The following is a 57,671-nucleotide window of genomic DNA, read 5'->3' as shown; positions in this document are numbered from 1 at the left end:
TTCGTCGCCGCGGCCGTTCAGGAAGTCGGACGCGATGCGGCGGGCGACGCCCGCGAGGAAATCGGCCAGCTGCACCCGTGCGTCGGAGCGGGAGTCGACGAGCGTCAGGTCTGCCAGCCGTGGTGACAGGCTCTTCAGCTGTGAGATGCGGTCGTCGGTGAGTGAGCGGTACTGGTCGTGGACGATCGACACCTGGCCGGGCCACAGCTCGACGGCCCTGAGAATGGCCGGGTACAAGGGATCCGAGACGCCACGGCTGGCCAGGAAGAGTGCCTTGTCGACCAGGTGCACATGGGCGTGGCCGAAAACGGGGCTCGTCGGGCCGAGGAACCATTCGAGTACCGCGCGGTTCTTGGAGCGCAGCAGGTGGTTCGCCTTGTACTCCACCGCGGGCGAGCGGATCCAGTCGCGGATCTCCTGCACGCACTCGGCCGCCGCCGCGACGGACAACCCGACGCCGGCGTGCGCGAAGACGTCGGTGACGCCGCCGACGAGCTTGGTGCCCTCGGAACCCGACTCGTCGCACGCGATCTCGACCATCAGCTCATCCTGAACACGGGGCCGCGCGGGTGGAAGGGCAGCTTCGCGCCCACGGGGATCAGAAATGCGTGCTCCCGGCGCACGCGCAGGACGTCGCACCAGCCGTCGGTGATCACCAGGATCGGGCCGGTGGCGGGGAAGTCGGCCGCGCGTTCGATCAGATCAACGCCCGGCTGGAGCACCGTGCCGCCGCGGCCGCGCACGCGGCCGCGTGACGCGATCTCCTCAACGGGCAGGTAGCCGGCGTCGTAGGCGACGGCGTCGCAGAACACCACGCGTGCCGCTGGGACGTCGCGGGCCGCGGCGTACGACGCGATCGCGCCGAGTGCCTTGCCCAGCAGCTTGGTGTCCATGGAGCCCGAGGTGTCCAGCACGACGCCGAACGTGCTGCGCGCGACCGCTTCCTCTGGACGGACCCAGCCCGGCCGTGGAATGTCCGGAGTGGACGCCTGGCGGCGGGACGCGCGGGCGTAGGAGCGGCGCTTCTCCAGCAACGGCACGAACTCCTCGAACCAGCGCGCCAGCTGGGCGTCCCACGACAGCGGTGGCTGCTCCAGTGCGCGGATCTCCTGGACCAGGCCGGCCGGCAGCAGGCCGCGGTGCTCGGGCGAGTGGTACGACAGTCCGGTCAGCAGCGCGCGGCGGTAGAAGTCGTCCAGGTCCGCGAAGTCGGCCGGGCCGCGCAGCGGTGCGCCGAGCAGGTCGCCTTCCTTGCCGCGCAACGTCATCAGCTTCCGGTAGCGGCGCAGGTCGGTTGTAATCCGGTCGTATGCGGACTCCACCGACAGGCCGCGCAGCTCCTGGTCGTAGAGGACGCCGGACGGCATCTCGCCGACGCCCATCTCCACCAGCCAGCCGTTGACGACGAAGTCCGCCGCGACGTTCCACAGGTGGTGGTCGCGGCCGCCGACGCGGTCGCAGTGGCGGAGTGCGGCGTGCAGCATCTCGTGCGCCAGCACGAACCTCCACTCCGCGGCCGAGAGTGACGCGAGCGGGTTGATGTAGATCTCCGCGCTGGCTGTGCTGACCGCCGCTATCGAGATGTCCCAGCCGCGCGCGAGTTCCGCGTCCGCGACGACCTTCATGGACGACGCCAGCGCGCCGAGCAGCGGGTAGGACGAGACGAACCAGCTCAGCGCCAGGTCCCACTTGTCCCGCACCGGCCGTGCGTCGGACATCGAGGAACGCGCACCGCCCGCCACGTCCACCGCGGCGACGGCGGCGTTGGACAGCCCGGCCGCGAACAGGTCGGTCCAGTTCGGCGGGACGGGACCGTACCTCCGCGGCGGCTCGGTGATCAGGCACGAGCCCGGCTGCCACGACGCCGGCCGTCCGGGCATCTTCAGCGCGTCCTGGAACTCGATCACCTCGGTGCACTCCGGTGTGCCGAAACCCAGGTGCAGGAAGCAGTGTGAGAGCACCCAGCGCCACTCGGCCTCGTCGGCGACCCGCTTGGGGTGGGCGTCCAGCGACCCGTTCGTCGTGATCGACGCCCAGGGGTGCTCAGACCTCCGGGACACATGAGTACGACCGGACATCGGGGCGAACAGCGGGTGCTGTTGCACCGCGAGAGCGGCCTTGGTGAAGGCTTCCTCGGCGGGATCGACCCGCTTGCGGCTCATGCGCGTGCGGCGACGAGGCGGGGCAGGTCGCGGGTGACCTCGACCAGGAACCACGCCGGCAGCACCGGGCGGCCGTCGTCGTCCGCGGCGATCACCATCTGCGCGATCTCCAGCGACAGCTCGGCCAGCTCCAGCAGCAGCGCCTTGCCCCGGTGCGCGAGCTGCTTGCCCGCGCCGGACGCGTACGCCTTGTCGTGCGGCAGTTCCTTGACCAGTCGCGCGCGGAACGCCTCGGCCAGGAAGTACAGCAGGTCCCGGTCGTCGGGGGCGTGCGGCCAGCGGGCGTCGCCGCGCAGCACGGCCTCCAGCCCGTACTGGTGCCGGACGGTCTTCACGTAGGCCTTGAACATCGACGCGTGGCCGGAGGTGAGCGTGCCGAACGCGAGCACACCCAGCATCTCCTCGCTGATGTCGTCGCCGAACGAGTGCAGCGTGTCGGACAGCATGTGCCAGCCGCGTGGCGTGGAGAACGGTTCCTCTACCTTCGGCGCTGGGCTCCACAGATGGTCGGGGCGCTGGGTGACGTAGTCGGTGACCCACGGGTGGATGCCCGCTTCGCCCGCCCACGCGAGCCAGTCCTTCGCCGACGCGTTGAGGTGCACGTGGACGAGCCGGTTCACCAGCGCGGACGCCATCGGGCGCGCCAGCGCGTTGTCGACGCTCCGGTTGCCCGCGCCGATGACGACGGAACCCTCCGGCAGCTCGTAAGCACCGATGCGGCGGTCGAGGATCAGCGAGTAGAACGCCTTCTGCACCTCGGGCGCGGACGCGTTGAGCTCGTCGAGGAACAGGCAGTACGGCTCGTCGCGTGCGATCGACTCCGGGGGAGCGAACCGCGACCGGCCGTCGACCAGCTCGGGCACGCCGATCAGGTCCTCTGGTGCCAGCTGGGTGCCGAGCAGCGTCACGCACTCCAGCCCGAGCGACTCGGCGAACGTGCGCACCAGCGACGACTTCCCGATGCCGGGCGCACCCCAGAGGAACACGGGCCGGACGACGGCGACGTGCAGGAGCACCTCGGGAAGCTGAGCGGGCGTGACCGCTACTGCTGATCTCATCGCAGGTGAGAATGCCTCACCGGGCGAGACGGGGCCTCCGAATTAACGCGCCGATCCCGAACGCCAGCGGTGCCAGGTACAGCAGGATCGGCGGAACGTTGTTGGTGGCGGCCAGCAATCCGAGCACCAGCACGCCGAAACCGATGCCGAGCCAACCGGTCCAACTCGGCAGCGTCACGCCGTCCAGCACCGTCACGCCGTAGCAGAGCAACGCGAGCCCCGCGGTGACGGCGGCCGCGGCCAGCAGGCCGCCGGTCCAGGCGTTGATCGGCTCGTACCACTCGGGCACCGGGCCACCCGCGCGCACCGCTTCGGCCACCCGCACGGTGACCGTCAGCCGGAACGCGAGGTTCGCCATCCACAGCGCGGTCGCCAGGGTCATCAGCGCCAGCCCGGCGTTCGACCACGTCGTGCGCTCGAGCACCCCGTTCAACGCGCCGAAACCGGCCAGCGTGAGCGCGGCGCCGACCGCGAACAGCCAGCTCGACAGCTGCCAGGCGCCGACGTGCTGCCCGATGATCGCGACGGCATCGACGCCGCGCGCCCGCCACACCGGGAGCAGGGACGGGAGTGACGCGGCGGCCACCACGGCCACGCCGCCGAGTGTCAGGAGAGCACCGATGAGGCGTCGCATGGTGCTAGGATTCGCTTCAATCATTTAATAGTCAAGTGAGTTGGATATTAACTTGGTGGAGGACTCCGGGCAGGCGCTCACGCACGAGCTGATGGACCTGAGCGCCGCCGTCGACCTGATCGCCCAGGCCGCCGCGGTCAGGCTCGGTGTGCACCAGACCGACCTGATCTGCCTGCACCTGCTCGTCCGGCACGGCCCGCTGAGCGCGGGGGAGGTCGCGGCGACGCTGGGGGTCACCGCCGCGGCCATCAGCCCGATGGCGGGCCGGCTGGAGGCGGGCGGATTCGCCTATCGGGAAATGGATCCGAACGACCGGCGCCGGGTGCTGCTGCACGCCTCACCGGCCGGAGCCCAGCAGGCCTACGAGCTCTTCGCGGGGCTCTACGCCGATGTCGGCGAGGCGTTCTCCCGGTACTCCGACCGGGATGTCGCCATGCTGATCGAGCTGCTCCGCACCTACCGGCAGCTCGTCACCGAACACACCGTCGCAATGCGACGTGAGTGATTGACAGACCCCGGTCCCAGGTGCTGTGATCCATCGCACAGATAGGAAACTTTCTTTACCGAATAGTCGGCCGCCGCCGCATTGCTCGTCCTCTGACTGATTGATGTGGGAGGCACCCTGTGGCCAGATTCCTACTCGCCGCGGTTCCTGCGGCCGCACTAGTCCTCACCGTTCCCGCCGCGGCCGTCGCCGCGCCGACCGAGTACCAGGCTGAAACCGGCACCGTCATCACCCAGGGCGTCGTCGAGTCCAACCACGCGGGCTTCACCGGTAGCGGTTTCGTCAACTACAACAACGCGGTCGGCAGCGCGGTGGAGTTCACCGTCACCTCGCCGTCGTCCGGCAATGCCACGCTCACCTTCCGGTACGCCAACGGCACCACGGCGAACCGGCCGATGGACGTGCTGGTCGGCAGCTCGCTGGCGGCGGACGAGCTGTCGTTCCCCGGCACCGGCGCGTGGACGACCTGGCAGACGCGCACCGTCACCGTCCCGGTGACCGCGGGCACCAACAAGATCAAGGCGATCGCGACGACCGCCAACGGCGGTCCGAACCTCGACCGCCTCGACGTCGAACCGCCGTCCGGGCCGCCGGACACCGAAGCGCCGTCGCAGCCGCAGAACCTGCGTTCGACCGGCAAGACCTCGAACTCCGTGACCCTGGAGTGGGACGCGTCGACCGACAACGTCGGCGTCAGCGGGTACGTGCTCTCCGGCGGGCAGACCGCCACCGGCACGACCGCGACCGTCGGCGGCCTGCAGCCGAACACGGCCTACACGTTCACCGTCCAGGCGCGTGACGCGGCGGGCAACCTGTCGCCCGCGTCCGCACCGGTCAGCGTGACGACGTCGCCGCCGTCCAGCGGTGGCCGCCCGGCCGACGTCAACGGCCAGCTGCACGTGTGCGGCGTGAAGTTGTGCAACCAGTACAACAAGCCCATCCAGCTGCGCGGCATGAGCACGCACGGCATCCAGTGGTACAGCCAGTGCATCAAGACCGCCTCGCTGGACGCGCTGGTGAGCGACTGGGGCGGCGACGTCCTGCGCGTCGCGATGTACATCCAGGAAGGCGGGTACGAGACCAACCCGCGCAAGTTCACCGACATGATGCACGGCTACATCGAGGAAGCCACCAAGCGCGGCATCTACGTCCTCGTCGACTGGCACCAGCTCACGCCGGGCGACCCGAACGCCAACCTGGCGCGCGCCAAGACGTTCTTCACCGAGATCGCCCAGCGGCACAAGGACAAGACGAACATCATCTACGACATCGCCAACGAGCCGAACAACGTCTCGTGGGCGAAGGTCAAGTCCTACGCCGAGCAGATGATCCCGGTGATCCGGGCGCAGGACGCGGACAGCCTGATCGTCTCCGGCACGCACGGCTGGTCGACGTTCGGCATCTCCGACGGCCAGGACGTGACCTCGGTGCTCAACAACAAGGTCAACGCGACGAACTTCATGTACTCGTTCCACTTCTACGCGAACTCGCACAAGCAGGAGTACATCAACGCGCTGTCGCGGGTGGCGGACGAGGTTCCCGTGTTCGTGACGGAGTTCGGCACGCAGACCGCGTCCGGTGACGGCGGCAACGACTTCGCCACGTCGCAGAAGTACATCGACCTGATGGCCCAGAAGAAGATCTCCTGGACCAACTGGAACTTCTCCGACGACAACCGGTCCGGTGCCGTGTTCAAGGGCGGCACGTGCGCGGGCAACTCGTTCACCGGCACGGGCGTGCTGAAGCCCGCCGGCGTCTGGGTGCGCGACCGCATGCGCACCCCGGACGACTTCCCGACGAGCTGACGGTCGGGGTCGTGAGTGTTTGGCGGACTGTGCGCCTCCAAGCACTCACGACCACCCGTTTGCGCCTGTACCGCGTGGAGCCTTGCCTCTGACTCCTCGGGGCTTGAGTTTTCGCGGTGTGGGATGGGGAGGGGCTCGCTGATCACCTCACGGTCGCCACATCGACAATGCCTTGTCAAGGCGGAAAAGCTGCCTTGACAAGGCATTGTCGATGTGGCAAGGCTGCGCCTGATCAGCGAGACCCTCCCCACCCCCTGCCCTCCGGGAAAGTTTGTCCTGATCATTTGGCTGCCGGTTTGTGCTCGGGGGCCGCGCCCGTTGGGCAGTGCGGGGGTCGCTGGTGCGGCGGGCGCTCTTTTCTTTTGGTATGCGCCGGTTTCGTCGGGCTCTCTTGGTACCTGCGGGTCGGGTGTGGCCCACCTTCGTTGCTGCCGGTTTCGTGGCGGGTTGCTTGGTGTGCTGGGGGACGCCCGCGCGAGCCTGGGACGCGGCCGCGAGCGGCGGCCCGCAGGGCCAGGGGTGTGTCGCATCGGGCGAAAGGCGGGCCCAGCGGCAGGCGGGTCGAGCTGGCGGGCCCGGTGGCAGGTGGGTCGGCGCATCTACGGAAGGCGAGTCCGACGGCAGGCGGGCAGGTGCGACTGCGGAAGGCGAGCCCGTCGGCAGGTGGTCGGTGCATCTACGGGAAGGCGGGCCCGACGGCAGGCGGGTCGGTGTGATCAGGCAAGGAGTGTGCGCTTCGGCAGTCAGCGGGGTGGTGGGCACCGCGCGATTGGGCCTTGACTTGGGGTGCGGCGTGGTACCCCTATCGGGCCGGCAGGTGCTCTTCCTGCCGGCGGAGCCGGCCCCACCACGCCGCGAGGGGCCCCAAGTCAAGGCCCAATCGCTGCGCCGAAGGCGCGACGCAACCACCGACACCGAAACACCGAAACACCGTAAGCATCAGACCCCAGCCCACACGAAACCGGCAGCCAGGCAAAGAACCCGGCCCCGACGAGAACCGGCAGCCAAGCAGAGAGCCCAACTCCGCCGAGAACTGGGCAGCCGAGCAAAAGGACCGGCCCGACGGCACCGGCAGTCAAGCCCAGCCCCAATGGGCAGCAGGGCAGCAGCCCGCCCCCGACGAGAACCTGCCGAGCGGTGACGGCGCAGGCCTCGGTCAGCCGGACGGCCAGGTGTGGACGGGCTCGTTGTTGTGCATGAGCTCGACGTAGGTGCGGAGCATGGTGCGCAGCGCGTCGGCCCGGTCGAGGTGGGTGTGGTCGTACAGGCGGTGGAACTCGCGGGCCTGCCACGTCGCGCCGTTCACGCCCGCCAGGCACCGCTGCTCGATGACGCCGAGCAGCCGGTCGCGTTCCGCCGAGTCGACGCCCCAGCGGATCAGGCCCTCGTGGGCGAGGGGGAGCAGGCGGCGCAGCACCAGCTCGACCACCGGCACCGTGCCGACGCCCGGCCAGTACATCTGGGCCTCCATGCCGTTGCGCGCGGCCGCGTAGAAGTTCTCCTCGGCGGCCTGGAACGACATCTGCGACCACAGTGGACGCTCGTCCTCGGCGAGCGCGCGCACGAGTCCGAAGTAGAGCGCCCCGTTCGCGAGCGTATCGACGATCGTGGGCCCGGCGGGCAGCGTCCGGTTCTCGACCCGCAGGTGCGGCTTGTCGCGCACCACGTCGTACACCGGCCGGTTCCACCGGTAGATCGTGCCGTTGTGCAGCCGCAGCTCGGACAGGCCGGGCGTGTCACCGCGGTCGAGCACCTCCAGCGGGTCCTCGTCGTCGCAGATCGGCAGCAGCGCGGGGAAGTAGCGGACGTTCTCCTCGAACAGGTCGAAGATCGAGTTGATCCACTTCTCGCCGAACCAGACGCGCGGTCGCACGCCCTGCGCCTTCAGCTCGTCGCCCCGCGTGTCCGTGGCCTGCTGGAACAACGCGATCCGCGTCTCGCGCCACAGCTCCTTGCCGAGGAAGAACGGCGAGTTCGCGCCGATCGCCACCTGCACGCCCGCGATGGCCTGCGCCGCGTTCCAGTATGCGGGGAACTGCTCCGGGCTGACCTGGAGGTGCAGCTGCGTCGACGTGCACGCGGCCTCCGGCACGATCGAGTTGGCCGTGAGGTGCAGCCGCTCGACGCCGTCGATCGCGATCTGCAGGTCCTCGCCGCGCGCCGCCAGCACCTGCTCGTTGAGCAGCGCGTACCGCGGGTTGTGCGACAGCAGCTCCGGGTTGACGTCCCGCGCGCGCAGCGTGGGCAGGATGCCCGTGATGACCATGTGCGCGCCGATCTCGCGCGCCTTGCTCTCGGCGTCGTTCAGACTGCGCCGGACGGTCTCCTCGAACGCCGTGATCCCGCCGCCCGCGAGCCTGCGCGGCGCGACGTTGATCTCCAGGTTCCACTGGCCCAGCTCCGTGACGAAGTCCGGGTCGTCGATCACCTGCAACGCCTCGGCGTTCTTCATCGCCGGGTCGCCCTGCTCGTCGATCAGGTTGAGCTCGATCTCCAACCCTGTCATGGGCCGTTCGAAGTCGAACCTGGAATCTCGCAGCATCCGGGCGAACACGTCCAGGCAGCGGCGCACCTTCGTCCGGTACCGAGTCCTGTCCTCGCGGCTGAACTCGTGCTTCGCGACGTCTTCACCCATGGCAGGTCTCCTCGCGGTCGAGGCTTCACCCCACCACTGTGCACCTCGGTTGATCAATCCGACACCCGTGTAGCGATGTCACTTTTCTGGTAACCGTCGCGGCCTCAGGCGGGCACGGCGATCGCGGTCAGCAGGATCCCGTCGCGCACCAGCCACTGCCCGGAGTACCCGGACACGGGCGCGTCCGCCAGCAGGATCCGCGCCTCGAACGTGCCCGACGGGTCCAGCGTGATGTCCGCGTCCTCGAACCCGAGCCACCTCTGCGCGACCGGGAACCACGCCTTGTAGACGGACTCCTTGGCGCTGAACAGCAACCGGTCCCAGCAGACGGCCGGGTCGGTCGCGGCGAGGTCCGCCATCCGGTCCTGCTCGGCCTGGATCGCGATCGCCTTCAGCACCCCGTCCGGCGCGGGCGCGTGCGGCTCGGCGTCGATGCCGATCGTGGAGAAGTCCGACGCGTGCGCCAGCGCCACGGCCCGGTACCCGGTGCAGTGCGTGATGGCGCCGACGACACCGGGCGGCCACAGCGGCTCGCGCTTCGGGCCCGGCAGGATCGGGGCGGGCGGCAGGCCGAGCACCTTCAGCGCCTCGCGCGCGCACCAGCGGGCGGTGCTGAACTCGCGGCGCCGCTTGTCGACGGCGTTGCCGAGCACCGCCGCCTCCTCTGGGTACAGGTCGACCTCGGGGTCGTCATTCCGCTCCACCACGGCGATCGGTGGTGGCAGCAACTTCTCGAGCACCTATGACTCCCGGAGCACGTCGTGCAGCAGCTTCTGCCGGGTGCCGCGCGGTTTCCACTCGCGCGGGTAGCCGAGTGACACCTCGTCGAACCGGACGCCGTCGTGGTGCGTCGTTCGCGGAACGTGCAGGTGCCCGTACACCATCTCCTTCACGCGGAACCGGACGTGCCAGTCCGCGGTGAGGTCGGTTCCGCACCACAGTGCGAACTCCGGGTAGTGCAGGATGAACGTGGGGTCGCGCACGAGCGGGTAGTGGTTGATCAGCACGGTCGGGATGTCGGGGCGCACCTCGGACAGCCTGCGTTCGGTCTCCGCGGCCCGTGCGGCGCACCACGCGGCGCGCGACGGGTACGGGTCCGGGTGCAGGAAGTACTCGTCGGTGCACACCACGCCCGCCTCGTGGGCCGCCTTCAGCGCGGACTCCTCGTCGTGCGTGCCCTCCGGACGCCACGTGTAGTCGTAGCCGACGAACAGCGGGCACACGGTGACCGGGCCGCCGTCACCGGTGAACACGCGGTACGGGTCCTCGGGCGTCACCACGTCGATGCTGCGGCACAGTTCGACCAGCTGCTTGTAGCGGACCTCGCCGCGCGACTGGTTCGCGTCGTCCTTCGTCGTCCACAGCTCGTGGTTGCCCGGCGACCAGACGACCGTGTCGAAACGGGGGCGCAGCGTCTCGAGCGTCCACTCGATGTCGGTGAACTTCTCGCCGATGTCCCCGGCGATGATCAACCAGTCGCCGGTCGACGACGACCGCATCTCCTCGACAACATGACGGTTGTCCTGGTAAGAGACGTGGAGGTCGCTGGTGGCCCAAAGCTTCACGCTGCGGACCCTATCCGGCACCCCGTGTCACGAACCAGTGGCGTTTGACGGGAAACGACCGCCCATCCGTTCGTCGCAGATGGCGGTCCACTCGTCTCAGTTCGCCCGACCACGTGCCGCGATACCCAATCCGCTCGTCGCCTGAGTTGGCCTACGTACTTACCTATTTCCTCGCGCCGTTCCTACTGTGATCGCAGTCACCTGATGGTAGATGTCCTGGCGGAGGACCCCAATGACCGAGTCACAGTTCGCAGCACGCACGCCCGACCCGCGCCTCGCGAGGCAGGTGCCACCGCGCCAAGCCCCGCAGCGCCCGCTTCCCCCGCGGCACGTGCCCTCGGCCCAGGTCCCGCAGCGCTACGGCGCCCCTGTCGACCCGCGCCTCGCGGGTTCCCCCTCGTTCCGCCGGACCGTCGGCGCCGAGATCGCCCGCCACGCGCAGCAGCAGTCCGCGTACGCCGGTGTCCCGCAGCGCCGCACCACGGCCGAGGACACCGCGCTGGCCACCCTGCTGCGTTCGCGTCAGCGTGCCGAGTCCGCCCGCCAGGACACACGGAACGCCGACTGCTCCGCGCACGGTGCCCCCGCGCAGCGCCAGGACTCCTGGATGCGGCCCGGTGCGTGGCCCGAGCACAGCTGCGACGGTGGCCGTGGTGACGTGATCGAGCAGCTGTCGTCGCGCCTGGTGCCGCCGTCGCTGTGGGCGGTCGTCGAGCCGCTCATCCCGCCGGCCAAGGTCCGTCGTCAGGGTGGTGGCCGCGGCCGCGTCTGCAACCGCGCCGTCTTCACCGCGATCGTGTTCGTCCTGTCCTCGGGCTGCGCGTGGCGTCACCTGCCCGCGTCGTTCGGCGTGACCGTGCCGACCGTGCACCGCCGCTTCCAGGAGTGGACCGACCTGGGCCTGTGGGTCCGCCTGCGCCGTGCCGCCATGGAAGGTGCCGCGGGCACCGACGAGGTCGACTGGATCCGCGCCGTCCTCGACGCCGCCGACCGTCGCGCTGCGAAGGCTGCCAGCTAGTCCCTTTGTTCTTCGGCCCGGTCGGTGGAGCGTTGACGCCGGCCGGGCCGTTTTCACGCGCTGGGCGGTCTACCGTGCGGGCATGCGGTCTACCGTGCGGGCATGGTGAGAGACGACTTCGTTGCCACGGCTCGTGTGGCCGCATCCCTGTTGCGCGACCCCGCTGTCGAGGCCGGGTGGGAGTCGCCCAGCGCGTTGCCCGAGTTCCGGGTCAGTGGTCTCGCCGGCCATCTCGCGTTCCAGGTGCTGATGATTCCCAAGCTGCTGAGCGCGCCTGTTCCGGGCGAGGAGACCGTTTCTGTTCTCGAGCACTACCGGCGCGTCGACTGGATCGGGTCGCCGGTTGACTCGGACTTCAACGTGGGTATCCGTGATGGTGGCGAGAAGTTGGCTGTCTCGGGCCCTCTTGCTTTGGCCGAACAGGTGGACGCGGCGTTGGCTGCGGTGGATCTCTCCTCGGTTCCCAACCGGGCGGTGCGGCTGGCCTTGTGGGGGGCGTGGTCGCTCACGCTTGACGACATGCTGGTCACTCGGATGATGGAGTTGGCCGTTCACGTGGATGACCTGGCTTGCAGTGTGGGGGTTGAGACGCCCGAGTTGCCGGAGAGTGCTGTTCAGACTGTCGTCGATCTGTTGTCGCGGTTGGCTGTTCGGCGGCATGGTGCGGTTCCCGTGCTCCGGGCGTTGAGTCGTGCTGAGCGGGCGCCTGGGTCGATCGCTGCTATTTGACCGGGGTTGGCCTCCGGCGGCCGGGGCTCCGCCCCGGACCCCGGCACCACCGGAGGTCCATGGTTGGGTTTCATAGTGGGTCGCCCCCACCTGTGGTTCTTGCGCCTTCGGCGCTTTGGGTGCTCGCCTTCGGCTTCGTGCCTTGGTCGGCTCGCCTTCGGCATCGCGGGCTTTGGGGTGCTCGCCTTCGGCTTCGTGGTTCACATGCCGTTGATTCCCGCGTGGTACTTGGGTACCCGCACGGTGATCTTCGTGCCCAGGCCGCACGCGGTCTCGACCACGAGGCCGTACTCGTCGCCGTACACGCGTCGCAGCCGCTCGTCGATGTTGCCCAGCCCGATGCCCGCGGACTCGTCGACCTGGCCTGCCAGCGTCCGGCGCAGTTTCTCCGGGTCCATGCCGATGCCGTCGTCCTCGATGGTGATCTCGGCCTCGGCGCCGCTGTCGGCCGCGTGGATCTGGATGTGGCCGGGCTCGACCTTTCCCTCCATGCCGTGCCGTACCGCGTTCTCCACCAACGGTTGCAGGCACAGGAAGGGAACTGTCACGGGCAGCACCTCGGGTGCCACCTGCAGGGTGACCTTCAGGCGCTCACCGAACCGGGCCCGCTCTAGCGCGAGGTACTGGTCGATCGACTTCAGTTCCTCGGCCAGCGTGGTGAAGTCGCCGTGCCTGCGGAACGAGTAGCGCGTGAAGTCGGCGAAGTCCAGCAGCAGGGTGCGGGCGCGTTCCGGGTTGGTGCGGACGTAGGACGCGATGGCGGACAACGAGTTGTAGATGAAGTGCGGTGAGATCTGGGCGCGCAGGGCGCGGACCTCGGCCTCGACCAAGCGGGTTCGGGAGCGGTCCAGTTCGGCCAGTTCCAGTTGGCCGGCCGCCCAGCGCGCTACCTGGTTGGTGGCGCGCACCAGACCGGCCGAGGCCTCGCGTGAGTACGCGGCCAGTGTGCCGACCACCCGGCCCTCGACTGTCAGCGGTGCCACGACCGCGCAGTTGATCGGGCAGTTCGGTTCGGCGCAGCCGATGTCGAACGCCTGGGTGCGGCCGGTCAGGAAGACGTCTTCGGCCTGGGACATGGCGTCGGCCGAGTGGTGGTCGGACACGCCTTCCCAGGCGACCACCTCGGTTTCGTCCGTCAGTGCCAGTGCGGGTGTGTCGAGCAGGGTGCGGAGGTGGCGGGCGGACTTCTTCGCCGCGTCGGGCACCAGGCCCGCGCGCAGCGGGGGTGCGGCGGACCACGCGGTGTGCAGTGTCTCGTACGTGACGCGCTGCGCCTCGGTCGACAGCGACTGCTTGTTGCGCGTGCCGCGCCACAGAACCAGCACGGCGGCGCCACCGACGATCAGGATCGCCCCGGCGGTCAGGAAGTCCTGCATGGCTGACACCTCAAGTTCGTTCCTCGCCCGCCTCGAGACCGAGGTTTTCCGGCGCGTGGAGCTTGACCATCGCACGGTTCACGCCTGCGGGCACCCTGCGCGGGGTCAGCAGCGAGACGACGTACATGACGGAGAAGCCGAGCGGTACCGTCCACGCCGCCGGGCGCGACAGCAGGACCTCGTACCAAGCGTCGCCCGTGTCGGTGAACATGGTCACCAGACCGGCCGTCAGCGCGGGTAAACCACCGGCGAGCATGCCGGCCACAGCGCCGACCGTGGTGATGCGCGACGACCAGATTCCCAGCAGCAGCAACGGACACAGCGACGACGCGGCCACCGCGAACGCGAGCCCGACCATGTCCGCGACCGGCATTCCGGTCGACACGAACGTCATCGACAGCGGCACGATCCCGGCGAGCACGGTCGACATGCGGAACCCGCGCACCCCGCCGAGGCGCAGCACGTCCTGCGACAGCACACCCGCGAGCGACACCATCAGCCCCGACGACGTCGACAGGAACGCGGCGAAAGCCCCACCGGCGACCAAAGCGCCGAGCAGCTCACCACCGACACCGGCGATCATCTTGCTGGGCAAGACCAGCACCACCGCGTCGGTCTGGCCGGTCATCAGCAGCTCGGGGACGTAGAGCCTGCCGAGCGCGCCGTACATCGGTGGCATCAGGTAGAAGACGCTCAGCAGCCCCAGCACGATCAGCGTCGTGCGCCGCGCCGCGTGGCCGTTCGGGTTGGTGTAGAAGCGGACGATCACGTGCGGCAGCCCCATGGTGCCGAGGAACGTCGCGATGATCAGCGAGTACGCCGCGTACAGCGGGAACGGCGAGTTGCTCGACAGCGGCAGCGACCACGACTCGTTGGTGTTGTGCGCGGTCTCGTGCACGTGCGGAACGGTGGCGCCCTTGGGGAACACGAACTGCGAGTTCGCGCCGATCCGGTGGTCGCCCGAGGTGAGGAAGTGGCCCGCGTTCTCGATGGTGAGCCGGTCGACTACGCCCGAGCCGTTGATGAAGATCGGCTTGTCCGCGTGGATCGCCGTGTCCTTCTGGAACGTGACGGTCGTGTCCTCGCGGAACGTCGGGAACTCCGGCTTGGTCAGGCTTTCCGCGCCCTGCGACTGCCACGCCACGATCAGGAAGATGATCGGCACGGTGATCGCGGTCAGCTTGAGCCAGTACTGGAACGCCTGCACGAAGGTGATGCTGCGCATGCCGCCGGACATGACGTTCACCGTCACGACGACCGCGACGATCAGCGCGCCCACCCAGTCCGGCGCGCCGGTGACCGTGTGGAGGGTGAGCCCGGCGCCCTCGAACTGCGGCAGCAGGTACAGCCAGCCGATCATCAGCGCCAGCATCGACGCGACCGCGCGCACGACGCGCGAGCGGAACCGGGCCTCGGCGAAGTCCGGCAGCGTGTAGGCGCCGGAACGGCGCAGCGGTGCGGCGACCATCGTCAGCAGCACCAGGTACCCGGCGGTGTAGCCGACCGGGAACCACAGCATGTCCGGCCCGTACGCGAAGATCAGCCCGGCGATGCCGACGAACGACGCGGCGGACAGGTACTCGCCGCCTATCGCGGACGCGTTCCACCACGGCGACACCGTGCGCGACGCGACGTAGAAGTCCGACGTGGTGCGGGAGACGCGCAACCCGTAGGTGCCGACCAGGATCGTGCCCAGTGCCACACCCAGCACGGCGACGACCGCGTACGTACTCGTCATGGACGTTCGACCAGCTCCGCGAACTCACGCTCGCTGCGTTCGGCCTGGCGCACGTAGAACCAGCCTGCCAGCAGGAGCATGGGGAACACGACGACGCACAGCAGGAACCACGGCAGGCCGAGCCCGAGCACGCGGACCCGGCCGACGTCGGTGATCGTGAACAGCAGCGGCAGCGTCGCGAGGCTGCCGCACACGATCAGGCACACGAGCAGGCCGAGCCTGCGCTGCGCGCGGATGAGCGTGCGCATGTAGACGGCGCCGAGCTCGCTCTGCTCGTTGATCTCCCGCGTGCCCGAGTACGGGCGGCGCGCACGGGGTGCGCGGGTGCGGGGGCTGGTGACCACCACGCGCTGGGTCGGCCGCGGTGGTGGTGGGTTCGTCACGAACCGATTCCGTTCCTGGGTTGCGGTGCGGCGGGCACGCCACCCTGGTTCTGGATCATCGGCCGCGCCCTGCGCACCAGCAGCTGCCGCAGGTGCCGGGCGTGCCTGCGGGACACCGGCAGCACTGCACCGCCGATCGTGACGCTCAGGTGGCCGTCTTCGAGCCGCAGCTCGTCGATGTGGCCGAGCGACACCAGGTGGCTGCGGTGGATGCGCACGAAACCCGCCGAGCGCCACCGTTCCTCGAGTCCGTTGAGCGCGGCGCGGACGAGCCCGCTGCCGGTCGCGGTGTGCAGGCGGGCGTAGTCGCCGTGCGCCTCGACGTAGCGGATGTCGGCGAGCCGGATGAACCGGGTGACGCCGCCGAGCTCGACCGGGATGACCTCGTCGCCGACCTCGGGCGGCGCGGTCTGCTGCGCGGCTGAGGTCTGCGTCGGTTCGGCGGGGGTCTTGCTGTCCCACACCTCGTGCACGATGCGGTGCACCGACTCGGCGAGCCGTTCCGCGCGCACGGGCTTGAGCAGGTAGTCGAGCGCCTTCAGCTCGAACGCCTCGACGGCGGGCTGCTGGTGCGCGGTGACGAAGACGACGGGCGGCGGCTGCGCGAAGCGCGAGAGCACGCGGGCCAGGTCGAGTCCGTCCAGTCCGGGCATGCGGATGTCGAGGAAGACCGCGTCGAGCGGCTGGCCGGCGTCCATGGCGCGGTGCAGCACGCGCAGCGCCTTCGTCGCGTCGGTGACGGCTTCCACGTGGGCGATGCGCGGGTCTGAGCGCAGCAGGTACACGAGGTCTTCCAACGCGGGCGCCTCGTCGTCAACTGCGAGCACCCGCAGGGAGCGCTCGAGGCTGCCACGTCGATCTGGCCCCTCGCACACGGGGCAGGGCAGACCTGAGGTCATTCGAGATCGAGTCCAAACGTTTTACGGCCGATCCTCACGTGGCGGCGATTAGACCACGAGAGGTCCGGTCGTGCGCGGCGAGAGGATTCTCGGGAGCCGACGATGATCGGGTACGAGATCATCCACCCTCACGGAGGGTGACTGGGAGCTGGGGTGCGCCCACGCACGGTTGCGACCTCCCGCCCGTCTCAACGACCTTGATCGGGCGCATCATCCGCCAGCCGGAGGATGTCCGGGAACCTCCGATCGGGTGTGTCTCAGCACGGGATCGATCGGGTACGGCTCACCCAGAGTGCAGGGGGCTGATCAGTGCCGGAAAAGAGCTAGGGCTGCCGGATCACGCGCGGCTGTGCGGCCAACGCGTCACCGAGAGTGATCTCCAGCTCGATGAACGACTCCTCGGCACGGCGCGCGGCCACGCTCACGGACGCGGCGGCAGCGGGGCCGACCAGGCGTCTCGTGGGGGCGCGCAGCGCCTGGATCGCCTCGGACCACTGGTTGGAGAGCTTGGCGAGGCCAGCGAGGGTTTCCACCAGGTCTTCGGAGTTCTCAGGCGGGGACGCCACGATCTCCGCCAGGCGGTCACGCAGGGCGTCCAGTGCCTGGTCCACGGTTGCCTCCCGATCGTGCTGCACCAGGTGGACCGCTGCGGCTGGTGAGGACAAAGGCGGACATTCTCTCCACTACGTGAAACGCACCATTGTCGGCGGATCGGGCAGCGGTCGGCCGCATCGGTCCAGCGCAATGATGTTGCCTGACACCAGGCTGGCCGGTCAATCGCCCGAGCAATTCGTCTCAATAGGTCCTTGTCTCAACTGGCCGCCCGATATGCCGACGTGCGGGAAATGCTCAGAACCGACGAAGCGTCGGTTTTGCCCGACGTCTTGTCGGTTTGTGCCAGCACTGGACCGCCTGGTGGAACGTGTGATCGGCTCGATTGGGCCGATTCGGTGTGTCCGAGATCGCATGGTGAGTGCATTGAATCAGGAGTAACCGAAAGAACTGTCGTCTTCCCTCTTTTGAACCGTCAGGTCTTCGCGTACGTAGTCACTCTCGCGCTGTTCACGTTCGAACATCAGTCGTTCGGGTTCATACAGGATTTCGCTAGGGTGAACCCTCGTCACTCGCGCCGGATGATCGCGCGCGATGATCTCTTTCACCCGGTCGGCCCAGCCGTCGCGCCGGGGACGCGGTCGGTGGCGGCGAGTGGGCCGAACGAGTTATTTGGGACCATTCGACGTCCGGTGCGGACAAATGCATCCACACCGTGAATCGGAAGGCATCTCGCCGACATTGACAAGCGACTAGTTTTCTGCGCAATCACACCCAGAGGTCGGCTGCCCGTCTCGGCATGTATCCATCGGCCACTCGTCGTCTCAATTGGAAGGCGTGCAGCGACGAGCGGTTGAACGGACATTGGATGTCTCATTTCGGCGCATTCCAATATGCCCGCAAGGCCGCATCGAACTGATGCTTTGTAATCAAACGAATCCGCTGAATGGGCCGTTCGGAGTACGGCGACCTGTATATCTGCAGTTCAGAGCGTTGACAGCGAATCGACAGGGTGTTGATTCCTTTCGACGCCACAACCGAGTTGAGGATTGAGCACCGGTGCAGAAGTCAAGATTCCTGTCTGGCATCGGCCAGTGCTTTCCGGTGCGCCGAGCGGTCGAACGGTAACAGTGCGGGAGCGTTCTGGAAGCGGAGGCTTTGACTGCTCAGAACCGGTTGCTACCGTCGCCGTGCCAAAAGCTCCAGACGTTGCTTTCGTCTGTGTCTCGTTGTTCTACGGTCTGACGGATCGGGCTTCAGATGAAAACAAGCAATTCGCTGCTCTCCTCATTCCGGGTGTTGTGCGACCGCGAGCCCGCCCGTCCGATGTTCACGTTCGTGGACGACCGGGGCAGGGACGAGGAAACGATCACCGTCGCCGGGTTGGCGGACTCGGCGGCCACGATCGCGGCGTCCCTGCGGGCGTGGGGCTTCCAGCCCGGCGACCGGGCGGTGCTCGTCTACCCGCCCGGCCCGGACTTCGTGCGCGCACTCGTCGGCTGCCTGCTCGCCGGCGTCGTGCCCGTGCCCGTGTACCCGCCGAACCCGGTGCGCCTCAAGCAGGACCTGGTGGGGTTCAACGGGATCGTCGAGAGCAGCGAGCCGCACGCGGTGCTCACCAACTCGGCCTACGACCGCGCGCGCACGGTCGGTGCCGTGACCGGCCTGTTCGACCGGAGCAAGCCCTCGTGGCCGCGGTTGCGCTGGCACCGCACGGACAGGTGCAGGCCGGCCGGTGCGCCGTTCGAGTGGCACGAGCCCAGCAGCGCCGACGAACCCGCGCTCCTGCAGTACACCTCCGGCTCCACCTCGGCGCCCAAGGGCGTGGTGATCACCCATGGGAACCTCAGCCAGGAGGTCCGCACCAACGCCACCGACCTGGGCCTCGGCGACGGCACGCGCGGTGTCTTCTGGGTGCCGCAGTACCACGACCTCGGCCTGATCAGCGTCATCCTCAGCACGCTCGCCGGCAACGGCCACACCTACGTCCTGTCACCGTTGACGTTCCTGCAGCACCCGTCCGTCTGGTTCGACGTGATGTCACGGGTGAAAGCCACGCACACCGCGGCGCCGAACTTCGCGTTCGACCTGGCCGTCCGCAAGACGACGCCCGCGCAGCGCGCCGAGTGGGACCTCAGCGCACTCCGCGTCGTCATGTCGGCCGCGGAACCGATCCGCGCGGCCACGGTGGACGCCTTCTACACCGCGTTCGGCCCGACCGGCCTGCGCCGGGACAGCTTCTACCCCGCGTACGGACTGGCCGAGCACACGGTGAGCGTCTCCATGGGCGGCAAGCTCGTGCTGTCACTGGACCCCGTCGCACTGCGCGCGGGCAACGTGAAGATCACCGAGAACGGCACGCGCCTCGTCGGCTGCGGCCGGATGACCAAGCCGGACGGCCGCATCCGCATCGTCGACCCGGAGAGCCTGCTGCCGTGCGGGCCGGACCAGGTCGGCGAGGTGTGGGTCAGCTCGGGCACCAAGGCGCTCGGCTACCACGGGCTCGACGAGGAGACGCGGCGCGCGTTCCACGCCCGAGTCGACGGCGACGACACCCCGTACCTGCGCACCGGTGACCTCGGCTTCCTGCACGAAGGCGAGCTGTTCATCACCGGGCGGCACAAGGACGTGATCATCGTCAACGGCCGCAACTTCTACCCCGAGGACATCGAGGACGCCGTCCGCGACAGCCACCCCGGCATCCGGCCCGGTGGTCTCGCGTCGTTCAGCGTGTCCGGCGACGACGGCGAACGGCTCGTCATCTTCGTGGAGTGCAACGAGAAGAAGGCGGACGACGAGCTGCGCGCGGAGATCGCCGACGCGGTCCGCAGGCGGCTCTACACCACGCACCAGCTCGCCTGCGACGACGTGCTCGTCGGCAGACAGGGACTCGTGCTCAAGACCACCAGCGGCAAGGTTCGCCGTCGCGCGTGCCGCCAAGCGTACGTCGAGGGGGTGTCGGTGTGAGGACGATCTGCGTGATCGGTGCCGGCGTCAGCGGCCTGATGACCGCCCGCGAGCTCGAGAACGCGGGGCACCGCGTCATCGTGCTGGAGCAGGCGAAGACCATCGCGGGCAAGTGCGCGTCGGTCGAGATCGACGGCCACGCCTACGACCTCGGCGGCCACGTCTGCACGACGAAGTACGAGCGGCTCGCCGAGCTCGTCACCGAGCTGGGCATGGAGACCGAACCCACGACGCCGCACCGGGTGTTCGACGGCACGCGGTCGCGCCCGCAGAGCTCGGCGTTCTTCACCCGCGAGGTCTTCCAGCGCTACACCAAGCTGCGCGCCGCGGAGTTCCCGCACATCGGTGAACCCGGACTGGCGCACTCGGCGAAGGCGCTCAGCAGGCCGGTCGGGGAGTGGCTGCGCGAGCACCGGCTGGAGGAGATGGCCGAGTCGCTCGGCACCGGCTACACCGCCGCGGGTTACGGCTACCTCGACCGCGACATCCCCGCGCTGTACTTCGTGAAGTACGCCGAGATGACCGGCCTGCTCTCCAGCACGCGCGACCTGCTCGGCCACGCGGGCAGCTTCACGATCAAGGGCGGCTTCGGCTCGCTGTGGCACCGCGTCGCCGCGCAGCTGCGGGACGTCCGGTGCGGGGTGCGCGTCGAGCACGTCGAACGCCACGAGCACGGCGTGCGGATCCGCGTGGACCACGAGGTGATCGAGGCGGACGCGCTCGTGCTGACCGTGCCGATCGACCAGGTGCTGCCCGCGCTGGACGCGACCGAGGAGGAACGCGACCTCGCGCGCCAGGTCCGCTACCTCGACTACTACACCACGATGTGCTCGGCCGACGGCCTGCCGCGTTCGGCGTTCTCGTTGCTGGAGAAGCACACCGCGTCGTCGGAGCACGCCGGGCACTGCGTGTCGTTCCACCACCGCTACGAAGACAGCGACGTCTACGCCTGCTACTCCTACGGCGCCGACGAGCTGGACGGCGTCGACGGCTACGAGGGCCTCGACGTGTCCGAGCAGCTGCGCGACGACGTGGCGGCCATGGGTGGCGAGGTGCGGTCGCCGCACGTGCAGCGCGGGTGGAGGTTCATGCCGCACTTCACGGGGGAGCAGCTGGCCGACGGCGTGCTCGACCGGATCGAGCTGCTGCAGGGCCAGCGGCACACCTACCACGTGGGCAGCCTCCCGGCGTTCGAGCTCGTCGAGTGCGCCATGGCGTACGCGCGTGACGTGGTGGACCGCTTCTTCCGCGACGGCACGCCGCGGCGCGCGCAGATCGACGCGACGACGATCCGCGAGTGGCTGCTGGAGCACGTCGCGCTGGAGCTGCGGGTGCCGCCGCGGTCGATCCGCGCGGACGCGCAGCTGAGCTCGCTCGGCCTGGAGTCGTTGTCGATCGCCACCCTGCAGTCGGCGCTGTCGGACTGGCTGGGTTTCCGCGTGCCGCACACGCTGTTCCTCGAACTGCCCACAGTGGACGCGATGGCCGAGTACCTGGCCGCGCAACGGGTTTCCGCCGAGGAACCCGAGGTCGTCGTGCAGCGGCAGCCGAAGCTCGCGCTGTCGCTCACGCCGCAGCGCCCGTTCTTCTGCATCGGCGGCGCGGTCGGCGCGGCGTACTACCTGCTGCCGCTGGCCCGCGCGATGGGACAGGGTCAGCCGTTCATCGGCCTGCAGGGACCGGGTTTCGACGGCACCGAGGAACCGGTCGACGAGGTGGAGCTCCTGGCGGCGCGGTACATCGACGAGATCAAGCTGATCCAGCCGTACGGCCCGTACGTCATCGGCGGACACTCGTTCGGCGGCATCGTCGCGTACGAGGTGGGCAGGCAGCTGCGGGCGCGCGGCGAGCAGGTGGCGCGCGTGATCATGATCGACTCCTACCCCGCGGTGCCCGGCCAGTACGAGCCGCCGTGGGACGAGATGGCGATCATCGACGAGCTGTGGACGATCCGGCAGCACGCGTTCCGCGACGAGGACGCCCCGCGCCGCCGCGTCGACCAGTCGCTGTCTCCCGCCGAGCGACGCGAGCAGCTCGGCCGGTTCCTCGGTGCGAGCGGCACCCTGCCGGTGGAGGAGCACATCGCGAACATCATGCGCGTCTACCAGGCGCAGGTGGAGGCGATCGTGCGGTACGAGCCGCCGCCGTCCGACCTCAAGATCACGCTCGTCAAGGCCGACGGCGGTTTCCCGCAGGTGCTCAAGGACGACCGGCACATCGAGCTGCACCTCGACGACCCGGCGAACGGCTGGGAGCGCGTCAGGACCGGCGAGCTCGAGGTCGTGCACGTGCCGGGCGACCACTTCAACGCGCTGGTGCCGCCGTCGCTCACGGCACTGGCGAACGCGGTGCTGGGCGCGATCGCGAAGATCCCCGCGCCACCGCCGCCGAGGCAGCTCAACGTCGAGGCGTCCATCCACATCAACCCGATGAACCCGGACTTCCTCGCCGACCCGTACCCCTTCTACGACCTGCTCAGGGACCTCGCCCCGGTCTACCGCGACGAGGCGCTGGACGGCTGGGTGCTCACCCGGTACGCCGAGGTGACCGACGTGCTGCGCAGGCCGACCGTGGTGCGCCCGTCGACCGAGACGTTGCTGACCCGGCTGCCGGAGGACGTTCTCGCGTCGATGAACCCGTTCATCCGGCGGATGGACGCCAGCCTGCCGTTCAGCAACCGGCCGTCGCACACGCGGCTGCGCAAGCTGATGAACCGCAGCTTCACGCCGCGCGCCATGCGGCAGCGGCACGACGTCGTCGAGCGGACGTGCGCGGAACTGCTCGACGACTTCCGCGGTGGCGACTTCATGACGCAGGTCGCCTACCCGTTCCCGTCGCGGGTCGTGATGGACCTCGTCGGCGTGCCGCGCGCGGACCACGCCGAGCTGATGCGGTGGGGCGTCGACGTCATGAAGACGCTCGGCGAGGCGCAGTTCGGCGACGACCCGATCGCGGTCGCCGCGTTGTCCAGCGCCGCCATGGACTCGCTCGTCGAGTACCTGCACGGGCTGATCGCGGTCAAGCGGGCGAACCCCGGCGACGACCTGATGTCCGAGCAGCTGGCCGCCGCGGACGACACGGGTGACCTGTTCGGCGAGCGCGGGCGGTGGGAGAGCGACGAGGAGCTGATCGTCAACGTCATCGCGTTGATCAACGCGGGGCTGGAGACGACGGCGAACTGGATCGGCAACGGCACCCTCGCCCTGCTGCGCCACCCCGACCAGTTCGCGCTGCTGCGCGAGGATCCGTCGATCGCGGTCACCGCCGCGGAGGAACTGCTGCGGTACGACAGCCCGGCGCCGATCATCACGCCGCAGCTGGCGACCGAGGACATCGAGGTCGCCGGACGGCTCATCCGCGCCGGCGAGCTGATCTTCCCGGTGCTCGGTGCCGCCAACCGCGACCCGGCGCAGTACGAGGAGCCGGACCGGCTGGACCTGAGGCGGGCCTCCGCTGTCACGCACCTGACGTTCGGGTCCGGCATCCACTTCTGCATCGGCGCCGCGCTGGGCCGCATGGAGGGGCAGATCCTGTTCCCCATGCTGGCGCGGAGGTTCCCGCACCTGCGGCTGGACCCGGACGCGCCGGCGCCGGTGTTCCGGCCGGACCCTGCGCTGCGCGGGCTGGAGTCGCTACACCTGCGCTGGTGACCCGTGCTCGGCCCTGGTGATCCGGACCGAGTCGGGGGAGAACAGGCCGCGCACGATCAGGCCCAGGTTCTCCAGCAGGACGCGACCGGCGACCGGGTCGATGATGCTCGCCATGCTGGGCACGCCGAAGTCGAACTTGGCGCGGAACGTCAGCGCGACGCCTTCGGGTGCCGCGGTGATCTCCCAGCCCCCTTCGAACACGTCGAAGTCGCCGTCGGTCTGGGTGAACGTGATCACCCCGTTCTCCCGGTCCAGCAGGTCTTCCTCCGACCAGCGCAGAACTCCCTTGCGGAACAGCACTTCCCAGTGCGACGGGATCGCGCCGTCCTCCTGCGGCGGCAGGACCTCGACGGACACCACCGCGTCCACCAGGTCGGGGTAGCGGGCGAAGTCCGCCACGGTGTCGAACACCTCGTCGGTGCTGCGTCCGGTGACGATCGCCGAGAACTCGGTCGCGTGCATCAGACCCTCCTCGCCAGCTGTGCGAAAGCCGCGTCGAACGCGGCACCGATCCGTGAGGCCTGCGCGTCGGTGAGCACTGCCGGCGGGGTCAGCCGCAGCACCGCCGAGTTGTTGAGCGAGTGGTTGACCAGCACCTGCTCGTCGAGCAACGCGAGCAGCAACTCGCCGGTGAACCCCGCGTCGACCAGCTCGACGCCGATCAGCAGGCCCTCGCCGCGCACGTCGCGCACGACGTCCGGGCAGTGCCGGTTCGCGCTGTCCCGCAACGACTTGAGCAGGAACGAGCCGATGGCCGCGGCGCGCGGGACCAGGTCGTCCACGATGATCGCCTCGACGGCGGCCCGCGCGGCGGCGACCGCGATCGGCGCGGCGGCGAACGTCGAGGTGTGCAGGAACGGGTCCTTGTCGAACGGCAGGTACGCCTCGGGCGTGCACACGGCCGCGGACACCGGCACGATGCCGCCGCTCAACGCCTTGCCCACCAGCAGGACGTCCGGCGTCACGTCGCCGCAGCCCCACCAGCGGCCCAGCCTGCCGAGCCCGGTGAGGATCTCGTCGACCACGAGGAACGCGCCGTGCTCGCGGCACAACCGTTCGACGTCGCTGAGGTAGCTGGACGGCGGGACGATCACGCCGCCCTCGCCCTGCACGGGTTCGACGATGAAGCACGACGGCACGCCGTCGGACAGCACGTCCGCGAGCGCGACCACGTCACCGAACGGCACGGTGACCACGTCCGGCAGCAGGGGGCGGAACGGTGCTTGGTAGACGTCCCTCGCGGTGACGCTCAAGGCGCCCAGCGTCTTGCCGTGGTACCCGTTGGTGCAGCTGACCAGGCGCCGGATGCCGTGCGCCCTCGCTAGTTTGATCGCGGCCTCGGTGGCTTCGGCGCCGGAGCCCGCGAAGTGCACTTTGGACAGTCCGGGCGGGCAGACGTCCGCGAGGACCGACGCGGCGTGCGCGCTGGTGGGCTCCAGCAGGATGCGGGTGGAGAGCGGGTGCCTGACCACCTGGTCGATCACCGCCTGCGCGACGCGCGGGTGGCGGGCGCCGAGCAGGAACACGCCGTACCCCGCGCAGTTCAGGAACTCCGTGCCGTCCGCGGCCCACACGAGCGCGCCCTCCGAGCGCACCTCCTCGTGGTCGTCGAACATCCGCGACATCGCGGCGCGCGCGGAGCTCAGGTGCCGCTCGAACAACGTTAACCCAGACACAGTGCCTCCCGCGCGTACGCGACCTCGGGTGAGCCGTTGAAGGTCGTGCCGTCCAACACTGTCAGCCCAGACACAGCGCGCCCCCTGCGAAGTACGTGTCGAACGCCCCGGCGAGCGACGTCCGCGACGGCGGGTGGAACGCGACCGCGTGCGTGGCCGCGGCGAGGTAGGCGACCTCGGGGGAGCCGATGAAGGCCATGCCGCCCAACGCTTCCACCGCGGTCGGCGTCACCCGGCTGATCACCTGCTGCGTGCCGTACCGCGCGGAGAGCGCGGACGCCAGGTCGTGCTCGCCCCGGTCCAGTTGCGCGGCCACGCGTTCCAGCGCGAACATCGCGGTGTCGAGCGACCAGCACACCTCGGCCCTCGTGTCCGGACTGCCGCGACGTTCCTCGATCATCCGCGCGGCCAGTGCGGACGCGGCGCCGAGGTAGGACGCGCCGACCAGCAGGCTGAACCAGATCATGCCGATGACCTGGAGCTCGTCGTCGGCGCCGTCCGGGCGGACCATCAGCTCGTCGGGCACCTCGACGTCGGTGAGCACGACCTCGTCGCTCTCCGCGCCGGTCAGCACGAGCCCGTTCCAGAACGGCCGCACCGCGATCCCCGGCTGCTTCGCGGGGATCACGGCGATGCCGAGGGCGTCGCCGTCGAGCGCGACGCTCATGGTGAGCAGGTCCATCGAGCGGGAGAGGCTGCACGGCTTCTTGCTGCCGGACACCAGCCAGGCGTCGCCGCGACGATCGGCGCGCATGGCCGGGCGCAGGATGTTCTGGCCCGACCGGCCCTCGGCGAACGCGCTCGACATGAGCAGCCGGTCGTTCGCGACGGCGTCGATCAGCATCCACTCGCAGCCGTCGGACCTCTCGGCCAGCGCGACCAGGCTCGCGACCGAGAAGTTGTGCATGGTCGCGGCGATCGCGAGTGACGGCGAGCGCGCGCCGATGGCCCTGGTGCAGCGCACCGCGTCGACCGCCGACGCGCCGGTGCCGCCGTGCTCGGCGGGCACCAGCAGACCCGGTCCGCCCGCGTCGGAGAACAGACCGAGTCCGGGGTTGACCGGCTGCTCCAGCGCCGTCAGTCCGCAGTGGACGAGCTTGTCGTCGAGTCCGGGGAGTGCGGTCGCGAGTGCCTCGCGTTCGCGGTCGAGGAACCCCATCACGTGGCCTTCGCGCTGTCGAAGATGCTCTCGCGCGGGGTGACGCCGGTCGCGATGCTGATGCCCTGCAACCGGCTCGTGCGCAGCGCCGGGAAGTTGACCTCGCCGTGCGGTCCGCCGGTCAGTCCGGTGCCGCCGTGCGTCGGCAGGGTCGGCGCGAAGCCCAGGTGCGAGTCGTTGATCTTGAGCAGGCCGCCGTTGTGCACCGAGCGGCAGAACTCGTCGATCACCTCGGGGTCCTGCGCCCACAGCGAGTTCCGCAGGCCGTACGGGTTGGCGTCGATGAAGTCGATCATCGCCTGGAGATCGCCGGTGTCGGCGACGACGATCGGCAGCAGCGGGAAGAACGTCTCCTCGCGCACGACCCGCAGCTCGTCGGCGCGGGCCAGGCCGTCGACCCTGAGCACGGTCGGCTGGAGGAACACACCGGTCTCGTCGAGCTCACCGGTGTGGTCGGTGCGCTGCCCGCCCGCGACGAGCGTGGCGCCCGCCGCGGTGGACTCCTCGATGAGCTTGAAGAAGTCACCGGACCGCAGCACCGGTGTGAGCAGGGCTTCCGGGTCGTCCGGCAGTCCCGGCCGCACGTCGTCGAGCATCTTCACGACCCGCGCGATCAGGTCGTCCGCGATGTCCGGGTGCACGACCGCGTACTTGGGCACCATGCAGATCTGGCTGGAGCCGTAGAAGCACTCGGTCAGCGCCCGCGCGGCGAGGTCCAGCTCGGCGTCGGCCCACACGACGAGCCCGTCGTTGCCCGCCAGCTCCAGCAGGGACTTCTTGCCGACGACGGCGCAGCGCCTGCCGATCTCCATGCCGCGCCTGCTGTCGCCGAAGTAGAAGACGGTGTCCACGTCGGGGCTGTCCAGCCAGTGGTCCATGATCGGCGCCGGGTCGCCGCAGAGGACGTTGACCAGACCGGGCGGCGCGTTCACCTCGGCGCACGCGGCGCCGACCAGCTCGCGCCACGCCCACGCGACGCCGAGCGGGCAGCTGCGCGGCGCCTTCACGACGATCGCGTTGCCCGCGAACAACGTGCTGACGCCGAGCATCGAGTTGGATGCGGCCGCGTTCTGCGGCGGGCTCAAGCAGACGACGCCGTCCGGCTTGCGCACCAGCCGCAGCTCGCGGCCGCCGACGTGCTCGACGCGTTCCAGCAGCGCGGCGAGCGTGGTCATGGTCTCGGGCTGAAGTCCTTGCAGGACGCCGGCGACCTCCCACTCGGCGAGGCGGCGCGGGTGGCCCTCGGCGATGAGGACGTCGACGAACTCGTCGAGCCGGTCGTGGACGATCTCGCGGAGCGCCGCGCCCAGGTCGAGCCGGTCCGCCAGCGGACGGCGGGCCCACTCGCGCTGCGCGGCACGGGCCGCCGCGGTGGCCCGCGCCCACTGCTCCGGCGTCGACCTGGCGACGCGTCCCGCGACCGCACCCGTGTCCTCGGTGGAGAGCCCGCGGTCCAGGGTGCGTTTGAGACGCAGCCCGGCGAGCGGGTTCTCCATCAGGTCCGTAGCGGCGATGACGTGAATCCAGTTCTCGGCGGGTAGGTCTTCACCACCGATGAAGGTCTGATAGCTGCGCACCGTTCGAAGGTAGATTCCGCGCGCATTCGTCGGCTATCCCGAAACTGTTGGGGTTGACTTCGCCGACCGGGTAGCAGCACTGTCCGAGAATGATCAGAGAACGGATGCGGGATCTCAAGCTGGCCGGATCGTTGTGGGGCACCCGAATGGTCGCGCGAACCGCTGCGGCATTCGGCGATCTGGTCGCGGAACTGGATCGTCCGTCACGGCAGCGGGATCCTTACCCGCTGTACGACGAGATTCGTGAACGCGGGCCCTTTTACCACAGCAGGCTCGGTTTCTACGCCACAGCTTCGCACGAGGTGGTGTCCGCGCTGGTGCGTCACCCGGATGCCAGCAGCGCGGTGCTCGGCGCGGCGGGCGGTGGCGCGACGTCGATCGCGGCGTTCCCGGACCACGTGCTGCACCCGATCCGCGACTCCATCATCGGTATGGACGCGCCTGATCACACGCGGCTGCGGCGGTTGGTGTCCGGTGCCTTCACCCCGCGAGCGCTTGCGGCGCGCCGGGAGGCGACGACCCGGATCGCCCGCGACCTGGTGAGACGGCTTCCCATTGGTGAGGAATTCGATCTCGTCGAGAATTTCGCTGTTCCTTTCCCGACGCTGGTGATGGCGGACCTCCTCGGTGTTCCGGATCCGGACGTCCCGAAGCTCGCGAAATGGGGTGCGATTCTCGGTGAGGCGGCCGATGGTGTGCGCAGCGTGGGACAGGCCGCCGATGTGACCGAGGTTCTGGAGGAGGTCGAGGATTTCTTCGGTCATCTCCTAGATTTCCGCTGCCACACTCCAGGGAGAGGTTTGGTCGGCTGGTTGGTCGGGGAGGGAGCGGCGGGTGACGTGGTCAAGTCGCGCCGAGAGCTTCTCGGCCTCGTGGAATTGTTGTTGTTCGCCGGATTCGAAACCCTCAAGAACTTCATCGGCACGTCTGTTCTCGCGTTCGTGCGCAATCCCGGCCAACTCGCTCTGCTGCGCGCTGATCCTTCACTCGCTGCCGCGGCCGTCGACGAGGCGTTGCGCTACGACGCGCCCGCGCAGAGCACTTTGCGGACCGTGCGCACGGACGTTTCGATGTTCGGTCATCGCATCAAGGCGGGCACGCCGATCCTCGTGCTCTTCGGTGGCGCCAACCGCGACCCGGCGGTGTTCGCGTCGCCCGGCCGGTTCGACATCACCCGGCGCAACAGCGGTGATCACGTCGCTTTCGCCGCGGGGCCCCATTTCTGCCTCGGTGCCGCGCTCGCCAGGATGGAGGGCGAGATCATGCTCCGGTCCGTGTTCTCGCACTTCGGTTCGCTGGAGCTGGCAGGCGACGTCGAGTGGTACAACTCGTTCGTGCTGCGAGGGGCGCGGCGGATGCCCGTCATCGGTCGCTGAGCATCATGTACTCCAGGCGTTCCTCCTGGATCTGCCGCACCCACCGGCTCGCCATCGCGGTGCGTTCCTCGGGGGTCGTGTCGATCATCCGGCGACCCGGCCAGATCTCGTGGCCGCCGACGAGGTCCCGGTGCAGTTCCATGCCCTGCTGGAACACCTGCTCCATCATGAGCTGCAGGCCTTCCATCGGGACGCTGTCCCACAGTTCGCGGCCGGCGTGCACGACGTCCAGCAGGCCTTCGCGCTTGTCGGGATTGTCCTTGAGGTACCGGTGGATGATCGTGCCGCCGACCGCGAGGTGCCGCGTCTCGTCGCGGTTGGCGACCCGCTGGATCCGCCCGGCCTCGGGGTCGAGCGGCCGCCACTTCCGCTCGCTGAGCTCGGTGATCGGCGCGACGACGCCCTCGACGAGCACGGTCACGACGAGGACGCCGCGGTAGAAGTCCTGGTGCTGGGCCATCATCTCCAGCCCGTACCGCTCGATCGGCGCGAGCACCAGCTCGGCGGTCGCCTCCGCGTACTGGTTGATCACCTGGTCCAGCTGCTCGGCTGGCACGCCGAGATCACGGATGTGCTCGCGGTACATGCGGCGGTGGCGTGCCTCGTCGACGAGCTGGCTCGCGTAGAACTCGAGCGTCTCGCTGTCCGGCGCCTCGGCGACCAGCGCGGTGATCGCGCGCGTCGCCTTGTCCTCCGCGATGGCCTGGAACGCGAACTCGGCGAGCAGCGCGTGCCGCAACGGGTCCTCGCCCAGCAGGTACTCCGGTGTCGGGAGCTTCGTCTCGATGCCCGCGAGCGCGCTCGTCCACCGGTCGAGGTCGTGCTCCTCGGGGCCCGCCTCGGCGATGTGGTCCTGTCCACCGACCGTGTAGTGCTGCATGCTACGAAGCTATTTCCCTTGGGGTACAACGAACAATCCCAACAATGCTGGGACGGTGCGGCATGACCGCGCTGGCCGAGCCGGTGGTGCTCGGGTCGGTCGTGTCCTCCTTGCCGGTCGAGTGCGACGGCGCCTTCCTGGGTACGACCGATCCGTTCAGCGGGTTGGTCGACGGCGGCTGGTCGTCCGGCCTGCCGTGCCCGTGGGAGACGCTGGCTCTCGGAGACTCGTTGCGGCCCTTCGGTTTCCCGCACGAACTGGGCATGCTGCTGACGGCTCAGGGTGTGTGCTGGGGGCGGATGGCCCTGTACCGGCGCGCGGTGTCGTTCTCCCGTTCCGAGGAGACCGCGTTCCGGCGGATGGCCGGGGACCTCACGGCCGAGCTGATGCGCCGCGCCCTGCGCATCCCGGTCGGCCGGGTGCCGTCCGACCACCTGGGCGTGATCAACCTCGGCTTCGACGGCTCGGTCGACTCGATCAACGACCAGGGCCGCGAACTGCTGGACTTCGGTGGCGCGCAACGGTGTCCGGACAACCCGCTGCTGCCGATCGCACTGCGCCCGTTGTGCGCGGGCCTGCTGCGCGGCAGCAGGCGCGGCGTGATGCTGCTGCCGGACGAGAACCTCGGCTGGCTGCAGGTGCACGGAACCGTGCAGCACGGCGTCGGCAGGCGGTGCGTGACCGTGTCCCTGCAGGCCGCGCGCCCGTTGCAGGTGGCACCGATCCTGCTGGCCGCCCGCGGCGCGACACCCCGCGCGGTGCAGGTGACCCTGCGAGTGTTGCGCGGCATGACGTCCGCCGAGATCGCGGCCGAGCTGAAGATCTCGCCGCACACCGTGCAGGACCACCTGAAGCCCGTCTTCACCGCGCTGTCGGTGAACAGCCGCCGCCAGCTGATCAGTTCCCTGTTCCCCACCTTGAAGCCCTACGACCTCTGCTGAGGGAGCCCGCTGTGCTGGATCCGATGCCCGGCCAAGCCGTCTACACGCCCACGATCCTGGCCGTCTACGACACGGCCGTGCTCCGACTCTCCCAGCCGCTCGCGTGGCGCTGCCCGTCGTCACGGATCTTGTCGCTGTACTCGTCGATGATGTCCGCGGACCACCTCGACGTCGGCGTCGGTACCGGGTACTTCCTGCGGCGGGTGCCGGTGTCGCGGCTGACGTTGTTCGACATGAACCCCAACTCGCTGCGAGTGGCCGGGCGGCGGTTGCGTTCGTTTTCACCGACCTTGGTGCAGGGCAACGTGTTGTCGCTCGCCGACCTGCCTGCCGGGCCGTTCGGGTCGATCGGGCTCAACTGCCTGCTGCACTGCCTGCCGGGGTCGTTCGCCGACAAGGGTGTCGTGTTCGCCAACCTGCGTGCGGTGATGCGGCCTGGGGCCTGGTTGTTCGGGTCCACCGTGCCCGGTGCTTCGCCGGATCAGAACTTGTTGGGGCGGGCGATTTTGCGCAGCTACAACCGGCGGGGGATCTGGAGCAACCTGTCCGACACGGTGTCCGGGTTGCGGGAGGCGCTTGGGCAGCACTTCAGCACGTTCGAGGTGGAGATGGTGGGGCGGTCGGCGTTGTTCCGGGCTCGCTGCGACTAGGTTGCGCGTGGGGTTGACGGGCTTCGCCCGACACGACGGGTTTTCGAAGACTCCGTCATCGAAAACCCGTCGTACTGAGTAATCTGCCGCGGTTTGGGTGGTGGGTTCCGTTCCCTGCTCTTGTTTCGCGGTCTTGGTTGCTCGGGATGTGTGGTAGTTGGTTTGTGGTCTCGCTTGATCATTTTCTATTTTTCACTGAGTCGAGTTAATTTGGCAGGTCCGTGCTGCGGTAATATTGGCGGCATGGGTGAGGTGGGGGCGCTGGACTCCATTCGGGAGTGTCAGCGGGGGATCGATTATTGGCAGGCTCGTATGGTGCGGGCGTTGGCTGAGTTTGCTCAGTCGCGGCGGCGGGATGAGTTCGCGGCTGATGAGGTTGCGGCGTGGATGAAGTGGACGTCGGGGTGGGCGGCGAGTCAGTTGGCGCTCGCCGAGGATTTGGTGACCAGGTTGCCGGAGACGGTCGATGCGTTGCAGCGCGGTGAGATCGACCTGTACAAGGCTCGTACCTTGAATGATCTGACCAAGCCGCTCTCGGATGAGCAGGTCCGTGAGGTGGAGGAGCGGGTGTTGGGTAAGGCTGCGGGGCAGACGGGTCAGCAGATGAGGGCGCGGGCTCGGCGGCTCGTGATGAAGGTCGACCCACAGGGCTGGGAAGAGCGCAGGGCGGAGAAGCGGGCGCAACGCGTGGCGTGGTTCGAGCCGCTCGAGGATGAGATGGCCCAGTTGTCCGCGATGCTGCCCGCGGAGCAGGGCACCGCGATCGCGCATCGGGTGGATGTGCTGGCCAGGCGGGCAAAGACACCGGGTGACACCCGCACGTTGAACCAGCGACGCGCGGACGTGGTGGCGGATCTGCTGTTGGCGACGCCGGACGGGTCGAGCAGCGTCAAGGTCAACCTCTATGTGACGGTGTCGGCCACAACCCTCATGGGGCTGGACGAGGAGGCCGCCGAGCTCGCCGGGTACGGGCCGATCAGCGCGTCACTCGCCCGCGAACTCGCGGGTGATGCGACGTGGAGCCGGTTGTTGACCGATCCGGTGGACGGGAAGTTGCTGGACTTCGGGCGGATCACCTACAAGCCTCCGGCCGCGCTGCGGAAGTCGATCTGGGCGCGTGACAAGACGTGTCGATTCCCGGGGTGTATGCGGCAGGCGCAGCGCTGCGAAATCGACCACACGACCCCATTCCCCGAGGGTGCGACGTCCGTGGACAACTGCGGTGCGTATTGCAAACGCCACCACCGGTTGAAGCACGAATCGGACTGGGTGGTCACACAGCCATCACCAGGCAGGTTCGTCCACCGAAGCCCAGCGGGAAAGACATATGTCACCGAACCAGAGCCGGTATTGGCAGGCTTTGCCGACATTCCACCCTTCTGAAAAAAGGACGAAGAGGTGAGCGCCGGCCAGCAGCCACGGATCCGGTGCAACCAGAACCGCGAAAGGCGAGTGGCGGATCGGACCACCGCATCGCCGCGGCAGATTCCTCGGTACGACGCGGCCCGGAGGGACGCCTCGTGTCGGGCGAAGCCCGAACACGGCACAGCGCGTCAGGGCAGTATTGCGGTGTGCACGAACTGTTCTCGGTCGAGCTGCTCGGCGAAGGACTCGACAACGTCGCCTACGAGGTCAACGGGATGCTCGTCGTCCGGTGCAGCAAGCGAGGCATGGGCAACGAAGTCGAACTGCTCAAACTGCTCAAGGACATCTCGCCGCTGCCCGTACCCGAACCGATCTACGCCGACGAGCGGTGCATGGCGTACCCGAAGCTGCCCGGCACACCGCTCAACGGCGACACGCGACTCCTGGACACGCTCGCAGACTTCCTCGCCACCCTGCACGCGATGAACACCGAGGACGTCGAAGACCTCGTCGAGATCGACCACCAGCCGCTCACCGAGTGGCGCGACGAGGCAGTGACGTACGCCGAGCAGCTGGGATACCACGAGCTCGCCGAGCAGCTGAAGAACCAGGCGCTCCCCGAACCGGCCACCGAGCTGGTGTTCTCGCACAACGACCTCGGCGCCGAGCACGTGCTCACGCAGGACGGCGAGATCACCGGCATCATCGACTGGACCGACGCGGCCATCTGCGATCCCGCGTACGACTACGGCCTGCTGTACCGGGACCTCGGGCCCGCCGCGCTCGACGCATGTCCGGGCGTCCTCGTCGAGCGGGTCGAGTTCTACGCGCGGTGCACGATCTTCGAAGACCTGGTGCACGGGCGTGACGCTACTGCTCTCGGCTGGCTGTTCCCGGAATCCGGATGAAGTAGCCGTGCCGCGCGGCCAGCGTCCACGCGCCCGACAGATCACCCAGGCCCAGGCGGGCGCGCATCTCGTCGTAGGGGGACGACGCGGCCACCGCCAGCTCCAGTGCCAGCGAGTAGGCCGCACGGGATTCCAGGCCCAGTGCGTCGAGCACCACGCCGTGCGCGTGGTGCACCATCGACTCGATGCGCGTCGCGCCGCCCAGTGACGGCAAGGCGTCCAGCGCTTCGGTCACCGTCGAGCGGGCCTCGTCGACATGACCGGCCTGGCTCAGCACCACGGCCAGGTACGTCAGCACACCTGTGCGCAGGTGGGGTGTGCCGCGCTCGCCGCGCAGCTCCAACGCCCTGCGCAGCAGGGAGATCGCGTGTGCGTGTTCAGCCCACTCGGCGTGGCAGAGGGCCAGGAAGGTCAGGCACGTCGCCTCCAGGTTCGCCAGGTCGTGCGCGCGTGCCAGCGAGACGCCGGAACGCAGCATCTCGGCGGCACCGGTGAAGTCACCTGCCAGCACCGCCAGGGTGCTGAGGCCGTACAGGCCGCTGATTCGCACCTGGGGCAGATCGCCCAGTGCCAGCACGGCGTTGAACGACTCGCGCGCCGCCGCCAGATCACCCAGCTCCAGCTGCAGGGTGCCGCGCATGCTCGGCACCCACGGGTCGCCGCAGTCCAGCGGCACGCCGTCGAACATGTCCAGTGCGCGGCGCAGCTCGCCGCGGTTGCGGTAGGCGGACGCTATGCGCACCACCATGAGCGCCTCGGCCGCGCGGTCACCGACGGACCTGGCCGCGGCCAACGCGAGAGACGCCGCCGACAGGTACTCGACGCCGTTCGCCTGCGCGCCGAAGAAGCCGCCGACCGCGTCCACCAGTTGCCACGACCACGCCGCCGGGCCGTTGCGGGCGCAGTCCTCGGCCGCCGCCAGCACGTTCGACCGTTCGGCGTTGATCCACGTCAGCGCGGCGTCCACCGACGGCAGGCCGGTGGGCGGCAGCACGGCCGCTTCGGGGTACAGGGCCGCGCTGACGGTCTGGGCGTGCGTCAGGTACCACGAGAACAAGCGTTGCCGCGCAACGGACACGTCGCCGGCGCGCTCCAGCGCGTACTCGCGCAGCAGGTCGTGCATCGAGTACCGGGCACCGGCCTGCTGCACCAGGTTCGCCGACACCAGCCGGTCGAGCGACACCGGACCACCGGCCAGCGCCGCCGCGCCGTCGAGACTGAAGTCCTGACCGGGCACCGCACCCAGCAGCCCGAAGAGCGATGCGTCAGCGGGGGACAGGGCCGCGAACGACAGGTCGAACGTGCGGCGCACCTCGGCGTCGTCATCGACGGCGAGCGCCATCCGGTCGGACGCCAGCAGGTCGTCCACCGAAGCGGCCACGTCCGGACGGTCGACCAGGTTGCCCGCCGCGATCCGCAAGGCCAGCGGGTAGTACCCGCACCACTCGGCGAGCCGCTGGATCGGCGCACCGGACCCGAGTGAGCCGAGCAGCGACTCGGCCTCGTCCGGATGCAACGTGCCGAGCCTGACCTCGGCGGCGTCGAGCGCCAGCGACGACCGGCTGGTGATCAGCACACCGCACGTCGGGTCCAGCGGCAGCAGCGGCGTGACCTGCTCGACCGACGCGGCGTTGTCCAGCACGACCAGGATCCGACTGTCCCGCAGCAGCTTGCGGAACTCACCGGCCAGGTCGTCCGGCACCCGCTCGACACCCAGCGACCGCAGGAACCGGGACAGCACGACGGAAGGCGACAGCGGTGGCTCTGGCGAGTAGCCGCGGAGGTTCACGTAGAGCTGGCCGCCGGGGAACCGCGAGCGCACCTCGTGTCCGACGGACGTGGCCAGCGCCGTCTTGCCGATACCGGGTGGACCGCTGATCAGCACCGTCCCCGGCAGACCCGCCGACAGCCAGGAGATCTCGTCGGCCCGGCCGACGAAACCACCGACGGGCGCGGGCAGCTGGAACACCGGCGCCGGACGTGGCGGCAGCTCCAGCCGGTAGCCGGTGAACGTCGTGTGCACGAGTCCCGGCTCACCCAGCGCCTTGCGCAGCCGCAGGACGTAGGTCGCGACGTACTGCGTGTCGAGCAGCTCGCCGAGCTCCGCCATCGACTTGGGACCCTCGAGCAACGCGTCCAGCAGGATGCGCGACTTGCCCGTCACGGAAGGGAACGTGTTCATGCGACCGCGAACCCGTGTTGCTGCGCCAACGCCGTCGCGGCGTCCGCGTCACCGAGCCCGAGCTGGGCCCGCATCGCGTCGTGCGGTGACTCGGCGGTCAGCGCCATGTCCAGTGCCAGCGTGAACGCCGCCTCCGCCTCGTCGGACGAGCCCAGCGCCGCCAGCACCACGCCGTGCGCGTAGTGGACGCCGGACTCGACCCGCGTGGTGCTGCCCAGTGCGGTCACGTCGTCGAGCGCCAGCGTCACGCTCTCCCGCGCCGCCGCGACGTCACCCGCGCCGCACTGGGCGATCGCGAGCGCGGACAGCGCGTCGGCGTGCAGCCTCGTCACGCCGAGGCGTCCGGCCGTCTCCACGGCCTCGCGCAGGAACGGGATCGCCTCGGCCGGAGCGAGACAGCGGCCGAGCTCGATCAGCACGGCCGCGCGCAGGCTGCTGAGCCCGTGCGACTCCGCCAGGCGGAGTGCTGCTCGCTGGTGGGTGACCGCGGCGTCGAGGTCGCCGGTCAGCCGCGCCAGCGCGCCCCGCGCGAACGTCGAGTGCACCACGGGGAACGGGATGTCCGGCGGAGCCGCCACAGCTCCGCACTCGATCGTCGCGCGCGCCGCGTCGAGCTCACCGAGCCCGAGCTCGAGCACGCAGCAGAACCCCAGCACCCACGGGTTGCGCGCGGTGGCACCGAGGCGGTCGGCCTCGCGGAACAGCTCCAGCGCACGGCGCAGTTCGCCCCGGTTGTAGTGCGCGCCGGCGAGCAGGATCAGCATCGCGCCCTCCGCCTCGGAGTGTCCCGTGGCGCGGGCGGCCCCGAGCGCGGCCTCCGCGGTCGCCACGAACTCGGCGGTGTGGCCGTACGCGCCGAAGAACCCGCCGACCGTGTCGATCAGCTGCCAGGTCAGCTCGACGGGCCCGTTGGTCGCGCAGTGGTGTACGGCCGCGATGACGTTCAACCGCTCGGCGCCCAGCCAGGCCACCGCCGCGGCCGTGTCCGGCAGCTCCGGCACGGCGGCGGAAAGCGGAACCTCGCCAGGGCCGGTGAGCTCGGGGTAGACGATCCCGGCCGCGGCGTGCGTGGTGGCCACGTACCACCGCAGCAGGCGCAGCCGCGCGTCGTCGGCGCCGCCGACCTTCTCAGCGGCGTAGTCGCGCAGCAGGTCGTGCAACCCGTACCGCCCAGGCTCCTGCGGCTGCACCAGGTTCACCGACACCAGCCGATCGAGCAACGTGCGCGTCGTCGCGCGATCAGCCTCCAGCAGCGCGACCGCGGCGTGCACGTCGAAGTCCGGACCGGGCACGACGCCCAGCAGGCCGAACAGCCGGGCCTCGTCGGGTGACAACGCCGCGTACGAGAGGTCGAACGCGCGTCGCACCTCGGTGTCACCGTCCACCGCGAGCGCGGCGAGCCGATCGTCGCGCAGCTCGTCCACATAGGACTCGGTGTCGGCGCGGCCGACCAGGTTGCCCAGCGCGATCCGCAACGCGAGCGGGTAGTAACCGCACCACCGGGCGAGCTCGTCGTCGCCACCGAGCAGCTCCGCGGCCTCGGCCGGACGCAGGACGCCCAGCCGCACGCCGTCGAACGGCGACAGGTCCGCGCGGCTGGTGATCAGCACGCCGCAGCCCGGATCGTCCGGCAGCAGCGGCTTCACCTGCGCGACCGAGGCCGCGTTGTCCAGCAGCACGAGCAGCCGGGTACCGCGGACCAGCTCCCGGAACGTCCGGCCGAGCGCTCCGGGATCGACCGGGATCCGGTCCGGCCGCACACCGAGCGCCCGCAGGAACCGGGACAGCACCGCGGCGGTGGTCAGCGGCGGCTCCGGCGAGTGACCGCGCAGGTTCACGTACAACTGGCCACCGGGATGCAGGTCGGCGAGTGCGTGCCCGGCCACGGTGGCCAGCGCCGTCTTCCCGATGCCCGGCGGCCCGCTGATCACCACCGGTCCGGACGGCACCAGTTCGTGCACCCGGCGCAGCTCGTCCGCGCGGCCGACGAACCCGGCGACCGGCGCGGGCAGCTGGAACACCGGCGCCGGGCGGTGCGGCAGCTCGAGCTCGTACCCGGTGAACGTCGTGCGCACCAGTTCCGGCGACCCGAGCGCCTTGCGCAGCCGCAGGACGTACGTCGCGACGTGCCGGGTGCCCAGCAACGCCGACAGCTCGGCCGTCGACTTGGGACCCTCGATCAACGCGTCCAGCAGCACGCGCGACTGACCGGTGACCGAGGGGAACAGCATCTACAGCTGTCCGACGTCCGTGATCGTCACCGCGGCCGCGCCGAGCTCGTCGGAGTCCGCGAGCGAGATCTCCGCGTTGATGCCCCAGTCGTGGTCGCCTGCCGGGTCGTCGAAGATCTGCCGCACCACCCAGCGGTCCTTCTCCTCGTTGATGATCAGCAGGGCCGGGCCGCGCGCATTGGCGGCGGTGCCGATGTCCGAGTGCTCCTCGAAGTACGGCTCCAGCGCGTCCATCCACTCCTTGGCCGTCCAGCCGGACTCGTGGTCCAGCTCGCCCAGCGAGTACCAGTCGCGCCGCGCCGCCAGCTCCACCCGGCGGAACAGCGCGTTGCGCACCAGGACGCGGAACGCGCGGACGTTGCGCGTGACGGCGGGCGGGCGGTCGTCGACCCGCACCTCCGCGACCGGCGCGTCCGGGTTCGTGAGCTTCTCCCACTCGTCGATGAGCGACGAGTCGACCTGCCGCACCAGCTCGCCGAGCCAGGCGATGAGGTCGTTCAGCTCCTCGGTCTTCGCCTCTTCCGGCACCGTCTGCGACAGCGCCTTGTAGGTGTCCGCGAGGTAGCGCAGCACCAGGCCCTCCGAGCGCGCCAGCCCGTAGAAGCTGACGTACTCGCTGAACGTCATCGCGCGCTCGTACATGTCGCGCACGACCGCCTTCGGCGACAGGTGGTGGTCCGCCACCCACGGGTGGCCGCGCCGGTAGGTCTCGAACGCCGCGAACAGCAGCTCTTCCAACGGCTTCGGGTACGTGACGTCGTCCAGCAGCTCCATCCGCTGGTCGTACTCGATGCCCTCGGCCTTCATCGCGCCGATCGCCTCGCCGCGCGCCTTGTGCTCCTGCGCGCCGAGGATCTGGCGAGGGTCGTCCAAAGTGGACTCGATGACGGACAGCACGTCCAGCTCGTAGCCCGGCGCCTCGCGGTCGAGCAGTTCGATCGCGGCCAGCGCGAACGGCGACAGCGGCTGGTTCAGCGCGAAGTTGACCTGCAGGTCGACGGTCAGCCGCACGTCGTCACCCGCGCGCTCGACGACCCCGGCCGCCAGCAGCGCGCGGTAGATCGCCAGCGCCCGCCGGATGTGCCTGATCTGCTTCGGACGTTCCTCGTGGTTGTCCTCGAGGAGGTGCCGCATCGCCGCGAACGCGTTGCCCTGGCGGCCGATCACGTTCAGCAGCATCGCGTGCGAGACGGCGAACGACGAGGTCAGCGGCTCGGGCTCGGCGCCGACCAGCCGCTCGAAGGTCGCCTCGCCCCACGACACGAACCCGTCCGGCGCTTTCTTGCGGACGACCTTGCGCCGCTTCTTCGGGTCGTCACCGGCCTTCGCGAGCGCCTTCTCGTTCTCCACGACGTGCTCGGGCGCCTGCACGACGACCGTGCCGATCGTGTCGTAGCCCGCCCGGCCCGCCCGGCCGGCGATCTGGTGGAACTCGCGGGCCTTGAGGATCCGGGTGCGCACACCGTCGTACTTCGACAACGCGGTGAACACGACGGTGCGGATCGGCACGTTGATGCCGACGCCGAGCGTGTCCGTCCCGCAGATGACCTTGAGCAGGCCGGCCTGCGCGAGCGTCTCGACGAGCCTGCGGTACTTCGGCAGCATGCCCGCGTGGTGCACGCCGATGCCGTGCCGCACCAGCCGCGACAGCGTCTTGCCGAACCCGGTGCTGAACCGGAAGTTGCCGATCTCGGCCGCGATCGCGTCCTTCTCGGCCTTCGTGCAGACGTTCACGCTCATCAGCGACTGCGCGCGCTCCAGCGCGGACGCCTGGGTGAAGTGCACGACGTAGATCGGCGCCTCGCGGCCGTGCAGCAGGTCCTCGATCGTCTCGTGCAACGGCGTCAGCACGTACTGGAAGTTCAGCGGCACCGGCCGCTGCGCGGACCGCACGACCGCGGTCGGGCGTCCGGTGCGCCGGGTCAGGTCCTTCTCGAAGAACGTGACGTCGCCTAGCGTCGCGGACATCAGCAGGAACTGCGCGTGCGGCAGCTCGACGATCGGCACCTGCCACGCCCAGCCGCGGTCCGGCTCGGCGTAGAAGTGGAACTCGTCCATGACGACCTGGCCGACGTCGGCGTCCGCGCCGTCGCGCAGCGCGATGTTCGCCAGGATCTCGGCGGTGCAGCAGATGATCGGGGCGCCCTCGTTGACCGACGCGTCGCCGGTCATCATGCCGACGTTCGCGGCGCCGAACACCTCGCACAGCGCGAAGAACTTCTCCGACACCAGCGCCTTGATCGGCGCGGTGTAGAAGGTGCGCTGGTTGGCCGCGAGCGCGGCCAGGTGGGCGCCCATCGCGACGAGGCTCTTGCCCGAGCCCGTCGGTGTGCTCAGGATGACGTTCGACCCGGAGACGAGCTCGATCAGCGCCTCCTGCTGCGCCGGGTACAGCTCCAGTCCCCGCTCGGCGGCCCAGCCGGCGAAGGCCTCGTACAGTTCGTCTGGGTCGGCAATGGTGGGCAGCCGGTCGGTGAGAGTCGTCATCGCACGCGCATCATATGTGGTACGCGTATTCGGTGAACTCCCAGTCGGTCACGAACCGCTGGAAGCGGGCCACCTCCTCCCACTTGAAGTCCACATAGGACCGCACGAAGTCCTTGCCGAGCACCTCGACCAGCTCGGTGTCCTCCTCGAGGAACGCCAGCGCGTCCGGCAGCGTGGCGGGCAGCGTCGGCGCCTTCGCCGGGTCGTAGCCGTAGCCCGCGGACGGGCGCGGCGGGTCGATCTTGTCGCGCAGCCCGAGGTGGACGGCCGCGAGCAGGCCGGCGATGCCGAGGTACGGGTTCGCGCTCGCGTCGCCGAGCCGCAGCTCCAACCGGGTCGTCTCGCCGCGCTCGGCCGGGACGCGCAGCATCGCGCTGCGGTTGTCCAGGCCCCAGTCGATCAGCCACGGCGCGAGCGAGTCCGGCCCGAACCGCTTGTAGGAGTTCACCGTGGGGTTGAGCAGCGCCGCGAGCGCGGACGCGTGGCTGAGGATGCCGCCGATCGCCCAGCGGGCCTCGTCCGACAGGCCGTGCGGCGTGCCGGGCGCCTGGAACGCGTTGCGCCCGTCCGGCTCGTGGCACGACAGGTGCAGGTGGAAGCCCGAGCCGCCGCCGTCGTTGAACGGCTTCGCCATGAACGTGGCGAGCCTGCCCTCGCGCCGCGCCAGCTCCTTCACCGACGTCTTGAACCGGAACGCCCGGTCCGCCGCGTCGAGTGCGGGGGAGTGGATGAGGTTGATCTCGAACTGGCCGCCGCAGTACTCGTGGTTGCCGCCGGTGGTCTGCAGACCGGCGGAGCTGAGCGTCCGCAACGTCCGCAGTAGATGCCCGTCACCGTCGCCGCGACGACCGGTCGCGTAGACGTTCCCGGGCTCGTCGCAGTAGGGACGCCACCCGTTCGGGCGATCTTCGTCCTTGACGCACAGGTAGTACTCGAGCTCCGGACCCACGACCGGCGTTAGGCCATTGGTGTCGAATATTTCCAGGACGCGGCGCAGCACCTGTCGCGGCGCCTCGTCCACGGGTCTCTCGTCGGCAGGGCTCACCGCGTCGCCGATGCACCAGGCGACCCCCGGTTCCCACGGTATGGGAAGCATGGTGCTCAGATCGGGTATGACGATGATGTCCGGCAGGCCCGCGTCGAGCACCCCGCCGGTTTCCGTCGTCTTGCCCGTCGCGGTCGCGTTGTAGACGGCCCGGCAGAACGACAGACCGCGCTCGGTCACCGTGGGCAGGTGCTCTACCAGCACGTCACGGCCCCGGTCGGTGCCGAGGAGGTCCGGGAAGACCACCCGCACCACGTCGATCCCGTCCTCGCCGAGCTTCGCCGCGAGTTCTCGTGTCACGTGCTCCTGGACCACGCCGAACTACCTTTCCGGCAACGTGTATTGCTGGCTCGGAGGGGATAACGTAAGGACACGAACGCTATCTACCCGGCCGTGGAGCTAAAGACCATGATCGGTCTCAGTGGGTACTCCACACTCATCGTCCAGCATGGTGCAACCGTCCGTAACTGGACGGGTGACCACTGTCACGAGATCATGTGCAATGTGGGATCGTGATCAAACTGCGAGGAGACTCGCAACATCTCCAAGACATAGTTTGTTAGCGCAAGTATTGTGCCGGGAACTACCACGTCCGAGCACGGGAGAACGTCAGTTGTCTGGTCACCACACGATTGCCGAGACCGAGAAGGCCGTCCAGGCGAAGCTCGGTGCGGTACCGCTGCATCGTGAGCAGATGGCGGCGGTGTCCAACATCCACCGGGCCGCGACCGCGATACGGCAGCACCTCGAGAACTCGGTGCTCCGCAGCAGCGATCTGACCTGGACCGGTTTCGTCGTGCTCTGGGTCGTGTGGATCTGGGGCGAGATGGAGACCCGGTACGTCGCGGAAGAGGCGGGCATCTCGAAGGGCACGCTGACCGGCGTCGCGAAGACGCTGCAGTCACGTGGCCTGCTGGAACGCCTCGGCCACCCGACGGACGGACGCCTCGCGGTCCTGCGCCTCACGCCCGAGGGTGAAGAGTTGATGGGCGACCTCTTCCCCCGGTTCAACGAGGAAGAGGTCTTCGTCTCCGACCCGCTGGAGCGGGAGGAGGCGCAGTCGCTCGCCGACATGCTCCGCCGCATGGTCACCCATCTGGAGGCCAACGGCGAGCAGCGGCGGATGGACCTGCGCGGCGACACCCCGCTGCCGCCGCGCCGATCCGGACGTCGCGCCAAGCAGGTCTAGTCGCGCCGGAAGTACTCGGCGACGGTGGCGAAAGCCGCCTTGGGGGTCCAACTGCGGTCGTCGTGCACCGTCACGATGCCGCAGCTGGCCAGGTCGAGGTCTTCGCGCGCCCCTGCTCCTGGCCGGTGCGGCAGTGCGTAGCAGGCGAACGTGAAGACGAACGCCGCGTCCACGCCCGCCCTGGTGAAGACGTCGAGCAGTTCACGCAGGCAGGTGGCCTGCTCCTGCTCGTCGCGGACGTACTCGCGGTCCAGCCGCACGGGCTTGTGCCCGTCGTACTCGATGACCGCGACGATCCGCGCACCCAGGTCGGCAGCGCCCTTGAAGGTGGCGCACCCGAACTCGGTGATCGCGACCGGTTTTCCCTGGTCGACGAGCTTTCGCACGCTCTCCTCGAAGATGTGCGCCGTCTCGGCCGTGCGGTAGAGGTCGACCCCGACGACGTCGAACGGCGTCCAGTCGACGCCTTCGAACGGGATCGACGCGTAGCTGACCTTCCCGCCGAAGTGCTGCCGGATGGCGGCCACCACCTCGCCCAGGAACGCGTTGATGCGCGGGGGCAGTTCGCGCACCTGCTCGCGGCGCGCCATGATCCCGTCGATCCGGTCCGCGATCGTGTCGCCGTCGAGGAAACCCCTGGTCAGCAGGCTGAGCTCCGCCCCGGTGAGCAGGACGACCTCCGCCCCGGTCAGCCGCAGCCGCTCGGCGCGTACGGCCAGGTCGACGAGCAGGTCGTGCAGCTCGGCCCGGGTGAAGTCGGACGTCCAGGGGCAGATCCACACCTCCATGCCGAGGCCGGCCGCGATGCGGGCCGCGGCCTCCAGCCGGTCCGGTGAGCTGCCGATCAGGCGCACCGCGGTGCAGTGCAGCTCGTCGCTGATGACCCGCAGCTCGCGTGCCACCACCGCCAGGTCGAACGGTTCGTGGCTGCTCTCGCCGTGGTCGAAGAAGCCGGTGTCGTAGCTGATGCCGTGAGCTCTCATGACAAATAAGGTACACACAGTACCTTAGGTAGGATCAAGTCATGGCGCAGACGAGGCGGCGCGGGGCGGAGCTCGAAGAGGCGATCCTGCGGGCGGCCGCCGGCGAGCTGGCCGAGTCCGGATATCCGGGCGTGACGATGGACCGGGTCGCCCAGCGCGCGGGCACCAACAAGAACGCGATCTACCGGCGGTGGCCCAACCGCGCGGCGCTCGGCATCGCCGCCTACCAACTGCTGGTCAAGGACAACACGCGCGTCCCGGACACCGGCGAGCTGCGCGGTGACGTGCTGGCCACGTTGCGGCACGCGAACGAGCAGCTGTCCTCGCCCAACGGCGACATCCTGCGCGGGCTGCTGGCGAGCATGCAGGAGGAGCCGGAGCTGCTCGCCGCGCTGCACGAGCGCATGGCGGACGGCGGCGCCGAGCTGTGGCTGACGATCCTGAGGCGCGCGGTGGGCCGTGGTGAAGTCGCGGAGACGGCACTGAGGCCCCGCATCGCCACGGTCGCGATCGTGCTGCTGCGCAACGAGTACGTGACGCGCGGCATCACCAGCGTTTCCGACGAGGTGATCGTCGAGATCGTCGACGACGTCTACCTGCCGCTGGTCAGAGCAAGCTGAGCACGCGGGCGTGGAGGGTGTCGAGGTGGTCCTCGGACTCCGGCTTCATCAGGACGCTGCGCAGCACGCGCGCGCCGTCGGCGTCCCGGTCGACCTGCGGGTGGCGCTGCGCGAACGCCTCGGACGACGCGCGGGCCACGCTGAGGAAGACCGGATCGGCGGCGGCGTTCATGCCGTCGTGCATCACCCGGTTGGACGCCTCGTCGATCGCGGACAGCGCGAGCGGTGACGTGCGCGGGAAGTACGTGACGATGTCGAGCTCCGGCTCCTGGTAGAGCACCAGCTCGTCGGACGCCGAGATCATGTCCGCCCAGCGGACCGCCGCGCGGCGCCCGGCCGCGAGCACCTCGCCCAGGCCCTCACGGGTCGGCGGGAGGAGCTGGAACGTCAGCCAGAGCCCAGCCGCCGCGGCACCCGCCCGTGAGCACTCCAGGCTGATCTCGCCGAGGTGCAGCTCGTCGGACGTGAAGTACGTGTACGGCGAGTCGTGCAGGTAGTAGCGGCCGACGGACGGGTCGCGGAACAGCACCGCGCCGCAGCCGTACGGCTGGAGCCCGTGCTTGTGCGGGTCGACGACGATCGAGTCGCACTGCGCGATGGCGCGCCACGGCTCCGGAGCCAGCTCCGTGCCCGCCAGGAGCGTGAAGAAGCCCCCGTAGGCGCCGTCCACGTGGATCCGCACCCCGTAGCGCTCGCGCAGCGCCAGCGCCTCGTGGACGGGCTCGACGGCGCCCAGCGCGGTCGTGCCGGGCGTGAGGACGACCGTGCCGATCTCGCCGGTGCGCAGGAGAGCCTCCAGCGCGTCCAGATCCATCCGGCCGCGCCCGTCGACCGGGACCTTGTGGCCGCGCATGCCGAGCACGCCGCACATGCGCGAGTGCGTGTAGTGCGCCTCGGCGCTGAACGCGACGCCCTTGCCGGGGTGCAGCTCGCGCGCGACGAACAGCGCCTCCAGGTTCGCGATCGTGCCGCTGGACGTGAGGTGGCCGAGGTGCTCCTCGCCGTAGCCGAACATCGTGGCCAGCTGCGCGACGACCTCGCGTTCCATCTGCGCGGTCGCCGGGCCGCCGTCGAGCGCGTGGTTGTTCGGGTTGATCAGCATCGCGGACAGGTAGCCGACGACCGCGGCCGGATGCGGCGGCTTGAGCATCTGCCCCGCGTAGCGCGGGTGGAAGAACGGGTAGTTGTCACGGAGCCGCTCCTGCAGCTGCTCCAGCGCGTCGCCGAACGCGGTGTCGTCGACCCGCACCGACGAGTGAGGCGTGAAGGTGCCGAACTCCGCGGTCCACTTCTCGTGGTTGACCAGCGCCTTCTCGATCCAGAACTGAAGATCCACTTTCAGCCTCACTCGTCGCGCGGGAACGTTCGAATTCGTACGGTAACCCGCACGAACTGAGAATCCGACTACGGAAGTCCCCAACGCGGTGCGGTGCCGTTGGCGGGTACGTCACGGGCGCACAGGTCAGGCCTGCTGCCCTTGCGGCTGACGATCGCCGTCTGGCCCCTGCGCAGCTTGATCGCCGTGCCGCCCGCCTGCTGGCGGTGCTCGAGCCTGCGGCCGAACTGGTCGCGCACGTCGATCTCACCCGCGATGCCGTGCTGCAGGACCAGCGGCTCGCCCGCCTCGCTGTGCACGCGCACCCAGTCCGTCGCGCCGTTGCTGCGGGACGCGTCGACGAGGAACGCGCCCTGAGTGCGCAGCGACTCGACGGAGGCGTCGCGCCACGTGCTCGACACGGACGGGAACACCCGCACGACGCCGTTGTGGCTCTGGATCAGCATCTCCAGCACCGCCTGCGCGGACACGAGCGGACTCTCGATGGCCAGGTTGCCGCCCTCGCGGTAGAAGGTGTTCTCGGTGAGCGTCGCGTTCGTGCCGACCTGGTTGCGGTCCAGGAAGTAGCGCAGGAACTGCAGCGCCTCCTCCGGCCGGTTCATCGCGGACGCCATCGACGACGCCGCGCCGTAGCTGTAGCCGGCCCACAGGTTGCGGCGGCTCACCCAGTGGTCGAACGTGCGGGTGATCAGGTCGCGGTTGGCCGGGTCGTCCCAGGTCAGCTCGCGCAGCGGGTAGAACCACAGCATGTGCGAGAAGTGCCGGTGCGAGTCGTTCAGCGGCACGTTCGCGCCGATCAGCACGCCCTGGTCGCCGCGGTGGTAGGGGACCAGCCGGTTGCGGATGTCCGTCCACTGCGGAGCACGCGGGTCGCTCGGCGCGTACTGGAGCAACGTGGTGACGCCCCAGCGGATCAGCGACAGGTCGTAGGTCGTGTCCGTGGCGTTGGCGTACTCGGGGGAGCGGGTCTCGGGCAGGTGCAGCTTCCCGTCCGGGCCCTCGACGAGGAACCGGGCGTAGTAGTTGACCGCCTTGCCCAGGATCGGCAGCAGCACCTCGTCGCGGACCTTGCGGTCCATCGTGTGCCGGTAGCCGAGCCACACGTTGTGCATGGCCCACAACAGGTTGCCGGTGTGGTCGTTCGGCGCGACGCCGGGCACGCCGCAGTAGCGGGGACCCGGTCGCAGCGTGCGGTCGCCGGGGTGGCAGATCGCGTAGGACTTGCCGTCGCGGAACTCCGGGCGGATGTTGGACTCTAGGTTGCTCTCGAACTTCTTGAGCGTCGCGGTGACCGCGTCGAGCTCGTGGTGGTTCGAGCCGTTGATCACCGGGTAGGAGACCTGGACGTTGAGGTTCCACCAGACCGCGGTCCAGCTGTTGCCCTGCTCGGGGAACCACGGGCCCCACTCGGAGATCACCGGCGCGTCGGCGCGCGTCGCGGACGCCATCTTGTACAGCTGGAGCCAGTAGTACCGCTGCACCAGCTTGTCCGGGACCGAGACGAGGCTGCGCGTGTAGTAGTTGTGCCACCAGCGGCGGTGCTGCTCGACCTTCGGGTTCGCGAGCGCGTGGCGCACCTCGCGGATCGCGTCGGACGTGTGCGTGTCCTGCGGGAAGCTGTAGCCGACGTGCGCGGCGAACCGGCCGTCGCGCGCCTGCCACGCGGTCGTGTAGCCGCCGCCCGCGTGCATCGTCTGCTTCGCGTAGCTGACGCCGTTCGCGGCGCCGAGCGTCCACGGCGGGTTCGCGGTGTACTCCGGTGGTTTGCGGATCGTGCGGGTCGTCGCGGACTCGAGCGGCTGGAAGTTCCAGGTGACCTCGCCCCTGGTGTCCGCGATCAGCGTGCTGGTGCTGTTGTGGACGAACATCCGGAACTCGGCGCCGCCCTGCGCGGTGGTGACCGTGCCGCGCAGCTCGGCGTTCCACAGGTCGAGCGTCCAGTCGACCGCCGTGATCGCGCCGGCGAACGTCATCGTCAGGTAGCCGATCGGCAGTCTGGAGAGACCGACCGCCGCCTCCCACTGCACCCGCTGGTCCTGCACCTCGGAGTGGCTGAGCATGAGCTTCAGCTCGTTGGGCGTGCGGCCCGCGTAGATCTGGACGCCGAGGAAGCCGTTGGCGAGGAACGGGCTGTCGCCCCAGTTCTTCGGCAGCGTGCGCCATTCCATGCGGGCGTCGTTCAGGATGCTTTCGTGCAGCCGGTGACCCGATGTTTGGGGTTGGGCGAGTGCTGGTGTGGTGCCCAGCGCTGACATGGTGGCTGCCGCGCCGGTCCCGTACAGGAAGGTCCTTCTCGACAACTCTGTCATGCGTGTCCCTCCGTGTAGGACGGCGGCGAACCGGATCATAGCCAACATTCATCCGATGACTAGACCGTTGTCGTGTCCGTTCGGCCGCAGAAGTCCGGTGAACCGGGACGGCGGGTGTCACGTACGTCTCGTAAAGCCAGACAGTTGTTATTGCATGGATCTGGCCATAACCGGGAGGTGGCAACTAGCGTTGGCGACCATGTCCTCCGTAGCCATGCACATGAGCGACGGCCTGTTGAACGCACCGACCTCGGTCGCGTTCCTGGTGGTCGCGGCGCTGGGTGTCGGGTTCGCCCTCACGAGGGCGCGAACCGACCTCGACGACAAGACGGCACCGATGGCGGGCCTCGTCGCCGCGTTCATCTTCGCCGTCCAGATGATCAACTTTCCGATCCTGCCCGGCGTGAGCGGTCACCTGCTCGGCGGCGCGCTCGCCGCGATCCTGGTCGGGCCGTGGGTCGGCGCGCTGTGCGTGACGATCGTGCTCGTCGTGCAGTCGCTGCTGTTCGCGGACGGCGGGCTCACCGCGCTCGGCGCGAACGTCACGAACATGGCGCTGCTCGGCACCGCGGTCGGCTTCTTCGTCGCGCTGGCTCTGCGCAAGTTCGCCGCGCGCGGCAGGGCGGGGCTCGCGGTCGTCGGGTTCGCGTCGGCGATGGTCAACACCGTCATCGCGTCCACCGGCTTCATCGTCGAGTACGGCATCGGTGGCGTCGGCGGTGTCGGTCTCGGCACGGTCGCGGCGGCCATCCTCGGGTTCCACGTGCTCATCGGCATCGGCGAGGGCCTGATCACGGCCGCGACCGTCACGTCGGTGGCGTCCGTGCGACCCGACCTCGTGTACCTGCTGCGGGGCACGGAGACCAAGCTGGAGGTGCGGGCGTGAAGCGGTTCTTCATCGGGTTCGGGGTCGTCTCACTGCTGATCGCCGGGGTGCTGTCGTACTTCGCGTCGTCCGCTCCGGACGGTCTGGACAAGGCCACCGAGGACACCGGCATCGCGCAGCACGCGCAGGAGCACCCGCTGGGCGGCGGGCTGTTCGCCGACTACGCGGTCGGCGGCGACGACAAGTTCACCGGCCTCGCGGGCATGCTCGGCGTGCTGGTCACCCTCGTGATCGCGGTCGGGCTGTTCTGGTTGCTGCGCAAGAAGCCCGTGCGATGAGCGCCGGCCACGGGGCACTGCACCTGCCGGGGGACTCGCCGGTCCACCGGCTGCCCGCGCACGCCAAGATCCTCACGGCGTTCGCGGTGGTGCTGTGCGTCGTGGCCACGCCGCGCACGCAGTTCTGGGCGTTCGGGGTCTACCTCGTGCTCATCGTGGCGGTGTGGGGGATCGCGCGGGTGCCACCGCGCTGGTTCCTCGCCCGGTCGCTGATCGAGCTGCCGTTCGTGGTGCTCGCGGTCCTGCTGCCGTTCGTCGGCGTCGGGCCGCGCACGGACTTCTACGGCATCGCGGTGTCCGTCGAGGGCGCGCTGGCCGGGTGGAACATCTTCGCCAAGGGCACGCTCGGCGTGCTCGTGTCGTTGACGCTCGCCGCGACCACCTCGCCGAACGACCTGCTGGGCGGCCTGCAACGGCTGCGCGTGCCCGCTCCGCTGATCACCATCGCCACGCTGATGACCCGCTACGTCGAGGTGATCGCGGGGGAGGCGAAGCGGATGAGCGTCGCGCGCATCTCACGCGGCCACAACCCGCGGTTCCTGTGGCAGGTCGGCGCCACCGCGCGCGGTGTCGGCACGTTGTTCATCCGCGCCTACGAACGCGGTGAACGCGTCCACCTCGCGATGGTCTCGCGCGGGTGGAGCGGTTCCGCGGCAACGGGTTCGGCTACCTTCACGCCCGTGCGCCACGCCGCTCCGGCACTGACCGTCTCGAAGCTCGCCTTCGCTTACCCGAACGGTCACCAGGCGCTGTTCGGCGTCGACCTCACCGTCGAACCCGGCGAACGCGTCGCGCTGCTCGGTCCCAACGGCGCGGGCAAGACCACGCTCGCGCTGCACCTCAACGGCGTGCTGTCGGGCGGTTCGGGCTCGGTCGCGGTCGCGGGCCTGCCGGTGGACAAGGAGCACCTGCGGGAGATCCGCCGCCGCGTCGGACTGGTCTTCCAGGACCCGGACGACCAGCTGTTCATGTCGAGCGTCCGCGAGGACGTCGCGTTCGGACCGGCGAACTTCGGCATGTCCGATGTGGACGAACGGGTGCTGCGGGCGTTGAGCGCGGTCGGCATGGAGTCCTTCCTGGACCGCTCGCCCATGCACCTGTCCGGCGGGCAGCGCAGGCGCGTGGCGCTGGCGTCCGTGCTGGCGTGCGACCCGGAGATCCTGGTGCTGGACGAGCCGTCGGCGAACCTGGAGCCGGTCGCCCGCCGCGAACTGGCCGAGGTGTTGCTCGGGCTGGACAAGACGATGCTCATGGTCACCCACGACCTGCCGTACGCGCTCCAGCTGTGCCCGCGCAGCGTGCTGATCGACGACGGTGTGGTCGTCGCGGACGGTCCGACGCGCGAGATCTTGCGCGACAGCGAGTTGCTGGCCCGGCATCGGCTCGAGCTGCCGTACGGGTTCCGGCTGGACTAGAGCGCGACTGTCGCCCACACGAGCTTGCCGCCGTTGAGCGTGGTGTTGTGCCCCCACGCGCCGGCCAGCCGGTCGAACAGCGCCGCCCCGCGGGCCGGCGGCCCGTCGCGCCACGGTTCGCCGTCGCGCACCGCCACCGCGAGGTGCCGCGGGAACCGCTCGATCCGCAGCGTGGGCGCGGACCGGGTGTGCTTCATGACGTTCTCGACCAGCTCACCGGCGATCAGCACGGCGCGCACCGCGGCCGGCTGCACGCTCCAGTTGTCGCACGCCCGCAGCACGAACTGCCGCGCCATCCCGGCGGCGGTGTGGTCGCGGGGCAGTTGGATCTCGTCGCGGCACCGCTCCCGCGGCGACGAGAGTGCGTCGGCGACCGAGCGGTAGGTCGGCACGAACCGGGCGACGCCGGTGCGGGCGAGCATCCGCTGGTGCCGCACCGTCGCGGGCACGAGCGCCAGGCGCACCCCGGACCACGGCGCGATGCGCAGCCACACCGTCGCGAACACGCTGGCCAGCGTGTCGCTGCCGATCTCGAAGGCCGCGGTCAGCTCCACGACGACGGCAGGCGGCTGCTCGGCCACCTGCTTGAGCAGCCCGTCCCGCAGTGCGACGTAGGTCGACAGGTCCAGCCGTCCCACCGGGGAGACCAGGACGACGTCGTCCTCGCACCTGGTCGCGAGGTCCATGACTCCACTCGTACCGGTTGGCGGCCACGCGTGCCAGTGGCCTACTCCGTACGCGGTGGTGCGAACGGGTTGTCCGGGCCTCTCAGCGCGCGGTTGCGGCGCTCGGCCAGCACCGCAGACAGGTAGGCGTGCACGTGCACACCGGGCGGCGGTGGCGCGGCGATCCACCCGGCCACCTCGCCCGCGAGCCGCCCGCCCAGTGACGCACGCGCGTCCGGGCTGAGCTGGCCGAACCGCCCCAGGTACTGCCGGACGGCCAGCGCCAGGTCGTCCGGCAGCCGCGACAGGTCGAGCGTCGCGGCCCACGCGGCGAGCTCGGGAGGCATGGCGATCTGCGGTGGCTCGGTCTGCGGCACGCGCACCCGGATCACCACCGTGCCCGCCAGGTAGTCACCGACGCGCTTGCCCTGCGGCGACACGAGCGACACGAACAACGCGACCGCACCGCCGAGCCCGAGCGCCCAGAAGTCCACGAAGAACCCGGCGAGCCCGCGCACCAGCGCGTGCCGGAACCGGATCGGCCCGCCGTCGTCGCGCACCACGCGCAGCCCGCACGCGACCTTGCCCAGCGTGCGGCCGCGGGTCAGCGTCTCGCACAGCACCGGATATCCGACGAGCACCGCCACGGTCAGCACGAGCGTCGTGGCGCTGAGCAGCGCCTCGTCGTCCGCCGATGGCCGTGCCAGGTAGACGACGAAGAGCACGATCGCTTGCAGCACCACGTCGAGCGCGAACGCGAGCGCCCGGCTCGCCAGCCGCGCGGTGCGGAGCGAGACGACGACGGCTTCACCGGTGACCAGGTCCCCCACAGCCGTACACCGTAGTGTCTCCCGCGTGGACTTGGACGTGTTCATCGCCGCGCACCGCCCGGAATGGGACCGGCTCGCGGAGTTGGTGCGCAGGCAGAACTCGCTCAGCGGCGCCGAGGCCGACGAACTGATCACGCTCTACCAGCGGGTCGCCACGCACCTGTCCGTCGTCCGCAGCAAGGCGCCGGACCCCGTGGTCGTCGAACGGCTGTCCGCGCTCACCGCGCAGGCCCGCAGCGCCGTCACCGGCACGCACGCGCCCGCGTGGCGCGAGTTCGGCCTGTTCTTCACCCGCGGACTGCCCGCCGCGATGTACCGGACGTGGCGCTGGTGGGTGCCGACGAGCGCGGTGTTCCTGCTCCTCACCGGACTGCTCGCGGCGTGGGTCGCGCGCGACCCGCAGGTGCAGGCGACGATCGCCGCGCCGGACGAGGTCCGCGAGCTCACCCGGTCCGGTGGTGACTTCGAGTCCTACTACTCCAGCTCGCCCGCCAGTTCGTTCGCCGCACGCGTGTGGACGAACAACGCGTGGGTCGCCGCGGGCTGCCTGCTCCTCGGTGTGCTGCTGGGCATCCCGGTCGTGATCATGCTCGGCGTCAACGCCATCAACGTCGGCATCAGCGGCGGCCTGATGTTCGCCGCCGGGCGCGGCGACGTGTTCCTGGGTCTCATCGCGCCGCACGGACTCCTCGAGCTCACCGCGTTGTTCGTCGCCGCGGGCACCGGGTTGAAGCTCGGCTGGACCGTGATCGACCCCGGCGGCCTGCCGCGCGGGCAGGCACTCGCCCGGCAGGGCCGCACCGTCGTGCTGATGGCGCTCGGGCTCACCTGCGTGCTGTTCGTGTCCGGTGTCATCGAGGCGTTCGTGACGCCGTCCGGACTGCCCACCTGGGCGCGCATCGCGATCGGTGTCGCGGCCGAGATCGCTTTCCTGGCCTACGTCTTCGTCGTCGGACGCCGGGCCGCGCGCGAGGGCGAGACCGGTGACCTGGACCAGCAGTACGCGGGCGACGAGGCTCCGGTCGCCGCCTAGAGCTTGCCCGCTGCTTTGAGGGTCAGGTAGCGGTCGGCGAGTGCGGGTGGGAGGGCGTCGGGTTCGGCGTCGACGACCTCGACGCCGTGGCGGGTCAGCAAAGCCTTGGCGTGCCGGCGTTCTGACAGCGTGCGTTCCGCGGCCGCCGCGCCGAACACGGCTTCGGCGTCACCACGTCCGCGCGCCATCGCCGTGACCGCGGGGTCCGTCACGGACGCGACGAGCAGCCGGTGCCGGGACGTCAGCGCGGGCAGCACCGGCACCAGGCCCTCCTCCAGCGCGGCGGAGTCCAGTCCGGTCAGCAGCACCACGAGCGAGCGCTGCCGGGATCGGCGCAGCACCTCGGCGACCATGCCGCGCGCGTCGAACTCGACCAGCTCGGCCTCCAGCGGCGCCATCGCGGACACCAGCGACGGCAGGTCGGCCCGCGGCACCGACGCGCGCACGACGTGGCTGTAGGCGATGAGATCCACCCGGTCACCCGCGTGCAACGCCAGTGCGGACAGCAGCAGCGCTGAGTCGAGCGCGGTGTCCAGCCGGGGGAGTCCGCCCAGCTCACCCGCGACCCGGCCGGCCGCCGTACGAGCGGTGTCGAGCACGATCAGCACGTGCCGGTCCCGTTCGGGGCGCCACGTCCGCACCATCACGTCCGACGAGCGAGCCGTTGCCCGCCAGTCGATCGAGCGCACGTCGTCACCGATCACGTACTCGCGCAACGAGTCGAACTCGGTGCCCTGGCCGCGCACCAGCGCCGCGCGCCTGCCGTCCAGCTCGCGCAGCCGGTCCAGCAGCGGCGGCAGGTGCTTGCGGCTGTGGAACGGAGGCAGCGCGCGCACCGTCCACGGCACGTCGTGCGCACCCTGCCGCGCCGCCACACCGAGCGGGCCGAGCGAGCGCACGGTCACCCGGTACGCCCGCCGGTCACCGCGGCGAACCGGTTGCAGCGCAACGGAGATCTTGCGCGACGCCCCGGCGGGCACGTCGACGGAGAACCGGTCGGACACGACACCGGCCGACGGGGACCAGGCGTCGCGCAGCACGCCGCGCACCCAGCGCGGACCGGGGTTGCGGACGGTCAGCTCGACCCCGACCGACTCGCCGAGCCGCACCTTCACCGCGCCGGAACGGGACAGCTCGAGCCCGCGCACCCCACCGGCCAGCGCGAGGTCGATCAGCACGCACAGCACCACGAGAGCACCGACGCCCAGCACGCCCGTCCACGACGGCAGCACGGTCCCGACGACCAGGACGCCGAGCAGCGCCAGCAGGCCCGCCCGGCCGGTCAGCGCCACGTCAGCGCGGGACCTGGACCGCGGCGAGCACGCCGTCCAGGATCCCGTCCGCGGTCGCACCCTCCAGCGCGGCCTCCGGACGCAGGTCCAGCCGGTGCCGCAACGCGGGGCGCGCCAACGCCTTCACGTCGTCCGGTGTCACGTACGCGCGGCCGGACAGCCACGCCCACGCCCGTGCCGCCGCGAGCAACGCCGTCGCGCCGCGCGGTGAGACGCCGAGCCGCACCGACGGCGACTGGCGGGTCGCGCGGCACACGTCCACGACGTACCCGACGACCTCCGGGGCGACGGTCACCGACCGCACCGCCAGCGCGCCGGCGTCGAGGTGCTCGGCACCCGCGACCGGCCGCAGCGACGACAGGTCGCGCGGGTCGAAGCCGGACGCGTGCCGCGTCAGGATGTCGATCTCCTGGTCGCGCGGCGGGATCGGCATCGTCAGCTTGAACAGGAACCGGTCCAGCTGCGCCTCGGGCAGCGGGTAGGTGCCCTCGTACTCGACGGGGTTCTGCGTCGCCACCACGATGAACGGCGACGGCACCGGACGCGCCCGCCCGTCGACCGAGACCTGCCGTTCCTCCATCGCCTCCAGCAGCGCGGACTGCGTCTTCGGCGGCGTCCGGTTGATCTCGTCGGCGAGCAGCAGGTGCGTGAACACCGGGCCCTCGCGGAACGAGAACTCCGCCGAGTGCGCGTCGTACACCAGCGACCCGGTCAGGTCGCCCGGCATCAGGTCCGGCGTGAACTGCACCCGTTTGTACGTCAGATCCAGCGCCGTCGCGAGCGCCCGCACCAGCAGCGTCTTCGCGACGCCCGGCACGCCTTCGAGCAGCACGTGGCCCCGGCACAGCAGCGCGAGGATCAGGCTGGTCACCGCGGCGTCGTTGCCGACGACGGCCTTGCCGATCTCGGCGCGCAGCGCGAGCAATGCGGAACGCGCCTCTTCGGTAGTCGCAGTCATCTCCTGCGTCATCCCCCGCACACCTCGTTCTCCAGTACGTCCAGTTCGTCGGCGAGCCGGACCAGCGCGCGGTCGTCCGCGGGCTGGGGTCCGTAGAGCAGTGAGAGCACCTGGTCGGCGGAACGCGACCCGCGCGCCGCGACCTCCGTCGCCACCGCGGCGGGTGGCGCGTCGTGCGGCAGTCCTAGTGCTGGTGTCATCCGGTCCAGCGCCGCGCGCCGCAACGTGGCCGCCGCGTGCCCGGTGGCCCGCGTCCGCCGGTAGAGCCGCGCCCGTCCCTCGACGGTCTCGGCCGCGCGCACCACGACCGGAAGGCGTTCGGTGACAACGGGTCCGAGCCGTCGCGCGCGCCACAGCGCGAACAGCGCGACCGCGACGACGAGCTGAACTCCGCCGAACTTCCAGCCGTCCGGCAGCAGGTCGAACACCGACTGCTCGCGGCCGGGGTCGGCGACCGCGGGCACCCACCACACGAGCCGGTCGTTGCGGCCGAGCAGGGTCATCATCAACGCGGCGTTGCCGACCTCGTCCAGCTTGTCGTTGGTCATCGGCGCGCCGGTGCCGAGCACGATCACGTTTCCCTTGTGCACCAACGACGACTCGTAGCACGACTCGCCGTCGGCCGCGGCGTACGTGGCGCCGCCCATGGTGGCGCGGCCGAACCGCGCGGCCAGCACGCAGCCGGGCGGCAGGTCGTCCACCCTGGCGCGGTCGGCGACGCCGATCCCGTCGGGGAGCCAGCGCTGCGGCTGCACGAGCACCGCGTCCCGCGCGCTCGCGATCAGCGGTGACAGCCGGGCCGGGTCGATGAGGTCGGGGCGGGTCACGAGCAGCGTCGCGCCGTCCACCGAGGACGGTGCGGTCTCGGTGTACTCGACCGTGACGCCTTGGCCCTCCAGCAGTTTCGCCAGCGCGCGGCTGCCCGGTTGGGTCACCGAGCGCGGGTCGAGCGAGCCGCCCTCGCTGGGCGAGCTGACGAGCACCAGGATGATGCTGGACACCAGGATCACGAGCCCGACGAGCACGGGTCCCTTGGCGGCGGCCCAGATCCGCCGCGCGTCCGGCGAGGTCGGCGCGCTCATCCGCGCACCCGGTCGTCGAGCGACGCGATGGAGCGGTAGGCCTCTTCGGTCGCGGTGCGGCCGCCGTACCAGATGTCGTCGAACAGCACGGCCGCCACGCGGAGGTCCCGCGCGTGCGCGGGCAGCTCGCGCCCGGCATCGGCCGCGACCTCGTCGACCGTGCGCCCCGCCCGTTCGTCGAGCACGCCGCGCTGTTCCAGTTCCCGCACCAGCGCGCGGAACCGCTCGCGCACCGCCTCGGCGAACTCACCGCGCGCGAACGCCTCCTGCGCGGCGGCGCGGTGGTCCTTCGCCGACCTGGTCGCGTCGCCGAACACCGCACCCGTCCGCGCCGCCCGAGTCACGCGCCCGGTGAACAGCCGGATGACGACGGCCAGTGCGATCACGACGACCAGCAGCAGCAACGCGACGCCGCCCGCACCGCTGCCCGCGCCGAACAGCTCGTCCAGCCGGTCGAGCACCCAGTCGAGCGCCTTCTCCAGCACACCGGGCCGCGCCTGCGCGTACGCCGGGTCCGACAGCTCGCGGACGGCGGCGTCGCGCGCCTCGTCGGGCCCGACGTCGACCGGGACGTCCACGCCTACTGTCCGCCGGTGAGCCCGGCCGCGCGGGCGAGTTCGATGTCCATGCCCTCACGGCGGA

47 protein-coding genes and 2 pseudogenes (2 of these 49 only partly in view) are annotated in these 57,671 nt (G+C 69.9%); 18 read left to right on the top strand and 31 right to left on the bottom strand.

Annotated features, from left to right (window positions below):
• The 4 genes in view from FKR81_RS17685 to FKR81_RS17670 are tightly spaced (at most 16 nt apart) and all read right to left on the bottom strand, a layout consistent with a single transcriptional unit that may run on beyond the window.
• A protein-coding gene (locus FKR81_RS17685) for a DUF3800 domain-containing protein (RefSeq protein WP_146353161.1) crosses the window boundary here: on the bottom strand, positions 1-540 show its 5' portion. Its footprint begins 99 nt before the window's first position; the window shows 540 of its 639 coding nt (coding positions 1-540); the start codon lies at positions 538-540; its stop codon lies off the left edge, out of view.
• The gene (locus tag FKR81_RS17680; protein ID WP_146353160.1) at positions 540-2,162 is read right to left on the bottom strand and encodes a vWA domain-containing protein; all 1,623 of its coding nucleotides are present in this window, start codon (positions 2,160-2,162) and stop codon (positions 540-542) included. The genes FKR81_RS17685 and FKR81_RS17680 overlap by 1 nt, the downstream gene beginning before the upstream one ends.
• Positions 2,159-3,220: an AAA family ATPase gene (locus FKR81_RS17675; RefSeq protein WP_146353159.1), complete on the bottom strand. Its 1,062-nt coding sequence runs from the start codon at positions 3,218-3,220 to the stop codon at positions 2,159-2,161. Before FKR81_RS17675 ends, FKR81_RS17680 begins: the two co-directional genes overlap by 4 nt.
• A gap of 16 nt (positions 3,221-3,236) precedes the next feature.
• Positions 3,237-3,854, bottom strand: coding sequence for a hypothetical protein (locus tag FKR81_RS17670; RefSeq protein ID WP_146353158.1), 618 nt, complete (start codon positions 3,852-3,854; stop codon positions 3,237-3,239).
• Positions 3,855-3,909: 55 nt separating this feature from the next.
• Between FKR81_RS17670 and FKR81_RS17665 the strand changes: the two genes are divergently transcribed.
• Positions 3,910-4,359 (top strand): MarR family winged helix-turn-helix transcriptional regulator, encoded by a 450-nt coding sequence (locus FKR81_RS17665; protein ID WP_146353157.1) that lies wholly within the window; start codon positions 3,910-3,912, stop codon positions 4,357-4,359.
• Positions 4,360-4,478: 119 nt separating this feature from the next.
• Positions 4,479-6,164 carry a cellulase family glycosylhydrolase gene (locus FKR81_RS17660; RefSeq protein WP_222598298.1) on the top strand — a complete coding sequence of 562 codons (1,686 nt, stop codon included), beginning with the start codon at positions 4,479-4,481 and terminating at the stop codon, positions 6,162-6,164.
• Between the two features lie 1,156 nt (positions 6,165-7,320).
• On the opposite strand, the gene FKR81_RS17655 is transcribed toward FKR81_RS17660, so the two are convergent.
• From FKR81_RS17655 to FKR81_RS17645, 3 genes are all read right to left on the bottom strand, one after another.
• Entirely contained in the window at positions 7,321-8,799 is a 1,479-nt protein-coding gene (locus FKR81_RS17655) for a glutamate--cysteine ligase family protein (RefSeq protein ID WP_146353156.1), read from the bottom strand.
• Positions 8,800-8,903: 104 nt separating this feature from the next.
• The gene (locus FKR81_RS17650) at positions 8,904-9,539 is read right to left on the bottom strand and encodes a 4'-phosphopantetheinyl transferase family protein (RefSeq protein WP_146353155.1); all 636 of its coding nucleotides are present in this window, start codon (positions 9,537-9,539) and stop codon (positions 8,904-8,906) included.
• Positions 9,540-10,364, bottom strand: coding sequence for a metallophosphoesterase family protein (locus FKR81_RS17645; RefSeq protein WP_235921614.1), 825 nt, complete (start codon positions 10,362-10,364; stop codon positions 9,540-9,542).
• A gap of 658 nt (positions 10,365-11,022) precedes the next feature.
• Between FKR81_RS17645 and FKR81_RS45030 the strand changes: the two are divergent.
• Positions 11,023-11,379: pseudogene (locus FKR81_RS45030) on the top strand (transposase); the annotation flags it as partial.
• A 105-nt stretch (positions 11,380-11,484) separates the two neighbouring features.
• A complete protein-coding gene (locus tag FKR81_RS17635; protein ID WP_146353152.1) occupies positions 11,485-12,111 on the top strand; it encodes a maleylpyruvate isomerase N-terminal domain-containing protein in 627 nt (208 codons plus the stop codon).
• Positions 12,112-12,311: 200 nt separating this feature from the next.
• Here the strand turns inward: FKR81_RS17635 and FKR81_RS17630 are convergent, their stop codons facing one another.
• The 5 genes from FKR81_RS17630 to FKR81_RS17610 all read right to left on the bottom strand — a co-directional run bounded on the left by FKR81_RS17630 (position 12,312) and on the right by FKR81_RS17610 (position 17,118).
• Positions 12,312-13,487 (bottom strand): sensor histidine kinase, encoded by a 1,176-nt coding sequence (locus tag FKR81_RS17630; RefSeq protein WP_146353151.1) that lies wholly within the window; start codon positions 13,485-13,487, stop codon positions 12,312-12,314.
• A 10-nt stretch (positions 13,488-13,497) separates the two neighbouring features.
• Positions 13,498-15,225, bottom strand: a complete 1,728-nt coding sequence (locus FKR81_RS17625) for a sodium/solute symporter (protein WP_146353150.1) — start codon at positions 15,223-15,225, stop codon at positions 13,498-13,500.
• The gene (locus FKR81_RS17620; protein WP_146353149.1) at positions 15,222-15,608 is read right to left on the bottom strand and encodes a hypothetical protein; all 387 of its coding nucleotides are present in this window, start codon (positions 15,606-15,608) and stop codon (positions 15,222-15,224) included. The genes FKR81_RS17625 and FKR81_RS17620 overlap by 4 nt, the downstream gene beginning before the upstream one ends.
• A complete protein-coding gene (locus FKR81_RS17615) occupies positions 15,605-16,507 on the bottom strand; it encodes a LytR/AlgR family response regulator transcription factor (protein WP_235921613.1) in 903 nt (300 codons plus the stop codon). Before FKR81_RS17615 ends, FKR81_RS17620 begins: the two co-directional genes overlap by 4 nt.
• A gap of 323 nt (positions 16,508-16,830) precedes the next feature.
• Positions 16,831-17,118 (bottom strand): hypothetical protein, encoded by a 288-nt coding sequence (locus tag FKR81_RS17610; RefSeq protein ID WP_146353148.1) that lies wholly within the window; start codon positions 17,116-17,118, stop codon positions 16,831-16,833.
• Between the two features lie 1,201 nt (positions 17,119-18,319).
• On the opposite strand from FKR81_RS17610, the gene FKR81_RS17605 reads away from it, so the two are divergent.
• Positions 18,320-20,026: a fatty acyl-AMP ligase gene (locus FKR81_RS17605; protein ID WP_146353147.1), complete on the top strand. Its 1,707-nt coding sequence runs from the start codon at positions 18,320-18,322 to the stop codon at positions 20,024-20,026.
• Positions 20,023-23,676 carry a cytochrome P450 gene (locus FKR81_RS17600; RefSeq protein ID WP_146353146.1) on the top strand — a complete coding sequence of 1,218 codons (3,654 nt, stop codon included), beginning with the start codon at positions 20,023-20,025 and terminating at the stop codon, positions 23,674-23,676. The genes FKR81_RS17605 and FKR81_RS17600 overlap by 4 nt, the downstream gene beginning before the upstream one ends.
• On the opposite strand, the gene FKR81_RS17595 is transcribed toward FKR81_RS17600, so the two are convergent.
• The 4 genes from FKR81_RS17595 to FKR81_RS17580 form a co-directional block, all read right to left on the bottom strand.
• Complete coding sequence (locus tag FKR81_RS17595) at positions 23,659-24,138, bottom strand: type II toxin-antitoxin system RatA family toxin (protein WP_146353145.1); 480 nt, start codon at positions 24,136-24,138, stop codon at positions 23,659-23,661. The two genes, FKR81_RS17600 and FKR81_RS17595, sit on opposite strands and share 18 nt — an antisense overlap.
• A complete protein-coding gene (locus FKR81_RS17590) occupies positions 24,138-25,352 on the bottom strand; it encodes an aspartate aminotransferase family protein (RefSeq protein WP_235921612.1) in 1,215 nt (404 codons plus the stop codon). The genes FKR81_RS17595 and FKR81_RS17590 overlap by 1 nt, the downstream gene beginning before the upstream one ends.
• Before the next feature lie 61 nt (positions 25,353-25,413).
• Positions 25,414-26,511, bottom strand: a complete 1,098-nt coding sequence (locus FKR81_RS17585) for an acyl-CoA dehydrogenase family protein (protein WP_146353144.1) — start codon at positions 26,509-26,511, stop codon at positions 25,414-25,416.
• Positions 26,511-28,088: an aldehyde dehydrogenase family protein gene (locus FKR81_RS17580; protein WP_235921611.1), complete on the bottom strand. Its 1,578-nt coding sequence runs from the start codon at positions 28,086-28,088 to the stop codon at positions 26,511-26,513. Before FKR81_RS17580 ends, FKR81_RS17585 begins: the two co-directional genes overlap by 1 nt.
• A gap of 89 nt (positions 28,089-28,177) precedes the next feature.
• Between FKR81_RS17580 and FKR81_RS17575 the strand changes: the two genes are divergently transcribed.
• The gene (locus tag FKR81_RS17575; RefSeq protein ID WP_146353143.1) at positions 28,178-29,464 is read left to right on the top strand and encodes a cytochrome P450; all 1,287 of its coding nucleotides are present in this window, start codon (positions 28,178-28,180) and stop codon (positions 29,462-29,464) included.
• Here the strand turns inward: FKR81_RS17575 and FKR81_RS17570 are convergent.
• A complete protein-coding gene (locus FKR81_RS17570; RefSeq protein WP_146353142.1) occupies positions 29,451-30,344 on the bottom strand; it encodes a VlmB-like protein in 894 nt (297 codons plus the stop codon). The two genes, FKR81_RS17575 and FKR81_RS17570, sit on opposite strands and share 14 nt — an antisense overlap.
• Positions 30,345-30,388: 44 nt before the next feature.
• On the opposite strand from FKR81_RS17570, the gene FKR81_RS17565 reads away from it, so the two are divergent.
• The 4 genes from FKR81_RS17565 to FKR81_RS43620 all read left to right on the top strand — a co-directional run bounded on the left by FKR81_RS17565 (position 30,389) and on the right by FKR81_RS43620 (position 34,208).
• Entirely contained in the window at positions 30,389-31,285 is an 897-nt protein-coding gene (locus tag FKR81_RS17565; protein ID WP_146353141.1) for a helix-turn-helix transcriptional regulator, read from the top strand.
• Positions 31,286-31,296: 11 nt separating this feature from the next.
• Entirely contained in the window at positions 31,297-31,935 is a 639-nt protein-coding gene (locus FKR81_RS17560) for a class I SAM-dependent methyltransferase (RefSeq protein WP_222598296.1), read from the top strand.
• Positions 31,936-32,178: 243 nt separating this feature from the next.
• Complete coding sequence (locus tag FKR81_RS17555) at positions 32,179-33,318, top strand: HNH endonuclease signature motif containing protein (protein ID WP_186763021.1); 1,140 nt, start codon at positions 32,179-32,181, stop codon at positions 33,316-33,318.
• Positions 33,319-33,506: 188 nt separating this feature from the next.
• Complete coding sequence (locus FKR81_RS43620; RefSeq protein ID WP_186763020.1) at positions 33,507-34,208, top strand: phosphotransferase; 702 nt, start codon at positions 33,507-33,509, stop codon at positions 34,206-34,208.
• On the opposite strand, the gene FKR81_RS17545 is transcribed toward FKR81_RS43620, so the two are convergent.
• From FKR81_RS17545 to FKR81_RS17530, 4 genes are read right to left on the bottom strand one after another with little or no spacing between them, the layout of a single operon-like run.
• The gene (locus FKR81_RS17545; RefSeq protein WP_186763019.1) at positions 34,171-36,372 is read right to left on the bottom strand and encodes an ATP-binding protein; all 2,202 of its coding nucleotides are present in this window, start codon (positions 36,370-36,372) and stop codon (positions 34,171-34,173) included. The two genes, FKR81_RS43620 and FKR81_RS17545, sit on opposite strands and share 38 nt — an antisense overlap.
• A 14-nt stretch (positions 36,373-36,386) precedes the next feature.
• Positions 36,387-38,621, bottom strand: a complete 2,235-nt coding sequence (locus FKR81_RS17540) for an ATP-binding protein (protein ID WP_146353137.1) — start codon at positions 38,619-38,621, stop codon at positions 36,387-36,389.
• Positions 38,622-41,108 carry a DEAD/DEAH box helicase gene (locus FKR81_RS17535; RefSeq protein WP_146353136.1) on the bottom strand — a complete coding sequence of 829 codons (2,487 nt, stop codon included), beginning with the start codon at positions 41,106-41,108 and terminating at the stop codon, positions 38,622-38,624.
• A gap of 10 nt (positions 41,109-41,118) precedes the next feature.
• Positions 41,119-42,453 carry a glutamine synthetase family protein gene (locus FKR81_RS17530; RefSeq protein WP_235921610.1) on the bottom strand — a complete coding sequence of 445 codons (1,335 nt, stop codon included), beginning with the start codon at positions 42,451-42,453 and terminating at the stop codon, positions 41,119-41,121.
• 313 nt (positions 42,454-42,766) lie between these two features.
• Between FKR81_RS17530 and FKR81_RS17525 the strand changes: the two genes are divergently transcribed.
• Positions 42,767-43,342 carry a MarR family winged helix-turn-helix transcriptional regulator gene (locus tag FKR81_RS17525; protein WP_146353135.1) on the top strand — a complete coding sequence of 192 codons (576 nt, stop codon included), beginning with the start codon at positions 42,767-42,769 and terminating at the stop codon, positions 43,340-43,342.
• Here the strand turns inward: FKR81_RS17525 and FKR81_RS17520 are convergent.
• Positions 43,339-44,325, bottom strand: coding sequence for a hypothetical protein (locus tag FKR81_RS17520; RefSeq protein ID WP_146353134.1), 987 nt, complete (start codon positions 44,323-44,325; stop codon positions 43,339-43,341). The two genes, FKR81_RS17525 and FKR81_RS17520, sit on opposite strands and share 4 nt — an antisense overlap.
• 41 nt (positions 44,326-44,366) lie before the next feature.
• Here FKR81_RS17520 and FKR81_RS17515 point away from each other — a divergent pair, with 41 nt between their 5' ends.
• Positions 44,367-44,945, top strand: a complete 579-nt coding sequence (locus FKR81_RS17515; RefSeq protein WP_146353133.1) for a TetR/AcrR family transcriptional regulator — start codon at positions 44,367-44,369, stop codon at positions 44,943-44,945.
• Here FKR81_RS17515 and FKR81_RS17510 read toward each other — a convergent pair.
• Complete coding sequence (locus FKR81_RS17510; protein WP_146353132.1) at positions 44,932-46,281, bottom strand: pyridoxal phosphate-dependent decarboxylase family protein; 1,350 nt, start codon at positions 46,279-46,281, stop codon at positions 44,932-44,934. The genes FKR81_RS17515 and FKR81_RS17510 overlap by 14 nt on opposite strands.
• A 68-nt stretch (positions 46,282-46,349) precedes the next feature.
• Positions 46,350-48,590, bottom strand: coding sequence for a glycosyl hydrolase family 95 catalytic domain-containing protein (locus FKR81_RS17505; RefSeq protein WP_146353131.1), 2,241 nt, complete (start codon positions 48,588-48,590; stop codon positions 46,350-46,352).
• A gap of 199 nt (positions 48,591-48,789) precedes the next feature.
• Here FKR81_RS17505 and FKR81_RS17500 point away from each other — a divergent pair, with 199 nt between their 5' ends.
• The 4 genes and pseudogenes from FKR81_RS17500 to FKR81_RS44335 all read left to right on the top strand — a co-directional run bounded on the left by FKR81_RS17500 (position 48,790) and on the right by FKR81_RS44335 (position 51,169).
• Entirely contained in the window at positions 48,790-49,476 is a 687-nt protein-coding gene (locus FKR81_RS17500) for an energy-coupling factor ABC transporter permease (protein ID WP_146353130.1), read from the top strand.
• Positions 49,473-49,754 carry a PDGLE domain-containing protein gene (locus tag FKR81_RS17495; RefSeq protein WP_146353129.1) on the top strand — a complete coding sequence of 94 codons (282 nt, stop codon included), beginning with the start codon at positions 49,473-49,475 and terminating at the stop codon, positions 49,752-49,754. Before FKR81_RS17500 ends, FKR81_RS17495 begins: the two co-directional genes overlap by 4 nt.
• Positions 49,751-50,389: pseudogene (gene cbiQ, locus FKR81_RS44340) on the top strand (cobalt ECF transporter T component CbiQ); the annotation flags it as partial. The gene FKR81_RS17495 and the pseudogene cbiQ, both read left to right, overlap by 4 nt.
• Positions 50,378-51,169, top strand: coding sequence for an energy-coupling factor ABC transporter ATP-binding protein (locus tag FKR81_RS44335; protein WP_146353309.1), 792 nt, complete (start codon positions 50,378-50,380; stop codon positions 51,167-51,169). The pseudogene cbiQ and the gene FKR81_RS44335, both read left to right, overlap by 12 nt.
• On the opposite strand, the gene FKR81_RS17485 is transcribed toward FKR81_RS44335, so the two are convergent.
• On the bottom strand, positions 51,166-51,855 hold the full coding sequence (locus FKR81_RS17485; RefSeq protein WP_146353128.1) for an STAS domain-containing protein: 690 nt from the start codon (positions 51,853-51,855) through the stop codon (positions 51,166-51,168). The genes FKR81_RS44335 and FKR81_RS17485 overlap by 4 nt on opposite strands.
• Positions 51,856-51,896: 41 nt before the next feature.
• Positions 51,897-52,664: an RDD family protein gene (locus FKR81_RS17480; RefSeq protein WP_235921609.1), complete on the bottom strand. Its 768-nt coding sequence runs from the start codon at positions 52,662-52,664 to the stop codon at positions 51,897-51,899.
• 25 nt (positions 52,665-52,689) lie between these two features.
• Between FKR81_RS17480 and FKR81_RS17475 the strand changes: the two genes are divergently transcribed.
• Positions 52,690-53,697 carry a stage II sporulation protein M gene (locus FKR81_RS17475; protein WP_146353126.1) on the top strand — a complete coding sequence of 336 codons (1,008 nt, stop codon included), beginning with the start codon at positions 52,690-52,692 and terminating at the stop codon, positions 53,695-53,697.
• On the opposite strand, the gene FKR81_RS17470 is transcribed toward FKR81_RS17475, so the two are convergent.
• The 5 genes in view from FKR81_RS17470 to FKR81_RS17450 are tightly spaced (at most 8 nt apart) and all read right to left on the bottom strand, a layout consistent with a single transcriptional unit that may run on beyond the window.
• Positions 53,694-54,989: a DUF58 domain-containing protein gene (locus tag FKR81_RS17470; RefSeq protein ID WP_146353125.1), complete on the bottom strand. Its 1,296-nt coding sequence runs from the start codon at positions 54,987-54,989 to the stop codon at positions 53,694-53,696. The two genes, FKR81_RS17475 and FKR81_RS17470, sit on opposite strands and share 4 nt — an antisense overlap.
• A 1-nt stretch (position 54,990) precedes the next feature.
• The gene (locus FKR81_RS17465) at positions 54,991-55,947 is read right to left on the bottom strand and encodes an AAA family ATPase (protein ID WP_146353124.1); all 957 of its coding nucleotides are present in this window, start codon (positions 55,945-55,947) and stop codon (positions 54,991-54,993) included.
• An 8-nt stretch (positions 55,948-55,955) separates the two neighbouring features.
• Entirely contained in the window at positions 55,956-57,029 is a 1,074-nt protein-coding gene (locus FKR81_RS17460; protein ID WP_146353123.1) for a DUF4350 domain-containing protein, read from the bottom strand.
• Positions 57,026-57,607: a DUF4129 domain-containing protein gene (locus FKR81_RS17455; RefSeq protein WP_146353122.1), complete on the bottom strand. Its 582-nt coding sequence runs from the start codon at positions 57,605-57,607 to the stop codon at positions 57,026-57,028. Before FKR81_RS17455 ends, FKR81_RS17460 begins: the two co-directional genes overlap by 4 nt.
• 2 nt (positions 57,608-57,609) lie before the next feature.
• On the bottom strand, positions 57,610-57,671 hold the 3' portion of the coding sequence (locus FKR81_RS17450) for a hypothetical protein (RefSeq protein ID WP_146353121.1). Its footprint extends 1,009 nt past the window's final position; 62 of the gene's 1,071 nt are visible here — the last part of the coding sequence; its start codon lies beyond the right edge, outside the window; its stop codon occupies positions 57,610-57,612.

The sequence above is a fragment of the Lentzea tibetensis genome, from assembly GCF_007845675.1.
Classification (GTDB): Bacteria; Actinomycetota; Actinomycetes; order Mycobacteriales; family Pseudonocardiaceae; genus Lentzea; species Lentzea tibetensis.
The sequence above is the reverse complement of the archived record's forward strand: the minus strand, read 5'-3'. Positions and strand labels throughout refer to the sequence as shown.

What these genes read in the sequence shown, in the direction of transcription:
- FKR81_RS17680 (WP_146353160.1), bottom strand. Translation starts at nt 2,162, where the DNA reads ATGAGCCGCAAGCGGGTCGATCCCGCCGAGGAAGCCTTCACCAAGGCC.
- FKR81_RS17675 (WP_146353159.1), bottom strand. Translation starts at nt 3,220, where the DNA reads ATGAGATCAGCAGTAGCGGTCACGCCCGCTCAGCTTCCCGAGGTGCTC.
- FKR81_RS17670 (WP_146353158.1), bottom strand. Translation starts at nt 3,854, where the DNA reads ATGCGACGCCTCATCGGTGCTCTCCTGACACTCGGCGGCGTGGCCGTG.
- FKR81_RS17655 (WP_146353156.1), bottom strand. Translation starts at nt 8,799, where the DNA reads ATGGGTGAAGACGTCGCGAAGCACGAGTTCAGCCGCGAGGACAGGACT.
- FKR81_RS17635 (WP_146353152.1), top strand. Translation starts at nt 11,485, where the DNA reads ATGGTGAGAGACGACTTCGTTGCCACGGCTCGTGTGGCCGCATCCCTG.
- FKR81_RS17630 (WP_146353151.1), bottom strand. Translation starts at nt 13,487, where the DNA reads ATGCAGGACTTCCTGACCGCCGGGGCGATCCTGATCGTCGGTGGCGCC.
- FKR81_RS17625 (WP_146353150.1), bottom strand. Translation starts at nt 15,225, where the DNA reads ATGACGAGTACGTACGCGGTCGTCGCCGTGCTGGGTGTGGCACTGGGC.
- FKR81_RS17615 (WP_235921613.1), bottom strand. Translation starts at nt 16,507, where the DNA reads ATGACCTCAGGTCTGCCCTGCCCCGTGTGCGAGGGGCCAGATCGACGT.
- FKR81_RS17605 (WP_146353147.1), top strand. Translation starts at nt 18,320, where the DNA reads ATGAAAACAAGCAATTCGCTGCTCTCCTCATTCCGGGTGTTGTGCGAC.
- FKR81_RS17595 (WP_146353145.1), bottom strand. Translation starts at nt 24,138, where the DNA reads ATGCACGCGACCGAGTTCTCGGCGATCGTCACCGGACGCAGCACCGAC.
- FKR81_RS17585 (WP_146353144.1), bottom strand. Translation starts at nt 26,511, where the DNA reads ATGGGGTTCCTCGACCGCGAACGCGAGGCACTCGCGACCGCACTCCCC.
- FKR81_RS17575 (WP_146353143.1), top strand. Translation starts at nt 28,178, where the DNA reads ATGATCAGAGAACGGATGCGGGATCTCAAGCTGGCCGGATCGTTGTGG.
- FKR81_RS17570 (WP_146353142.1), bottom strand. Translation starts at nt 30,344, where the DNA reads ATGCAGCACTACACGGTCGGTGGACAGGACCACATCGCCGAGGCGGGC.
- FKR81_RS17565 (WP_146353141.1), top strand. Translation starts at nt 30,389, where the DNA reads ATGCTGGGACGGTGCGGCATGACCGCGCTGGCCGAGCCGGTGGTGCTC.
- FKR81_RS17555 (WP_186763021.1), top strand. Translation starts at nt 32,179, where the DNA reads ATGGGTGAGGTGGGGGCGCTGGACTCCATTCGGGAGTGTCAGCGGGGG.
- FKR81_RS17540 (WP_146353137.1), bottom strand. Translation starts at nt 38,621, where the DNA reads ATGCTGTTCCCCTCGGTCACCGGTCAGTCGCGCGTGCTGCTGGACGCG.
- FKR81_RS17535 (WP_146353136.1), bottom strand. Translation starts at nt 41,108, where the DNA reads ATGACGACTCTCACCGACCGGCTGCCCACCATTGCCGACCCAGACGAA.
- FKR81_RS17520 (WP_146353134.1), bottom strand. Translation starts at nt 44,325, where the DNA reads ATGAGAGCTCACGGCATCAGCTACGACACCGGCTTCTTCGACCACGGC.
- FKR81_RS17515 (WP_146353133.1), top strand. Translation starts at nt 44,367, where the DNA reads ATGGCGCAGACGAGGCGGCGCGGGGCGGAGCTCGAAGAGGCGATCCTG.
- FKR81_RS17505 (WP_146353131.1), bottom strand. Translation starts at nt 48,590, where the DNA reads ATGACAGAGTTGTCGAGAAGGACCTTCCTGTACGGGACCGGCGCGGCA.
- FKR81_RS17500 (WP_146353130.1), top strand. Translation starts at nt 48,790, where the DNA reads ATGTCCTCCGTAGCCATGCACATGAGCGACGGCCTGTTGAACGCACCG.
- FKR81_RS44335 (WP_146353309.1), top strand. Translation starts at nt 50,378, where the DNA reads ATGGTCTCGCGCGGGTGGAGCGGTTCCGCGGCAACGGGTTCGGCTACC.
- FKR81_RS17485 (WP_146353128.1), bottom strand. Translation starts at nt 51,855, where the DNA reads ATGGACCTCGCGACCAGGTGCGAGGACGACGTCGTCCTGGTCTCCCCG.
- FKR81_RS17465 (WP_146353124.1), bottom strand. Translation starts at nt 55,947, where the DNA reads ATGACTGCGACTACCGAAGAGGCGCGTTCCGCATTGCTCGCGCTGCGC.
- FKR81_RS17460 (WP_146353123.1), bottom strand. Translation starts at nt 57,029, where the DNA reads ATGAGCGCGCCGACCTCGCCGGACGCGCGGCGGATCTGGGCCGCCGCC.